Source organism: Pelagicoccus sp. SDUM812005, from assembly GCF_031127875.1.
Taxonomy (GTDB): Bacteria; Verrucomicrobiota; Verrucomicrobiia; order Opitutales; family Opitutaceae; genus Pelagicoccus.
This window is the reverse complement of sequence record NZ_JARXIA010000032.1, coordinates 1-45,845: the sequence shown is the minus strand read 5'-3', so window position 1 is coordinate 45,845 and position 45,845 is coordinate 1. Positions and strand designations below refer to the sequence as shown.

The window sequence follows — 45,845 nt, the reverse complement described above, 5'->3', positions numbered from 1 at the left end:
GTTCAAAGACGCTGTTTTTGGTTTGATCACACAACTTCCTTAACAGGAAGCATTTGCCAATGCAGCGTCTTTTTTCGTGAATTATTCAGGCTAGGGCGTCTCGACGCTTAGGAACGTAGGCCCTTTTCGCCAAACCCTAGCCTAACTATTATTTTTGCTAGGCTCCCGAACTACCGCCAACGCATTTTTTTCGCGCGCCTGTAGTCGATGCGGCGAGCCTGCTGACTGCCCCTTTCGAGCCGCCAGCCAGCTTGTTAGCTGGGCTTGCGGCAAAGCCTCGGATTTTCTACGCAAAAGTTCGGATGCCGCTTTGGCGTTCTGCATCTTTTTTTGGTGAAATCCTCTCGGCTCCCACCATGATGCAGAACCACTAGCCTGAGGGGCGGGAGCGATCCCGTCCCGAGGATGTATCGAATCCCAAATCGAAACTACGTAACCCACTATGTCTTCTCCCCAGAATCGCCGTACCTTTTTGAAAAAAGGGGCTATTGCAGCCGCATCGACATTTGCGGCTCCGATGTTCCTTAACGCCGCCACGCTCGGCCGCGGCCAACCCGGCCCTAACAGCCGCATCAACATCGGCTTGATCGGAAACGGTCTCATCATGAAGGGGCACCGCAGCTACTTCCGCGGGCGCGCCAACACCGTGGTGGCCGCCGTGTGCGACCTCTACGAGGACCGCCTGCAAAGCGCCCTCGAAGAATGCCAACGCGAAAACAACGCCTGCGTCGGCTACCATCACTACGAGGAGCTGCTCGCCCGCAAGGACATCGACGCAGTGGTGATCGGAACGCCGGACCACTGGCACGCCGCCATCTCCATCGCCGCCATGAAGGCCGGCAAGGACGTTTACGTGGAGAAGCCGATGACCCTCACGATCGAGGAAGGCAAGGCCATGGTGGCTGCGGAAAAGCGTTACAAGCGCATCTTGCAGGTCGGTTCCCAGCAGCGTTCCGAAAGCGCCTTCCGCAAGGCGGCGGAGATCGTGCGCAGCGGCTGGATCGGCAAGGTCAAGGAAGTGTATTGCGGCCTCGGCTCCTTCCCCGCTCCCACCGACTATCCGGAGCAACCGGTTCCCGAAGGATTCGACTACGACAAGTGGCTTGGCCCCGCTCCTTGGGAGCCTTACCACAAGGAGCGCGTGAAGAGCAACTACGGCGGCGGCTGGAGATGCTTCTGGGAATACGGCTCCCGCAAGAACGGAGACTGGGGCGCCCACCACTACGACATCACCCAGTGGGCGCTCGATCGCGACGACAGCGGTCCCGTCCTCTTCGTCCCCCAAGACTACGACCAGCCGTATCAGTATTTCGAGTACGACGACGGGATTCGCGTCATTCGCGACTGGGGCGACCGCAAGGGTCACATGATCCGCTTCGTCGGCGAAGAAGGGGAAGTCATGGTCAGCCGCAACGGCTTGATCGACACCACGCCGACTTCCTTGGCGGGCACCCCGCTCAGCCCATCGGATACGCGCTTGTACAAGAGCACGGACCATCGCGGAAACTGGGTCGAAGGAATCTATACCCGCAAGCCCACGATCTGTCCGGCATCCGTAGGGCACCGTACCGCTACCGTTTGCCAGCTGGCCGGTATCGCGGAACGTCTCAACCGTCCGATCAAGTGGGATCCCAAGACCGAACAGATCCAGGACGACCCACGAGCGGCGCTTTGGCAGGATCGCCCCCGCCGCGCAGGCTACGAACTGCCAGCCTAACCGTATCCTAAAAGCGTATACAGACGAAAACGAACGCCATGAATTTCTACACGAACCTCTCCCTAAAATCCCTAGCTGCCGGCGTAGCCCTGCTCGCGCTGCCGCTGTCCTACAGCCAAATTCCGGAGCAAGACCTGGAATCGATCTTTTCGCGTCTCAACGGCGACGACTACGACGCTCGCTACGAGGCGAAGATGGACCTGCAAGACGCCGTCTCGCAAGCCGGAGCCCCCGGAAACGAAGATCAGCCAGCCTTGGTGGAAGCCCAGTTGCTCGAGCGCCTCGAAAGCGAAACGCTCCTGACCACCCAGCTCTGGATCCTTCGCCAATTGCAGCTAATCGGCTCCGAAGCCTCCATTGCTCCCCTGGAACGTCTGCTCAGCTCCGACAGCCGAGAGTTGGTCGACGCCGTCAAGACCACGCTCAGCGCCCTCTCCTGGGAACCGAGCTCGGAAGAATCCTTGGTCTTGAGCAACAAGCTCAGCGAACTTCAATCCCAACTCAAAAAGACGGATAACGAAGCCATCAAGTCTGCGATTTTCGCGAAGATCGCGGCCAAGAGTCCTAAGGCTGCCGAGGTAATCCTGCGCAAGTCGCCACTTCCTGAATACATTCGCATTGCCGCTACCTCCGGTAAAGGTCGCTTACTTAAAGCAACCCTGGGTATGCTTTCTTCGGGAGACGTCGCCCAGCAGATCGTTGTGGTAGGAGCCTTGCAAGGCAAGGTCTCGCCCAAAGTCGAAGACCAGCTGATCGCCCTGCTTTCGAGCGAGAACGAAACCTTGCAGCTGCAGGTCCTCGAAGCCTTGGGCCGCGTGGGGACCGCTAAGAGCCTCGACGCAGTCTTGGCCTTGAGCGACTCCCGATCGAAGGACCTGAGCGAAACCGCCATCGACACCCTTGCCTCGATCCAGGATCCCCGGCTCGACCGCAACCTCTTCGCCGCCGCCCGCAAGGGCGAAGCCGCCGAGCGCGCGAAGGCCCTGAAGGCGATGAGCTATCGCGCCAGTTCCGGAATCGCCGAGCTCGTCAACGAATTCGCGGCCGACGCGAGCCTAGACGTGGCCCTGCGCGAAGAAGCGATCGCTTCCATGGAGCGAATCGGCAACACGGAAAGCCATGCGGTGCTTGTATCCATCGTCCTGGACGAAAAGGACTCCGGCTTGCGCAAGGAGGCCCAAAAGATCCTCAAGCGCATGACCCTGCGCGTCGGCGACCCTGCTGCGGCTTGGTCCGCCTTCCAGGCAGGGTTCGAACGGGCCGATACCGATGGCAAGCTGGCCTTGATGCTGGTTGCGGACTCCGCGCCGACCCAAGAGATGGTCGACTACCTGGTCGCTGCCTACGAGAGCGGAGACGAGAGTATCCAAAAAATGGTGATGCGCATTCTTCCCTCCTGGAGAAATTGGGACGGAGGCGAGGCCCTGCTGGCAATTGCGAAGCAGCCGGGAGCGGACGACAAGCTCCGCGAGCAGTGCTTCAAGGGTATTGGCCGCATCATCCTCGGCAGCGACAGTAGCTATTCCATCGAAGGTAAGTACGATCTGGCAGGCGCCGCTCTAACGCAGGCCCAGAACGACGCGGAGAAGCAAGCCGTGCTGGGCGGTTTCCGCTACGTAAGCTGGAAGGACAAGCGCTACGTGCAGAACGACGGCATTCATCCCGAGCTCAAGGAGCTAGTCGAGAACAGCCAAGTCAAGTAGACCGCAGCGCTGATCGCGTATCAACAGTTTGAGGACGGCTTCCCAGAGGGAGCCGTCCTTTTTTTTGGTTCATCACCCTTTTTCGGGGAGCGTCAAGGCGCAGCCTCAGCTCTCGTGCCAATCGACCAGTTCGAGCTGCAGGGCCTTCTTGTTGCCGAAGGTGTTCCAGACGAGCCGGAAGGCGATATCGATGGGCGTGCGGGCGGGCGGGATGCGGTCCGCCATCTTCCAAGCGACTCCGGAGATCACTTGATGGTGGCGGGTTGGCAAGGTGAAGCGGAAATGGATGTCCTTGAAAACGGTGAGCTTGGAGCCGAAAAGGATGCGGCGAGCCCCGAAGATAGGTTCCGGATTGGCCTGCCCGAATGGCTCGAGCAGGGAGAGGTCCTTCATCAGCTTCGTATTGATATCCTCGAGACGCAGCCACGCGGCGATCTGAAGCTTCTTCTCGACCTGGTGGGTGGCGAGGTATTCGGCTAGGGCCTTGTCGAAAAAGGCCGCGAATTCCGGCACCCGCTCCGTTTTCATGGAAATGCCGACCGCCATGGGATGCCCGCCCCAGTTCTCCAGCTTGTCGGAAAAGGGTTCGAGCACTTCGACCAAATTAACGCCGTCGATGCTGCGCCCGGAACCCTTGGCGAGGTCCCCTTCCCTGCCGAGCACGATTGCGGGGCGGTTGAAGGCTTTGGATACGCGGCTGGCCACGATGCCGACCACGCCCGGATGCCAGTCGTCGCCGTAGACCACGAAGCCGCTGCTCTCGGATTGCTCGGCCTTGATCTGCTGCATGGCGCTGTCCGTCATGGCTCGCTCGATCTCTTGGCGCTCGCGGTTGAAGGAATCGAGCTGGAGCGAGGTCTCCAGGCAGAAGGACGGATCGTCGCTCAGGATGAGCTCCACCGCTACGGAAGCGTCAGCGAGGCGCCCGCTGGCGTTGATCCTAGGGCCGAGGCGAAAGGAGACGTCGATGGGGTTGACGCCGTGCCGAGCCGCCACGCCGGAGACCTTCATGAGGTTCTTGAGCCCGATGCGTTCGGTCTTGCTGAGGACCTGCAGGCCGATGCGGGCAAAGGTGCGGTTCTCCTTGTTGAGCGGAACCATGTCCGCGACCGTGCCCATGGAAACGAGGTCGAGGTAGTTGCGCAGCTTGATGTCGAAAGCCCGTTGGTCGTCCAGCCCACGGCGGATCTTCAGGATGCCGTGGGCCAGCTTGAAGACGAGTCCGACGGTGCAGAGCTGGCAATGGTTTTCGCTCTCGCGGTCGTTGACGTGCGGATTGACCAAGGTGACTTCCCCGGGAAGCTCCTCCTTGGCTTGGTGGTGGTCTACGATGATGACTTCGCAGCCCGAATCCAGGATGCTTTGCACGGCCTCGACGGAGTTGGTCCCGCAGTCGAGGGCGATGAAAAGATCCGGCTGGTTCGCCTTGTTGAGGGCCCGCTCGACCGCCTTCTCGGACAGGCCGTAGCCTTCCTCCAGGCGGAGCGGCACGATGTAGGCAGGATAGTTTTCGAACTCCTGCAGGATCGCCACCATCAGCGCGGTGCTGGTGACGCCGTCGACGTCGTAGTCGCCGCAGATGACGATGCGCTGGCGGTTGTCGATCGCCTGCGAAATGCGGACGGCCGCCTTTTCGAGGTTTGGAATCTCGAAAGGGCAATCGATGGCGCCAAGCCGCGGGTCGAGAAAGCGCCTGGCTTCCTCGACGTCGGCGAAATCGAGCCGAGCGAGCAACTCGGCTACGGTCGGACCGACCTTAAGTGACGAAATATACTCCTTAGATAGATCGGTCTCCGGTGGACTGTATTCCCAGATAGCCAAGGGTTAGTCTTCTTTAGACGTACCGCTGGAGGCCACCTTGGTGCTAACTTGCCAATCGTACTCAGGCACGATGTCGTGGCTGGATTCGACGCTGCGGCGGTCGCCCTTGTGGTAGAAGTAGAACACCGGACTCGCGATGAAGATCGATGAGAAGGTACCGGTGATGATACCGATGGTGAAGGTGAAGGCGATGTCGTTGATGACGCCCTTGCCGAATACCATGAGCGAGACCGATGCGAGCAAAGTCGTGATACTGGTGAGCAAGGAACGCGTGATGACGGCGTTCATTGCGATGTTGATCACTTCGCGAAGCTTGCTGGTCGGTCGCAGCGTAAGTTCCTCGCGGATACGGTCGAAGACGACGATGGTATCGTTCAAGGAGTAACCGACAATCAGGAGGATCGCTGCCACCATGGGAGCCGTAAACTGGTGTCCGGGAACGAGCACGAATACGCCAACGGTGAGAAGGATATCGTGGATGGTCGCCACCACGGCGCCGATACCGTAGCCGATCTCGAAGCGGAAGGCGATGTAGAGCAAAATGAGTCCTAGGGCCAACGCGATGGAGAGCAAGGCGTTCTTCTGGATCTCGGCGCCCACGGAGGGACCGATCTCGTTCTTGCCGAGCATCTGGTAGCCAGCTTGCGGATACGCCTTGACCAAGGCGTCTACGGCTGGCTCTCCCATTTCAAAGCCCGTTTGGATACGCAACAGTTCCTCGCCGCCGCCCAGCTGGGCTTGGTAGAGCGGATTGACTTCGCCGATCTCCGCAGCCGCGAGCGCGTCGCGGATTTGCCCTTCGTCGAGTCGTTCGTTGAAGGATAGGATCACTTCGTCGCCCCCCGTGAAGTCGATGCCCCAAATGCCGTCCCACTTCATGGCGAGCACCACGCAGCCGACCGCCACCAAGCACCAGGAGGCGATGAAGGCAGGCTTGCGGAACTTCATGAAGTCGATGTTGGAGGCGTCGAAAACCGATAGCGTCTTGAAGGACTTGACGGCGCCGGTGGTGAAAAGGAGTTCCAGCAGCACGCGGCTGATGATCAGGGCGCAGAACATGGTGGTGATCACACCGATGGCGAGAGTTAGACCGAAGCCCTTGACGGGGCCGGTTCCCAGGCCGTACATGACGAAGGAAACGAGCAAGGTCGTGACGTTCGCGTCGAAGATGGTGGAGAACACCTTGTCGAAGCCGCCTTCCACGGCGGACTTGAGCGACTTGCCGGCTCGCAGTTCCTCGCGGATACGCTCGAAAATCAGGATATTCGCGTCGACCGCCATGCCGACCGTGAGCACGATACCGGCGATACCGGGAAGCGTAAGCGTGGCGCCGAAGCTGGCCAGGACGCCGAGCACGATGATCACGTTGAATACGACGGAAACGAGGGCGATGACGCCGCCGATCATGAAGTAGGCGATCATGAAGGCCGATACGGCTGTGATACCGATGATGGAAGCCTTGACGCCGGAATCGATGGAGTCCTTCGCCATGGAGGGACCGACTTCGTACATCTCAACCACTTCGAGCGGAAGCTCCAGCGGGTTGTTCAAAGTATTGGCCAGGTTGACGGCCTCGCGCTGGGTGTAGTTGCCCGTGATCTGAGCGCTGCCGCCGGCGATGCGTTCGCTGACGCGCGGGGCGGATTGCAAGTGGCCGTCCAGCACGATGGCTAGCAAGCCGACCTCGCCGGAACGGGTCTGCTCGCCGCGCTGGGTGATGGCTCCCAGCCTTTCGGTTACGTCCGCGAAGAGCTTCGCTCCCTCGTCGTCGAACTGCAGAATGACTTCCAGGCCGCCCACTTGATTGGTGCGGGGAAAGGCGTCCTTGACGTACTTGCCGGAAAGGGCGGGCAGGCGCTTCACGTAGTAGCGGCGCACGATCTCTCGCTCCCCGTTGTCGTCGACTTCCTGCATCTCGACGTAGCCAGTCGGAGTCGGGTCGGTCAGAGGATTGGCCGACGGATGGACCTCGCGGAACTCCAGCTTAGCAGGAGCTTGGATCGTTTCGATGATGTCAGGATTGTCCTTGGTGTTGACGCCAGCGATCTGAACTTCGATGCGGTTGTCGCCTACGGGACGTACGATCGGCTCGCTCACGCCGTAGCTGTTGACGCGTCGCTCGATGATGTTGATCGCGTCGGTGAGCTTCTCGTTGCGCTGGGAGGCAGGAACCTCGGCCAGGGCGACGGGATCGACCTCGAAGGTCACGGAAATGCCGCCTTGGATGTCGAGGCCCTTCTTCAAGTTGGCCTTGGAGTCCTCGAGCAGCTCGGGAAGCAAGATGTTGTTGCGCTTCTCGATGTTGCGCAGGTTCGACTCGAGCTCGAGCCCCTTGAAGTACTGGCTGATGTCGATCCGCTCCTCGTTGGCGATGGACTTGAGGGCCATGTAGACGCTGAGGGGACGGGTGCTGCCTTGGCTCTCCTCGGAGAGGGTCTTGGCGCGCTCCACCAGAGCGGCGAACTCAGGGTCGCCGGAACGCTCGGTCACGTGCTCGGCAAAGTCCTGGTCGGACATGGGGACTAGGTACGATAGGCAAAACGCGACAATGATCGCGGTGAGTGCCAGCTTCCAAAAATACTTTCCGGACATCGGGTTACTTTAGGGTTATAGACTGTCTAATAATAATAGAGATGCCACGCCGGTCGGGGCGTGGCTCTTGTTTTGAAACTATTTTGGCTAAAATCTAAAGCTCTATTCCGCTGGCGTGATAACCGAAGCGACGGAGGCCTTCGAGATTTCGATCTTCGTGTTCTCGGCGATCTTGAGCACGAAACGGTCGTCCTTCACGTTGGTGATGGTGCCGTAGATTCCGCCGCTGGTCACGACTTCCGCGCCGCTCTTGAGCTCGGTGATCATCTGCTGGTGCTGCTTCTGCTTTTTGCGCTGCGGAGCGATGATGAGGAAATACATCGCAGCGAAGATGACGATGAAAGGAAGGAAGCTCATGATGCCCCCTTGTGGAGCGGCTTCTTGGGCCAGTACGATTGAAGAAATATCCATTACAGATGCGGGAATTTTAACACTAAAGGGTTCTTGAAATTGAAAGGCGCGTACTCAAGCTAGCGGCTTTTCAAAATGCAAGCCATAACCTGAACGCTAGAACACCCTTGAGCACCAGCCCAAAATCGCGATGGACGACCTCTGAAGCAGAGCGTCTCTATGGTTTCAACCGTTGGGGCACGCCCTACTTTTCCGTCGACAAGGAAGGTTTCGTGTGCGCCCACCCAGAAGCTGACGAGCGTGCCGTGCGTATCGACGACGTCATCAAGGAGGCCGCCAGCAAGGGCATCAAGGCCCCCATGGTGATCCGCTTCCAGGACTTGCTGCGAAACCGCGTGCAACGCCTGAACAAGGCCTTCGCCGACTCCATCGCCGAAGAGAACTACTCGGGCCGCTACCGGGGCGTCTTCCCGATCAAGGTGAACCAGCTCCGCGAAGTGATCGAAGAAATCCGCGACGCGGGCGAGCCCCATGGCTACGGCTTGGAAGCCGGCAGCAAGCCGGAGCTTCTGATCGCCATGGCCATGCACCAGGACTCCAACGGGCTCCTGATCTGCAACGGCTACAAGGACGAGGACTACATCCGCCTCGCCTTGAACTACCGCAAGATCGGCAAGGAGATCATCATCGTGGCCGAGCAACTGAGCGAAGTGGAACTGATCGTAAAGGTCTCCAAGGAGCTCAAGGTCGATCCGCTCGTCGGCCTGCGAGCCAAGCTCGGCACCCGCGGCGAAGGCAAATGGGCCACCTCCACGGGCGATAACGCCAAGTTCGGCCTCACCTCCATGGAAATGCTGGAAGCGGCCCGCATGCTGGAGAAGGCGGAGCTCAAGCAAAGCCTGCGACTGCTCCACTTCCACATCGGCTCCCAGGTGCCGAACATCATCACTCTCAAGAACGCCGTAGTGGAAGCGACCCGCTACTACTGCCAGCTCAAGAAGATGGGCTTCCCCATGGGGAGCCTCGACGTGGGCGGCGGACTGGGCATCGACTACGACGGTTCCCGCTCCAACTACGAGAGCTCCACCAACTACACCCTCGAGGAATACGCCCGCGACGTGGTCTATAACGTCAAGCAGATCTGCACCAAGATGAAGGTGCCCTGCCCCGACCTCACCACCGAGAGCGGCCGAGCCATCGTGGCTCCTCACAGTATCCTCATCACGGAAGTTTTCGGACGCATCTCCAAGCGCGAGTCCTTGCTCAAGGTGCGCAAGGACGAGATCAAGGACCAGGTCGTAGCCGACCTGCACGAGATGCTCAACGGCCGCACCAAGTACGGCGCCCTCGAAATCTACCACGACGCCCTGCAAAAGAAGGAGGAAGCGGATTCCCTCTTTTCCCATGGCTACCTCGACCTCGTCGGCCGCGCCCAAGCCGAATCCCTCTTCTGGCAGATCTGCAATCGCCTGGAGCAAAAGGTGTATAAGGCTCGTGGATACCAGCCGGAGGAGCTGATCGGCCTCTCCGAACTGCTCTCCGACCAGTACGTCTGCAACTTCTCCGTATTCCAGTCGCTGCTGGACCACTGGGCCTTGGACCAGCTCTTTCCCATCGCTCCCATCGCTCGCCTCAACGAAAGGCCCAGCGTGAACGCCATCCTTGTGGACATCACCTGCGACAGCGACGGAAAGGTATCCAAGTTCATCGACCTGGAAGACGAGAAGCAGTACCTGCCGCTGCACCCGCTCAAGAAGGGGGACTCCTACTTCCTCGGTTTCTTCCTGGTGGGCGCCTACCAGGACATCATGGGCGACAACCATAACCTCTTTGGCCGGGTGAACGAAGTGCACGTCTTCCTCGACGAAGACGAGGACGACGGCTTCTACATCGAAGATACCATCAAGGGCTATCGCATGAAGGACGTGCTCGAAGGCGTACAGTATTCGGCGGAAGGCCTCTGCCAGAACCTGAAGCGGCAAATCGACAAGGCTACCAAGGAAGACATCGTGCGTCCTCGCGACGGCGTTCGATTCATGGAGCTTTACGAACAGCAGCTACAGACCAAGACCTACCTGAACATCGGCCAAAAGAAGAAGCGACGGGCTCCTGCCAAGAAGTCCGCCGAATGAGCTAGAGCGATTCTACCAGGTCTTCAAGGTCCTGCACCGTGAGCGGCTTTCGCAGGTAGCGCCGTACCAACTTGTTGGACTCGGCGCGCTGCCGGTCTTCGCTGTGCATGGAAGTCGTTAGCATAACGATCAAGTCTCCCGCGTTCTGCTGGGCGCAGGTTTGCTCGTAGCGCTCGAGAAAGGCGAAGCCATCCAGGTAGGGCATATTGATATCCAAAAATACGATACGCGCTCCATCCAGGGGCGTTTTTGCGAGGTAGCTTAGCGCCGAAACGGGGTTGCTGAACTGCACTGGCTCCTTCTCCAGTTTCGACCTTTGCACTACCAGGCTGTTGATAAACAGGTCGTCCGGATTGTCGTCCACGAGCACGACCGACTTAATTGCATTTGTATTCATGCTTCAACTATCGACTCTTGCGCAGCGTAAAGAGGATTCGCGCTCCCTTTTGGTAATCCGGGTCTAACCATATCGTTCCTCGATGGAGCTCCACGATCATTTTGCAAGTCGCTAAACCGATACCCGTTTTATCTACCTCCTGAAGCCCAAGGCGACCGAAGGGGGCGAGGTTCGCCTTCGCTTCCGAAGAGGCCAGGCCGGGGCCATTGTCTTGGATGCTGAAAGCCCAGTGCGTATCGGTTTCCGTAACGCTTAGCTCGACCTCCGGGGCTTCGCCTTCGCTGGCGAAGCGGACCGCGTTGTCCAGCAGGTTCTCGAACAGGGTTCGCGCCAGATCAGGGTTGATGCAGTCGATTTCCGGAAGCTTTCCTAGGACGATGGATACATGCCCATGCTCCTTCGAGTCTCGCCACTTGTCGGCAATCGATTCGACGAGAGCTTGCAGCTCCAGCTTGACGGGACGATGCTTGGAGTCGTCCAAAATGGCTTCGCCGTAGCTGACAAGGGCCTCGAGGTATTCCGTCATGCGGTTTGCGGCGTTCTTGCTTTGCTCGACGAGCTTGCGGTAGTCGCTCTGCAGGTCATCCGCTCCATGGGTGAGCAGGAAGTCGAGGTGCCCCTTGATCGTGATGAGAGGAGCGTTGAAGTCGTGGGCGGTCGCGTAGACGAACTTCCTGAAATGTTCGGTCAGGCCACCGCTCGGGGCCTCCACTGCTGGCGGCAGCGTCTTGTCCGAGAATACGAGGCGTGGCCCCTCTTTGGAGGCGCTGGCTTCGCTTGGAGCTGCGTTCGCTTTGGGCAAAGGAAACCGGAGCACGAAGCGAGCCCCCGGTCCATCGTGCTCCTCCAAAAAGGCCGCCCCTCGGAGCATGTTCATAATCTTGGCCACGATCGCCAAGCCCAGACCGCTGCCCTCCTCGTCCCTGTCGAGACGTCGGAATAATTTGAATACATCTTCCTTGTTGGCGGCAGGGATACCCTTTCCGTTATCCTCGAAGACAAGGTCCAGGCCGCCCTCGGATTCTCTCGCGAAGATGTCGATCGTGGGAGCTTCAGCTGTGCAACCGTACTTCAGGGCGTTGGAGATCAAGTTTTGGGCCGCTTGCCTGAGCAAGACCGGCTTGGTCCAAATCGAAGGGATGCTCGGGTCGATGCGAAGCTCGCAGCCGCGCCGTTTGAAGTCGTTCTCGAACAAATCCTTCAGTTCGTTGAGGATTTCGAGCGTATCCACCGCTTCATGCTTTCCCTCGACGTTGCCGACCTTGGTGATTTCCAGCATGTCGTGGATCAGGTTTTGCATCTGGCGACCCGCCTTCTCGACCCTAGCCAGTAACCCCGCCGCATCCTCGTCCAGTTCGTAGCCACCGACTTGGAGCAGGTTCACCAAACCTAGGATCGAAACCAAGGGCGCCTTGAGGTCATGGGACACCGCATAGGTCATCTGCTCCATTTCCCGGTTCTTGGCAGCCAAGATTTCGTTCACCTTTTCGACCTCCTTTTCGTGATCCTTGCGCTTCTGGATGTCGATGATCGAACCGACGAGCTTAGCATTGCCCGTTTGCCCATCCTCGACCAATTGGCCGGCGGAAAAGAACCAGCGGTACCCATTGTTTTTGGTCAGGAGGCGATGGTCGTGCTCGAAATGGGACTTGTCGCCAAAGCAACTTTTCAAGGCCTCCAAGGTTGGCTTTAAGTCTTCCGGGTGCAGCAGGGTCTTGAAGTTTTCATAGGTGGCTTCCATCTCGTCCGGACTGTACCCAAGAAGCTCATACATCTTCGGGTTCCAATAGAGCTTGTCCTCATGGATATCGTACCAGTGCCAAATCCCTACGTTTCCTCCGCTGGTCGCTTGCTGAAGGAGCAATTCGCTTTCGCGAAGCGCCGCGCGGGCCTCCAGGCGCTCGCTGATGTCGACCACTGACGCGGAGATGAAGCGGCCTTCCGGAGTCTCGAAGGGGTTGAGCCCGATCTCCACCGGAAAGGTTGACCCGTCCTTGCGGCGGCCCGACAGGTTCTCGATCGCTTGCCCCATCGGACGACGCGTTAGCTCTTCGCGAAACTCCTCGACATGCTTGGAATGCCGCTCCCGTGCGCCGATTGGCACCAGCATGTCGACCGGCTTTCCGATGAGTTCTTCCTCCTTGTACCCAAAAAACTGCAACAACTGCTTGTTGCACTGGACGATGGTTCCACCCTCGTCGACGACGAGGATTCCGTGGGCGGCAGCCGCCATTGCAGCTTCGGCCCGAGCCGCATTTATGTCCCGCTCCTTCAGGGCCGCTTCGACGCGCTTCTCCAACGTTTGCTGAAAGCGCCTTTCCGTCAGACGAGCCTGGGAAACATCCATAAAGAAAATCGCCAAGCGCGAAGCGGCTGGAACGATCTTGACGCTGATCCAGCGCGGATCCTCGCTCCCTTTTGCCAGCTCGAACTCGGAATGGTGGGCGGCTCCACTGCTTAAACATTCATGCAGCAGGTCCGAGAGCCCAATATCTCTGGCGAAGGGAAGCGCGTGTTCGATATCCTTTCCAGTGAGAGCCTCCGCCGGCATCCCTATCTCCCGAATGGCCATATCGTTGAAGGCGTCCACCAGAAACCGGGTCGCCCCGCCCTTTTTGAACTGTATTGGCTTAACGGTGACAAAGGCTTCCAAACCGCCGCTCAGGATCGCCTGGAACAAGCTGTCACGATCCCGCAGCTTTAGCTCAACCTCCTGGTATTCGTGCTGCAAGGGCAGTTTCGTCAGCATAGGCATGGCCCGAACCAGATAGATCGCGGTGGCCACCGAAACGATGGCCGTCGCCAGTTTCACCGTACCGGTCAAACGGTAGGCCCCATGCCAAACGCTGTAGATTTCGAATACGTGCGTAAGCCCGCAGAAGAGGATGAACAGGCTGAAGAGCCAAAAGACCCCCTTGAACTTCAAGTTCTTGCGCCGCCGAACGATCAGGACCAGGCAAAGCGGGATCGTAAAGTAGCTCAGCGCTACCAAGGAATCCGATACCACATGCAGCCATAGGATATCCGCCTCCCAAAAGTAACAGTGACCGTGCGGCATATAGTCGGCAGCGCACAGCCGCTCTACGTAGTCGCTGGGAACCAGGGCGGCAACCACGAACGCTACTAAGAGCAGGGCTAAGGCAATGGAGGCTCCCAACCACCGACTTTTGAGTTTCGAAAACACAGGCACTCGGGAATACAAGCGAATCGTTAGCCCACCGCAAGTCCGGCACCGTATTTTCCCTAACTTGAGTCCTAGATTTAACTCAGAAAGCGGCGGCTGAACTTGCCAAAGCCTCTTTTTCTCAAATCCTTAGCCCAGCAAGACCGGCCTGTAGCGCAACCGATGCAATTAGGATGCGGCGCTGCGCGACCTCTCTGTATCTCAGTATTTATGGCAAATTCGATTCAAGCGCCCCGAGCCTCCAAAAAGGTTTCCACAGTAGAGCTATTGCTAGTCGAGGACAACGAAGACCATGCCGAACTGTTTACGCTCGCCGCGCGCAGCTTCAGCACTACGCGGATCACCCGAGCCAACAACCTGACCGACGCCCTGCAGATCGCTCGCACTAAAAAGGTGGAGCTTGCCATTCTCGATCTCGGGCTTCCGGAAACGGTTGGACTGGATACGCTCAGCCTATTCCTCGATTCCTGCCCCTCCGTTCCGGTAGTCGTGCTCACTGCCATCTCCGACCTCAACCTAGGGGAGGAGGCCCTCAAGCTCGGCGCCATGGACTTCCTGAGCAAGGAAGAAATCACTCCGCGCACCCTCCTGCGCAGCATCCGCTACGCGCTCGAGCGCTGGACGCAGAAGTGCAAGCTGGAGGATAGCCTCGCGGACCTGCAGTACTTCGGAAGCATGGCCGCCCATGACCTCGTTTCCCCGCTTGACGCCATCCAGGGCTTCGCCCAGCTCATCGAGCTGGAACTTTCCAAAGGCCAATCGACCCAGGAAGCCTGGGAGTGCCTAGACCTCTTGAAGAAAAGCGCCCACCGTTCCATCACCTTGGTGGGAGACCTGCACAAGCTTTCCAGCCTGGGGCGCAAATCCATAGAGCGTCTCGAGATCCGGCCCACTTCCCTCGTTTCCGAGGTTTGTTCGAGCTTGGCCGAACTCATCAAGGAGACCAAGGGCACGGTCGAAGCCAGCGAGATGCCAGCGGTCCGGGGCGACCCGGGGCTGATGCACCATGTCCTGCAGAACCTCATCGGAAACGGCCTCAAGTACAGCCGGGATGGCGTCGATCCCGTCGTCCGCGTCAGCAGCTCCCGGGAGGATGGCCTCACCGTGATTTGCGTGGAGGACAATGGAATCGGCATCGACGACAAGGAATCCAACCGCATCTTCCTCCCCTTCGAACGCCTCGCCGACTCCCAAGGCAAGACAGGAACCGGACTCGGCCTGTCGATCTGCAAGAAGATCATCGAAGCCCACGGTGGCGAGATTTGGATAGAATCCACCAAGGGCGAAGGTACTCGCTTCTACTTCCACTTGGACTGCTAGCCAAACCGCCAGCCGGCCGCCGCGAGAAACGAGAGAGCCCTACTTACTCCCTCGCCTGGTCCGGGCTTCCCAACCACCGGGCAACGCGAGCTGCCTGAGCTTCGCTCTGGTCGCTGCGCACCCGCAAGCGCCAGGTTTCGCTAGGCTCTTCCCCGAGCTCCACTTTCAAGGTTCGCAACAGCCCTTGCCGCGAGACGAGCAAGTCGATCTCCGCCCCCACCCCGAGCAGGCCCACGATCCGGTTCAGCTGCTTCGCGTCCACCCGGTTGCGATCGATGGCGATGATCTCGTCGTCTACGTAGAGGCCAGCTTCCGACGCAGAGGTTCCGGCCGGCACGGACGTCACCTTCAAGATGCCGCCGCTCTCGCTCGTGGAAGCCCCCAGCCAGCCCCGAGGCAGGTCCGCCGGTTCTTCCTCCACGGGGAAGTATCCACTATTTGTAGACGCTTTCGGGGCCTCGAACTCAAGTCCGTACCAATCGAGGGCAGGCTGGTAGTCGAATTCGCCCGGCTCCCGCACCAGTTGCTCGAACCAAGCGCTCAGGTCCTTGCCGGCCACCTCGCCCGCCAGAGCGATAAACTCGTCCTCGGAATAGCCATGTTCCCCGCTGTAGCGTTCGTAGGCCAATCGCAGGACGTCGTCCAGGGACGCCTTTCCCTCGCTCGCTCTTTGGATCTCCGCATCGATGAGGAAGCCTGCCACCGCTCCGCCGGAGTAGTAGCTGAAAAGCGCGTTCACCGAATTCTCGTCGCGGCGATAGGCCTTGATCCAAGCGTCGAAGGAAGAGTCGCTCAAGGACTGCACCATACGACCCGGAGTCCGCTGCGTACCGGCAATCGAGCCGCTCAAGGCGCCCAGGTACTGGTCGACCGTGTTGTAGCCGGCTCGAGCCAGGAGCACGTGCTGGTAGTAGCTGGTGATCCCTTCCACCACCCAGAGGGACGAACAGTAGTTTTCGTGCTCGTACTCGAAAGGCCCCAGTTCCACGGGCCGCAGCCGCTTCCCGTTCCACGCGTGAAAGAACTCGTGGCTCACCAGCGAGAGCCAAGACCGAATTCCTCCCCTATTCTTCGAATACCAACGGTCCGCGGTCATCACTAGCGACTGGCGATGCTCCAAGCCTCCGCGGGAGCCCGTGAGCAAATTGAAAAAGTAGTAAGGTTCTGAATACGGCAGGCTTTCCCAGAAGTCCCGCTGGGTTTCCACCAGATGCTGCACGTTGCGGGCGGCTCGCTCGTTGTCCCAAACCCCGCCGCCGCCAAGCGTCACCAGATAATGCTCGACTCCGTCCACCTCGAAACGGTCCACTTCGGGCGTGCCAACCACCATCGGGCTGTCGACTAGGGTGTCGAAGTCGGGCGACCGGTAACTGTTCGGCTCCTTCCCTGCCGGGAGCGGGGAACAGCTGCGTTTCCACCCTTCGGGCAATTCGACCTGCACTTCGTAGGGCCGCTGGTAGTCGTCCACCACTGACAAATAGGTGGGAGCTCCATTGATAACCGCGAAGTCCGATTCCACCCAATTGGACCGCACGTTGATTTCTCGACTGAAGAGTCGATAGTTCACGACCAGGGTATCGCTACCCCGCAAATCCACTCGCCATCGATTCTTGCTGGTCTTCTGGGCCTGCAATGGCTTTCCGCTGCCATCCGCCGCCTCCAAGGAAATAATGTTTCGAGCGTATTCGCGCACCAAATACGAGCCTGGCGTCCAAACCGGCATAAACAGTTCGAGCTCCCGTTTCCCTTCGGCAGGTATCCGCATCTCCACGTCGAGATAATGATTGCGGGCGTCCGAAAAGCTCAGCGTATAGGCGATGGCAGGGCGCTCCGCTTTAAGGATCAAGGGCGACGCCAAAGCGAGGAACAGGAGAAGCAAAAACGGCAAACGCAGCATCCCTCTAGCCTGCCTCCGACAAGGGGGGCAGGCGAGCGTATCGTCATTTACTGTAAAACGCCTGTCTCCTGCTGCTCTTCCGCAGGCGAAGCTGCCATCGTTCGTCAATCCTTGCCAGCCGCTTCGGCCTTCACGAAGGCCCCCGGCGTGCAGCCGACGTAGCGCTTGAAGCTGCGGTAAAAATAGGCCAAATCCTGAAACCCCGATTCGTGGCAGGCGTAGGCGACGTGACCCGTCTCGCGCAGGCGCTCCTTCGCGTAATCGATGCGCAAGCGGTTCACGTACTCGACCAAAGTCGAACCGGTACGCTCCTTGAAGAGCTGCGTAAAACGTCGCGGCGAAAGCCCGCAACGCTCCGCGACCTCTTCCAGCGATACCGGTCGATCGAAGTGGCTTTCCAGCTCCTCCAGCAATCCTTCCAGCGCGGCGGCCGGCCCGTGGTCCACCACTCCCCCCGGTTCCGCGCCCCGTACCATCGCCACCACCAATTGAGTCAAAAGGGCATGCAGCATCGCTCCGCTGCCCAAGCCGCCGCGCGATTGCTCCCGCAGCATTCCCTGCAGGCAATCGCGCATCAAGCTGAAGTGGTAGGCGCTGCGGGCTCGGACCGCCTTGCTACGCGGAAAGCGCTGCAGCAACGTCGCGAACAGGGAGGCCAAGGTTCCCTCGCCCCGCAGGGCAGCCTCCGTGGCGCAAGCGATGATCAAGGTCATCGGCTCCGACGGATCGTCGACGAATCGGTGCTCGCACCCCTTCGGTACGACCGCAAAAGCATGGGTGCCTAGCACCACGCGCCCGTCCTCGAACTCCAAGAAACCGCGACCCACCGGAACCCAGCAGATCTTGTGAAACGGCCAGCTTCCCATCGCCATGCGGAAACTCGCAGAGTGGTGGCTCTCTAGAATATAGATGCCGGCATCCGGCATGGGCACCCCCATGGGCTCGTGCCGACGCGCTTGTCCCTTCGCCCCGTCATCATTCGTATAATTTCTTATCCGTCTACTCATCAGAACCACCCGTCGTTTTCATTTACCAGCTGAACTTCTATGACTTACGGACTTCAATATTAAGAACCGCAAAAGCTATAGCCATATTGTCTAATCACAAACCGCCCGATCGGCCAAGACGGAAAGCTCCCGAATTACCTATAGTTCCGGAACCGAATTGCCCCTTGCTGTGCAAGAACTCGTTCCTGAAATCCTACACCTTTCTCCGATCCTTAGCTACGATAAGGTGCTTCGCAGCATGGGCATTCCTCCCGGTAAACCGATCCGCAAGCGGCTGACCCGATTGATCGACGAGAGCTTGCCGGTTGCCGCCGCAATCGCTCGTCCGAAACTGGCTTGGACCATCGGGCGCAGCGAGCAAATCAAAGCTGTACTAGGAAAATCGATACGGCTGCAACGCTACTTGCAGCTTCCCGAATACGCAGCTTTGGTAGCCGGAACCATCAGCTCCGAATGGGATGACTTCGTGATGCGGGAAGACGATCCGATGAAGGCTTACGTCTACACCGCTATCGCCACCGCCATTGCCCGCGACAGCCTAGTGAAGGCCCGCCGCGAACTGAGCCAACGCTATCCGGACTGCAAGATCGGCGATAGCCTTTCACCCGGTACCGACCGCTTGCCGCATTCCTTGCAGGCACGATTCGCGGAAGCGCTGCCGCTGCAGCAAATCGGCGTCAACTTCGACGCGGAATCGTTTTTCATGCACCCCCTCGCGACCGTAACTGCGGTTATCGGCTTCGGCAGCTCGGTAGAACGCGAGCACCCGCTTCCGGAGTGCGGCGAAGCCCAACCGCGCTGCTGGCGCTGTCCCGATCGAAACTGCCAGCTGCGGGTACTCCCTTTCGAGAAACAAGTCCTAGCGAGCGAAAGCTCCCCCGTATCCTTACCTTAAATACACCCCAAACTATGAATAGCCTAGAACTCATGAACAAAGTCCTATCCATGGAGATAGGCGAGCGTATCCCCTTTTGCCCCGCCATCTACGAGCACAAGGGCTTCCTGATCGGCAAGACCCCCTCGGAAATTTGCCGCGATCCGGACCTGCTGGTCGAAGGCCTGCTAGCCGAGTACGAACGCTACAAGCCGGATTTCCTCACCGTCGGAATCGACGTCTACAACGTCGAAGCCGAAGCCCTCGGCTGCAAGATCGTCTACTTCGACGACTCCCCCGACGTGCCGGGCGTGGAGGACTTTCCCATCAAGAAACTCTCCGATATCGACAAGCTCAGCATCCCCGATCCCACGAAGGACGGTCGCATGCCGCTCTACTTGGAGGCAGCCAAGAAACTGCACGCCAAGCTGGGGCATGAAATCAAGATTCGCGGCGCCATCACCGGCCCCTTCTCCCTCGCCTCCGAACTGATGGGAGCTGAAAACTTCATTGTCATGACCATGCAGGATCCGCAGTACACGGTCAAACTCATGGAGTTTACGGCACGGGTCGCGGCTGCCTTCGGAAAGGCCTTCGTCGATATCGGCATCGATCCCATCATCTTCGATTCGCGCGCCATGCCGCCGCTTTGCTCTCCGCAGATCTTCCAGGAAATTGTATCCAAAGTTTACAAACGCATCCTCATTCCGGAACTGAAGGCCGCTGGAGCGAAGCAAATCCCGCTCATTATCGGCGGCGATACCACACCGATCCTCGATGCCATCATCGATACCGATACGACCCAGATCCTCTGCGACTTCGAGGGCGACATCGAGCTCTTCAAAAAGAAGGCGCTGGAAAACAACCTTCCCATGCGCGTCAACGTCGACCCGCGACTTCTCCACCTCGGTCCCATCGACAAGATTCAGGACTTCACCATGAATATCCTGAACAAGTGCTGGGACCACCCGGGCTTCATCCTGGGTACCGGGGTCGCCGCCTACGATTGCCCGCCGGAGCATATCGACGCAGTTCGGGCGTGTTTGGAAAAGGACTACAAGAACTGGACGCCTACACGCCCTATCTTCAAGCAGAAGAAGCAGGAGACGGAAGCAATCGTCGTCGACACGGAACCCACCTACGAGGAAGGCTTGGAACCGATCCTGCGCGAACTCGCCGAAGCCATCGAAGAGGGCGAGGAGGACGATGTCGTCGAGCTGGTGCAGGAAGCCCTCGAGGACGATATCCCGCCGGGCGAAATCGTCGACCGAGCGATGATCCCCGCCATGGACGTCATCGGCTACCGCTTCGCCCAAAAGCAGCTCTTCGTCCCGGAAATGCTGATCGCCGCCCGAGCGATGAGCGAAGGCCTCAAGATCCTGCGGCCGCTGATCGCGAAGACCGGAGCCAAGCCCGTCGGCCGTGTATTGCTCGGCACCGTGAAAGGCGACATCCACGACATCGGCAAGAATCTGGTCGGCATGATGCTCGAGGGAGCCGGCTTCCAGATCCTCGACCTAGGCGTCAACGTCCCGGTCGAGAAGTTCATCGCCGCCCTCAAGGAAAACGACATCCATATGGTCGGCATGTCCGCTTTGCTGACCACCACCATGAACTACATGGAGCGCGTCATCCAGGCCCTCAAGGACGAGGGCATGCGCGATACCGTAAAGGTCCTCATCGGGGGAGCTCCCATCAACGAAAAGTTCTGCGACAAGATTGACGCCGACTACTATGCGGACTCGGCCGCCGATGGAGTCATCGCCGCCAAGCGAGCCCTGGCCGATCTTAAGGCCCTCGGCATCTCAGCCTAGATGATTTACACGGTCGAAAAGTGGATTAAGGAGAAAGCGTTTGGCTGCCAAACCTGCGGCCAATGCATCCTCACGCATACCAAGCTCATCTGCCCGATGAACTGCCCCAAAGGCCTGCGCAACGGGCCTTGCGGCGGAACCTTGGACGGAAAGTGCGAGGTGATCCCAGAAATCGAATGCGTCTGGACGCGTATCGAAAAAAAGAAGACGCAAAAGCAAGACGGCATCCACCTTCCCCCGGATCCCAAGCTTTTGAATACAGCTAGCTACGTTAATTTCGTTAACGGAAAAGACCGGAAAACGCGACTTCCGCAGGACTTCGTGGATACCAGCGAGATTCCGGCGAGCTCACGTCTCGCCCGTAAAATGTATCGAGGCGAGTTCGTGGTCACCCTTGAGATCGCCTCTCCCCTGACCGCCAAAGGGCTAAACCGCGTCGACAAGATTATGGAACGCGTGGCCGACCACGTCGACGCCGTCAACACCACGACCAACGCCGGCGGCATCCCCTCGCTTTCGTCGATGGAAACTGCCGAGGTCGTGCAAGCCTACCAGGTCGAATCGATCATCCAGTTTTGCGGCAGGGACCACCACGCGGACGACTTCCTGCGTGAGCTAGAGAAAGCCATCGGCAGCGGACACAAGAACTTCCTCCTCCTCACCGGCGATTGGCTCCCGCAAAAGGATCGAAAAGTGGACCAGCAAAGCTGGTTTCCGATGGATAGCTCCCAAATGATCCATTTTGCCAATACGCGGCTCGAAGACTTCCAACAGCGACTGGGCGTCGCTCCCTATCTCGGCTGCGCCGCCAATCCCTTCTCGACGCCGATGCCGATCAGCGTGGAACGGCTCCATTTCAAGCGCCAGGCAGGCGCCCGCTTTTGCCAGACGCAGGCCATCACCCATGTTCCCACTTTTCAGGAGTGGTACAAGCAGCTGCGAGCCGGGCGGGAAAACGAACCGAAGCTCACCATCCCTTCCATCCCCCTCGTTGGAAGCCGCCGGGCCTTCGAAGTGCTCTGCCGCCTGCCCGGCGTTTACGTCGACGAATCCCTGCGCCGCATCATGGAGTCGGAAGATTTCCAGCGAAAGGCCCTCGACTGGGCCTTCGAGATCGCCGAAGGCGTCACCGAACACGGCGCCGCTGGGGTGCACACCATGAACTTTGGCATGCCGCCCCACCTTATCGACGAATTTCTACTCCAGATCCGAGATCGTGCCCGGCAAGCCCGTCTCCGTTCCCTGAATACCGTTACTTAACCTCAGCCTCTAAACCCTACTCCAATGTCGGACACGAACATACCTACCACCATCATTTCCTCGAAATCGCACCGCGTGCGCATCGCCCCCAATCGTCGCACCGTCGTCATCGGCGAACGCTGCAACGCCCTCGGCTACAAGAAGGTTCGCGAAACCGTGGCTCGCGGAGAATGGGACGAAGTCGTCAACCGAGCCGTGGCCCAATACGAAGCGGGAGCAGGCGTGATCAACGTCAACATGGTCGGGCTCGACATCCCGGAAAAGGTGCTGCTTCCCATCGCCGTTACCGCGATTCGCTCGCGAGTGGATTGCCCGCTCTCCATCGACTTCGGCGATCCCGCCGCCCTCGACGCCGCCTTGGAAAAGGCGGAAGGGCGCTGCCTGATCAACTCCATTTCCGGCGAGCAGGAAAAGATGGACGAGATCTTCCCCATCGCCAAGAAGCACGGCGCCGCCATGGTAGCGATGACAGCGGACGACGATGGCATTCCCTACACCGCGGAAGGCCGGCTCAATTGCGCCTTCAAGATCCTAGAGGAAGGCAAGAAGTACGGATTTGGCATCGACGACTTCATCTTCGACTGCATCGCCATCGGCGTCGCCACCGATGTCGGAGCGGGTCGTTGTACGATGGATACGATGCGGTTTATTCGCGAGAAGCTGAACGCGAATATCACCCTCGGCGCCTCCAACGTAAGCTTCGGCATGCCCAAGCGAAAGACGCTCGACGCCTACTACCTCGCGATCGCGATCTACAACGGAATGAACGCGCCCATCACCGACATCACCCACCCCGCACTCAAATGGGCCATGCTCACTGCCGATACGGTCACCGGCGCCGACAAGCTGGGCATGAAGTACATCAAGGAAACGCGAGCCGAAAAGCGCGCCCTCGAAGCCGCACAGGCAAAGTAAGCTGATGCATAAAGTCGACATAGCCACGCCTTGCACCCTCTCCACTCACCTGAGGGAGCAGCGCATTCCCCTCAAGATGTCCTGCGGCGGACACGGTTCCTGCAAGACCTGCCGCGTCATTCTCGATGGCCAGCCCGTACTGGCCTGCCAGACCGAGGTCGAAGCGGGGTCCTACGACATCACCGTTCCCGAGTCGGCCGCCTCCAGCGCCAACATTTCCATCGACCTGAGCACCATCGAGGACGGCCTCATTTGCGAATCCCCCCGCTGGACCTGCGAGAGCGTTACGGTGCCCCCTTCCGAAGAGCATCCGAATCGATCCAACCGCCAGCGCATCGAATCTGCCTTGCCGCAGGGCCTCACCCTTGCTCCCCATTTCTTCGACGGAACCACGAGCTCTGACTTCGAAGGCCCAGTCGAGCTGGCCTGCTTCGACGGCCAAGCCCAATGCATCGCCAAAGGGGAGAACCGCAAATGCTACGCCCTGGCGGTCGATATCGGCACCACCACCTTGGCTGCCACCTTGATCGATCTGGAGAAGCGCGAACTGGTCGACTCCCGGGGGCGGCTCAACGGTCAATACGCCTACTCCGAAGACCTAGTCGCGCGTATCGCCTTTTGCCATACACCGGAATTGCTCGCCGAGATGCAGGAGCTGGGCCTAAAGCGTTCGCTTGCCCCTCTCCTTAAGTCGCTCCTACGCGACAACGGTGTATCCAGCGATCAAGTACTAAACACCGTACTCTCTGGAAATTCGCCAATGATCCATATCCTGCTCGGTCTCGATCCCACGGGAATGGGTGGCTGGCCCTTCAATGGAGTCGACTTCGCTCCCTCGCCTCGCCCGGCCGCCGACTACCGCCTACCGGGAAGGCAGCTGGAGTTCGTTCCTTCCCAAAGCGCCTACCTCGGCGGCGACATCATCAGCGGTCTCACCCTGTTGGATTTCGAAAGCCTGCCGGACAATACGCTTTTCGTAGACCTTGGAACCAATGCGGAAATGGCTTTCAAGAGCGAAGGGCGGCTCCTCTGCACCGCTGTCCCTGCTGGCCCTTCCTTCGAAGGCGGCGGCTTCCCCTGCGGCGTCAGCGCCATCCCCGGAGCCATCGACCACGTCTGGGAGGAAGGCGGAGAACTCCGCTACTCGACCATCGGAGACCAGCCTGCCATTGGACTTTGCGGATCCGGCATCATCTCTTTCGTGGCAGCGGCCTACCGCGCTCGCATCCTACGCAAGAAGGGGCGCTACACTCGTCGACACGATAAGGTCGAAACCCGAGAACTGCTGGGCCAATCGCAACGCGTCTACGCCTTCACCGAGGACGTGTACCTGAGCGAGGACGACATCAGCAACTTCCTGCAGGCAAAGGCAGCCGTGTTTTCCGGTATCATCACCATGGCCAAGGTCGCGGGAATCGATGTATTCGATATCGTGCAACTCCACCTCGCCGGCAACTTCGGCAAGCGCGTGCGCGTACCGGACATGATCGACATCGGGCTCATCCCCCCGCTCGATCCCAAAAAGGTTTCGCCCTGCGGCAACGCGTCTCTCAAAGGCGCCATCCATTACGCGATCGACCGCAACGCCAAGCACACCGTGCGTTCCCTCATCGACAAGCTGGAATGGGTGGAGCTCAACGCCCAGGAATCCTTCCAAAACGATTTCATCAACGCGCTCTTCATCCCGCACCTCACCCTGGAGTTCCCGGAGTCTCGCATCGAGCGGACTCGGACTAGCTCGGAACGCAGAAGGGCCTAAGCGAATGTCTTCCCTCATCCAACTCAACGAAGAGGCGCTCCGCTGCGCGATCGGCAAGGAGTTCACGTCCGGTATTCAAAAACTGGGGAAACCAACGGTAGAGAAATGGGTCATCCGCCCGGGCATGGAATTCGCCAGCCCTAACATTTGGTGGGGTGACACCTCTAAAACCCGCTACGATTCCTACGGAGGCGGTCCCCACGAAGGCCTCGACTTCGCGCTTGCCCAAAAAGTGGATACGCGACCGTTCCAAGCGGGCTTGCAAGGTCTCGGGGTCTCCACCCTGCTGCGCGGCCGCGTGCTGTGGCGCTTCGATGATCTTGTGGGCGACACCCTTATCGTCGCCAGCGACTACCAATCGCAGGGATACCGCTTCCTCGTCCAATACTCCCACATCGATAGCCAAGCGGCTCCCGTAGGCAGTGCGGTCGAGCTGGGTCAAAACCTGGGAACCATAAAGCGCTCCGACAACCTCAAATCGGTTACGGCCTCCCACCTGCACGTATCGACAGCGTTCCTCAACGAGGACCTGGTCGCCACGCCAGACAGTTCGGTCACCTTCGATCATTGGCTGCAATGGGAAAGTTCCGGCAAGCTCCACTACTTGGATCCGCTGTCTCTGGTTGCGCCTGAAGTGAGAGCGGCCCAATTCATCATCGGAAGCGAGGCCAAGTCCCCCATCGCTCGCCTCGTCAGCACCGGTTCCAGCAGGGATGATCGGGCAGCAATCCGCAGAGTCCTGGCACGAGCCTTCCCGGGCATCCAATCCCTCAACGCGAAAAACGCTGAAGCCGCCAAGGAGCTTACGGATTCCGATAGCATCTTAGTATCGAACAACCGCGAGTTGTGGAAAATTGAATACACCGGAAACCTTCAAATTCCCTCCACGCTGGAGCTCAGCGGCTACGGATTCAAGTTCCTAGTCGATACCATCTCTCTCATCGAATACGCTAACGCGAACATCTAAAATACTATGCTCGGAATCGGGTTCTTCAATCTCCTCGTCCTCATCGTCTACCTCGTAGCAGTCACCCTGCTCGGTACTCTTTCCATGCGAAAGATCAAAGGCATGAGCGACTTTATCATGCCGCGACGCTTCGGAAAATGGATGATGACCATGCATGCCTTCGGCTCCGGTACCCATTCCGACCAAGCTGTCAGCGTGGCCTCCAAAACCTATACCAATGGGCTTTCCGGAATATGGTACCAGTGGCTCTATCTCTTCGGGACCCCCTTCTATTGGCTGATCGCTCCCATGATGCGGCGCTTCCGGGCCCTAACCACCGCGGACATTTTCGAGCTTCGCTACAATCGAAGCGTAGCCATGCTGTATTCCCTGATCAGTATTGGAATGATGGTTACAACCATTGGTCTGATGCTCAAAGGATCCGGCGCCGTCATCTCGGGAGCCAGCGGCGGCAGCATTTCCCCGGGCATCGCCATCATCGCCATGACCATCCTCTTCGTGGCCTACGGCACAGCGGGCGGTTTAGGGGGAGCGATCGTCACCGATTTCGTTCAAGGGATCATGACCATCATCTTCTCCTTCCTCCTCCTGCCCTTCGTGCTCAACGCCACGGGTGGCCTGCAGGGAGTGCGTGAGACCATCGCGGATCCGCAAGTGTTCTCGCTGGTTGCCCCCAGCGAAATCGGGATCTTCTACATCGTTGCCATTGCGGTCAACGGCCTGATCGGAATCGTCACCCAACCTCACATCCTTTCGAGTTGCGCGGCGGGCAAGACAGAACGGGAAGGCCAGTTCGGTTTCGTGGTGGGAAGCTTCACCAAACGGTTCTGCACCGTCGCTTGGTGCCTAACCGGCCTTGCCGGAATCGCATACTATACCGGACAGCAAATCAATCCTGACCACCTCTACGGTATGCTCTCGCGCGAATTCTTCCCGCAGATCATGCCAGGCATGCTGGGACTCTTCATCGCGACCTTGCTGGCCTCCGTCATGAGCTCTTGCGACTCCTTCATGATCTCGGCCTCCGCCCTCTTCACGGAAAACATCTACAAACCTTTCCGTCCCAAGATGTCGGATACGCACTACCTCTGGGCCGCCCGGATCATGTCCGTGCTGGTAGTGCTGCTCGGCGTGATCTACGCCTATTCGCTTTCCGACGTTATCGAAGGCCTGGAGTTCCTCTGGAAGATCGGCCCCATGATGGGCATCGCCTTCTGGCTAGGGCTCTTCTGGCGCCGGGCGACTTCCGCCGCGGCGTGGACCTCGACCCTTTCCGCCCTCATGGTCTGGTGGATTACCTCCCAAGCCTTCTTCGCCAACTGGCTCTCTCAGTTCGACTTCGCAGAGAACGTCCGCTTGGTCGTCGAAGGCGAGGCCGGACCTGCCGTCTACCTCCCGTGGCAAATGACCCTCTACCTGAGCATCGGCTTCCTGGTGGGCATCGTCACCAGCCTCTGCACGCAACGCACTCCCAGCGAAAAGCTGGAGCGCTACTACGCCCTGCAGCGTACCCCGGTCCTGCAAGAGGAGAACAACGACGCCCCGCCTTGCACCCTTCCCGAGGGAGTCGCCACCCTCCCACGCAAGACCCTCTTCCCCAATTCGGAGTTTGAGCTCAGCCTGCCCAGCAAGCGCTCGGTCATCGGGTTTGCGGCAGGCTGGCTCTGCGTAGCTTCGATCGTCGGCAGCCTCTATTGGGTCGCTGCCGGTTCCTAACGGCAGCTCCCTAGAACTTCAGCAAGGAGGCTGAGTCCGGTTCCAAGAACAAGCGCGCGTTGCCGTGGATACGGCAAAGCGTCGCGGGACAGTGTTCGCCGATTGGGCCTTGCACCGCTGCTGCGACCGCCTTGGCCTTCGTCTTCGCAGGAATCACACCGCTCAAGAAACGGGCCTCCCTAAACACGCGCATGCTCAAGCTGATGGCCTGGGTCGGCACCGCGTCTATGTTCGGAAAGCAACCGTCGTTCACTTGCTGCTGCCGACATGCGGCATCCAAGCTTACCAATTTCGCCCAGCGAGGCTCGTCGAACGGAGCCGGAGGATCGTTGAAGGCAAGGTGCCCGTTTTCTCCGAAGCCGAGGCAGACGAGATCGATCGGCTTTTCCGCCAGCAGTTGATTCAGGCGGGCGCACTCCTCCTCGGGATCCGCGCATTCGCCGCGGATTTCGTGAAAGGCTTTCACGGATACGAACTTCAGGAAGTGCTCCTGCTGGTAGCGGCGAAAGCTCTGTTCGTGGCTAGCCGACAGCCCCATGTATTCGTCCATATGGAAAACCTCGATACGGGACCAATCCACGCGGTCGCGATTTTCCGGCTTCGTCAGCGAAGCGAAAAACTCGTCCTGCGAAGGTGCGCTCCCCACTACGATGCGCAGCGCTTCCTTTTGCTTTAGCTGGTCCTCGAGCAGGCTCGTTACATAGGCGGCCGCAGCCTCGCCCATATCTCTCCGCGACGCATATACGCCGAGCTTCAGCTTTCCGCTGTCCATTTCCTTAAGCAGTTTGTTCATTGTAATTTCTTGCTAGCAATCGGGGGCCTGCACGCGGATGCCGAAATGCTCCGCTGGAAGGCTGGAACACATCGCTTCCGCAGCACCTTCCTCCAGACCCAAACAATCTATGACGTTTCGGTAGGCCGCATCCATGGTCAGCGACGATCCCGCGAAACGATCGTCTCCCGGCAGGTGAACGATTCCGTCTTCGCCTACCTCTAGCTCGTATCCTGCCAATGAATACAGTCCTGGCGGCATGCCTGCAGCGGCCATGCAGTCCGTCGTGAAAAAGACCTTCCCCTGAGGCTTGGCTCGGAAGAAGTTTTGCAAGACAAACGCCGGCAAATGGATCTTGTCCGGGATCAGGCAAGCGATCAGCTCGTCTCGAGCGAGCAAGCGCTGGACGACGTTGTCATGGCGATGAATCTCCAAAGGCACCGCGTTCCCTAGATGGGTCGCCAAAGTGGCCCCCGCTTGAATTGCTGCGTCGATCGAATCCGCGCCCGCGTTGGTATGGCCTAGCCCGATACGCACCCCCTGCGTCACTGCCGACGAGATTGCCTCGATCGTCCCCTCCACCTCAGGGGCAAGGGTGATCAGTTTCAAATTTCCACCGGAGGCGTCGAAGAGCCGTTGGAAATCCTCCAAGCGCGCGGGACAGGCCAGTTCCTTGGAGTGGGCTCCGTGGAAGCCCGCTTCCGTGGAAATCCAAGGCCCTTCCAAGTGGTAGCCCTTGACCATGGCAGCTACGCGAGAATCCTGTTTCCGCAAGGCCTCCAGATTCTCGAGCTTGCGGCAGAGAGCCTCGACCGAGTCCGTTATCAGCGTCGCAAGGATGCCATGCGTACGGTGCCGCTCGAGGCCGGCCACCGCCGCTTGCATGCCAGTAAGCGTCAGCTCAGGAGACTGGAAATCAACGCCTGCAAATCCGTTAACCTGCAGATCGAAAAAGACTGGTTTGTTCATCGCTTCTGAAACCGCAGCCTACTCCACTGGAATGGTTCCCAGGTCGAAAACGTAAGCCCCGAAGAGGCCGCCGTCCTGCCAATCCCGGCCTCCATTATCCGAATACACCGTACCTTCCTCGAAGGTGGACACCCAAAGGCGTCCCTTCTGCTTGGGATCGTAGGTCATGGAAGTCACGTTTTGCGAAGGCAGGCCATCGCCCCTCGCTTGCCAGCTCTTGCCGCCATCCCGCGAAACCCAAACGCCCGTGCCCCATCCGGCCGCAGCCATGTTGTTGGCATCGTAGGGATCGACCGCCACCGCGTAAATATTGCGATCGGCGAGTTCGGCAGCCGACTGGCTCCAGCTCTTTCCGTCGTTGCGAGACAAATACACGCCTTGTCCTTCGGTTCCGGCAATCCATAGCTGCGAATCCGCCTCGCTGCGAGCGATACGCAAGATCGTCAACTTCGGCGAACTGCGAATCGGCCTCCATGTATTCGCTCCGTCATTACTTTGGTAAATGCCGTCCGCCGTACCGAGCAGCAATCGCTTGGGCTTACGTTCGTCTACGATGATGGTGCGGGAATACTTTTGTGCCAGGCCGCGATTCGCAGGAGCCCAAGTCTCGCCGCCATCGCGGCTGACGCTGACTCCCCAGACCGATGCGGCATACACGTTGCTCCCATCGACCGGGTCGATGGCGATCTTGGTGAAATCGCTCTCTCGCCAACCGGAGGTCATCTTCCAGCTTTCCCCGCCATCTAGGGACCGCACGATACCGTTGCCGCAGGCGAGGAATACGCGCTGCGGGTTGGACGGGTCGGTCTCAATGCTGTTGATCGCTTGGATCACCGGTCCGGTGCGGACCCATTCTCCGGAACTTGCTTCGTAGAGAAAGACGCCTGAATCCGTGGGGATCGGGCTGGATTCCTGAGCCTTGGTCATCGCCAAGGCCGCGAAGATTTGCTGCTCTTCCGTTCCTTGCGCGCTCGCCGACAAGGCCAATGCCGCGACGCCTGCCGCTAGAGTGTAAAGTGGATGCTTCATTCGGATTCTAGAATTTTCGTTTCCGCGCTGAGGGTTTTGAAATCCAAGGTGTATCGCTCCGGACCGAAACGGATTTCGAGCTTTTCGCTCTCCCGCTCGGCCTGAGAGTAAGGACCGTCGAAGAGCTTCCATTTCGTCGGGTCGACCACACGGCCCTCGACAGTGAGCTGCTCACCATAGCTCGCGGTCAATCGCTTCCCGTCGAGGTTGGTAAAGCTCACCGAGGGACTCGGTTCCAGCTTGTACTCCAAAGGCAGCGCCCGTACCGCTTGCATGAACCCGTCATAGGAGGCGAACTCGGAAACCGGAGCCACTTCCACGATGTATCCATTTTTCAAGGATTCGCTCACGTAGCTTTTGCTTCCGCGAGCCAGTTCCTCGAAGTTCGTGCTAAACCAAGCTCCCGCCCCGCTCTTGAGCAGCCCGGTCCAGTCCACTTCCTTCCAAACGCCGGGAGCAAAGGGGCGATAGGCGACGTACACAGGCCCGCCTTGTCCGAAGATCCAACCGGATTCGTCCTCGACCCGATTTTTCAAATCGCGGGAAAACAGGGTGTGGATCAAGGGGAAGCGAGCTCCTTCGGGAATGTCGTACAGGGCGATCAAAGTCGATTCGTCCTGGAACACGTGCTCGTAGGGCGATCCGCCTTCCAGCTTATCGGGCGAATCGTAGTCCACCTTCGAGCGAGCGATCAGATCGGTGACCGTGTCCCAATCGGAGGGGAAGTACATCGTGCCTTCGAGGGGCGACGAGTACGGTTGCAGGCCGAACATTGTATTCGTTTTTCCTGACGCATCCTCTTCCCGCCAGATCAAGCTCCAAGTCTGCTGCTGGATCGGCTGCAACAGACCGCCCTGCGATGAACCGAGGATGAAGTCCGGATGCACGTAGCTATACTTGTAGACCGGTGTCGTGCTCTTTCCGTCGATTTCAAAGGCGTCCGGACCCGCGTTGCGCAGACGCCAGCGAGTACGCTTCAGCTCGCGCTGCACGTAGGCCTTGTCGGCTCGGCCGTGGGCGATGCGATAGAGAATCGGCGGCGGCGTGTATCCACTGAGAGCGATAAGCGTATTTCCAGCGTTGGCTCGGTACTCCCCTTGGTTGAAGAAGAGCCAACCGTGGGCAGCGCCGGCCGTGAGGGAGGGCTGCAGAGCGTAGCGCGGATAGAGGCGGCTGTGGGCTCCGCCGTAGAGGCCTTCGAGGCTTTCCACCACGTAGTCGAGAAGGATGTAGTCCATCATCATCTTCCCCTGTTGGCGTACGACCGGGTCCTGAGCCCAACCAGCCAGCAACGCCATCGGACGCGTGTACTCTTCTATGTAGTTCGGGGAATCGTATTCACCCTGTCCATACGAGGAGGTGATGCGGATCCAGTCGCTGATGTACTCCTTCGCCTCCGCCATGTTTTCGGCGGACGACTTGCCGTTGTACCAATGCTCCGGACCGGCTTCGGGAAACATTTCGCAGGCCAGGTAAATGCTGGCGTAGTACATGATCCAGTGGTTTTCCGTATCGCCGCGATACGGGAAATAGGTCCGCCACAACTCGCGAATGAAGGCCCAATCGTCCTCGTTCAGCACCCCGCGCCCGGTTTCCATCATGAGCACCATGGGATGCATCCAGAACATCGCTCCCGTGGGATTCTGGTTCGCCTCGCGAATATGGGCCCTCGCCCACTCCAGGTTGGCGCCGCGATGCAGGTTCGCCGCCACCGTAAACATGCCTCCCCGCTTCGTATTGCTGGGATCCGTGTTTTCGACCACCTGGTCGATCACGTACTCGCAGCGCTCGCGAAACTGGATCGCCAACTCCGCGTCGCTCAGGAAGCGCTCCGGGGCCTGCCCTTGCAGGAACGCCGGCAAGGCCGCCACAGCGATCGCCCAAGGCAAAAACCGACTTATCTTAAAAATCCTAACTTTCATATGTGGAAGGGGGCTCAAACAATACTCTCTTTTCGTTGCAGATTACGGGGTGAAACAGATTTTGATCGCTTGCTGCGTTTTCAGCAGCTCCACGCCTTTGCGGTACTCGCTCAAGGGGAGCGTCTCGCTGATGAGCGGGGACAGCTTCAAAGCGCCGGACTTGATATGCTGCAGCGCCCGCTCCGCCGCAAACCGATTCTGGTTTCCATACCCCAGCAAGTGCAGTCCGCCGCACCATTGGAAGAAACCGAAGCCGACCTCTTCCCGCAAAACGCCGAACAAGGCGACCACTTCGCGGGTTCGCTTCAGCAAGAAGTTCACCGAGACGCCTAGCCCCGTGCAATCGACCGCCAATGCCAGGCGCCCTGGCTTGAAGCGGTCGTGCGGAAAGCAATCCGGTTCAGTCGGGTCGAGCGCCCGGTCGGCTCCTAGGCTCAAGGCAAGCTCACGTCGCGACGCCACCGGATCGAACGCGACCACCTCGCTGGCGCCGTAGGCTTTCGCCAGCTGCACGGCGAGCAGGCCGGCGGGGCCTAGGCCGCTTACGCCGAAGCGCTTCCCTTCGATAGGACCGATATTCAGGATCTGGTCGAAAGTAACTTGTATGCACATGGCCAACTCCAAGGAAGCGATGGCCTGTGTATCCAGATCGTGGGGAACTTTCAGGATGTTGGCCATATCCGCCAACACATACTCCGCGTAGCAGCCATCCCGCTGGGCGCCCTGGTCCTGCCACAGCGCCGCACGATCTCCGATGGTGAAATCCTCTACGCCCGCTCCGATCTCAGCGACCGTGCCAACCGCTTCGTGCCCCGGATGGCCTGGAGGCGTCGGATAGTCGATGACACCGCCCGGCGCCATTGACTCGCCCCGCATCAAGTGCAAATCCCACTGCGGGCAAGTCGCCACGCCTTGCACTTTCAAGAGAACTTGCCCTGCCCCAGGACTTGGGATCGGCACCTCCACCAGCTCCGGCTTACCGGCTGCCTGATATTGGATGGCCTTCATCGCGGGCTACCCTCCCAGTCCAAGATCACTCCCATTACCGGTTCGCTTTTGGTCTCGATCAAGCGCCAGGCCTTGGCGGCCTCTTCCACAGGGAAGCGATGCGTGATCAAGGAGAGCGTGTCCAGGGTGCCATCGGCCACGAGCTTCATCGTTTCCTCCAATCGCTCCGGCGTCGCTCCCGATACGAGGTCGATCGACAGCTCCTTGTAGCGAGGCGGCTGCAACTCCAAGCGGTCGTCCGGCCCGTAGAAGCCAGCCGAAACCAGATGGGCGAAACGCCGCAACAGTCCCTGCAGCGTATCCATAAGCGCGATACTGCCAACCGTATCGACCGCGACCTGAGCCCCATCGGGAAAAAGAGCCGCGACCTTTTCCACCCATTTTCCCCCCTCTTCCAAGAAGGTTTCTCCTTGCTTGAAGTAGGCGAGGCGATTCGGGTGCCGACCTACGAGGGCGACCTTCGCCCCTCGCGCAGCCAACATTTGGGCTGTCCACTGCCCGACCAAACCATCGCCAACCACGATGGCTCCCTCCCCGGGGCTGATGCGCGGACGAATGCCCGCGTTGTAGCCAACCTGGGTCAAGACCAAGCCCGAAAACGCTAGCGGATCCACTCCCTCGGGCAACTTCAAGACCGCCGCTCGCGGGCAAACCGAAAGCGAAACGTGCCCTCCTCGCGGCTCGAACATTCCATCGATCTTCCCGATGGAAGCGAATACGCGATCCCCCACCTTCAAGTCGTCCACCTCCGCTCCGACCCATTCCACCACGCCGACCTTCTGGTAGCCGGCGACGATCGGAAAGGGATGCGGATCGCCCGGACGCCATGGCGTATCGCCGTCCACTCGCTCTCCCCGCAGGTAGGAACCTTCCGTCCCGTTGCTGATCCAGCTATGGCTCACGCGCACCACCACTTGATCCGCAGCCGGCTCCGGACACTCCACGTCTTGAAAGGAAACGGTGTTCCGATCCGTAAATACAACTGCCTTAGACTTCATCGACTCCCTTCACTCTAGGAATTTCACCGCTTGTATCCAAAATACCCTTCACTCCGGCTGCTTCGAAATGCCAAGCCTTGCGCTTGCCCCTGATCTCAATAGCGGGCGCTTCCGCGACCTCGTTGCCCTGGGCAAGCATCACCGTACAGAGCTCATGCCGCAAGGCGGGCGAACTACGGGCCGCTACGAAAGGATAATCGCCAAGCTCCTTGTCGCCGTCGAGGCTCACTCCTTCGAGCAAATCCTCCGAAAAGTCGAGCTGGTCGGTTCGCACCGATAGCGGCGTATTCGCCGCAAAGCCACCACGCAGCGCCGCTCCCGGCCGTTTCAGTTCGAAGCGGGACTTGCTACGCGTCACCGAGGCGGAACCGTCACGGTTATCCGGAAAATACCGCACTTCGACCGCCTCCCGCTCCGACTTCAGCTCCACCTGGTCCAGCACCACGATCAGGTGCGGCTTCAGAAAAACCACCGTACGCAGCACTTTGGATACGTTCGCGTTCGCCAAGCGATAGGCATGCGTCGCGTCGCTCGTCCAGCTGACTCGCTTTCCGTCGTCGACGTAGGAAACGATTTCCGCCTTGGCCTGGCCGGCGTTTACCCCTTCCTCGCCTTCGTGGTACTGGTGGCCGCGTCCCCCGATCAAGATCGCGTTGTGGGCCTTGGTCATGCGCAGCGTCCACTTCGGATCGCGACGTTCGTAGGCCGCCCCGAAGGGGTCGTTCAGCAAGCGCTCGCCGAATGCCTTGTACAAAAAGCTGTTCCGATCCGCGTGTTCATGGTTGGCGGGATTCCCGCTGCGGAAGGCCAAGACTGCGTCTTGCTCGCCCCACCCGCTGCGGCAAATCACCCAGTCCAGATCGGTACGGTAGTTCAGGAGCTCCTGGCGTGGCGGCTTGCCGCTAGCCGCGGGGCGATACCAAAGATAGTCGAGGAAGTAGCCCGGCGAGGCGAAATGCTTCGTCGCATACTGAGCCGCCTCGTCCCCTGTTCGCTCCCGTATCCAAGATCCCACACAGGGATGGATCGATGCCCGGGCATCGCTGAAGTTCACCACGTCCGGCGTTCCGTCCGGGTTCTTCCCAGCCTGCATCACGGCTACGTCGTCGATAATGCCTGACCAATTGGTCGCGATCGACCAGTCGATGTCGCCCCGGACGCGGTAGTGCGCCTCGCAAAACTGCAACACCAGCCGCAGCGCGTAAGCCCCATAGCTCAGGCCCTCCGAGTAGCTCCCGTTTGGCGAAAACTCGCTCAAGACCTGATAGGTGCTGTCAACCGCGACCTTCAGCCACTCCTCGCAGCGAGGGTCACGCCCCTCCAGGGCCAAGGCGGCCAGCCCGAGCCCCATCGTGCTCGTCCCCCGCAAATTGGTTCGCCCTAGGAAATAGGGCCAGTTTTCCAGGCTGAAGTCGTTGATCTGCGGATGCTGCGGATCGTACCGCCACCCTTTCACCGTATCCGGATTGTTCATACCTTGAATGGTCCGGTAGCAAGGGACCGCCCCCTTGCTCGCCAAGGCCGACAGGAAACGTTCGTTCAAGTCCGAACCGAAGTCGTCGCCCAAGGCTTCCCTTATGAAGAGCAGACGCGACACTGCCATAGCCGCCCGCAGCAGGCCGATATCCTCGTCCCCGTCCATGAGGTAGTCCCACTTGGGCAAGGCCACGACCTTTTCGAAATGCTCGAGCAGCGCCTCCCTGCGTTCGTCGGTCGGTTCCACGATGTAGACCACGGCGCTGTGCTCGAAGGCCGCCCAAAAGTCCCGCATGTCGTAAACGATGTTCCCGGTCTTGGCGAACTTGCTCCAGCCCGCGACCAGGGCTTGCGGCGAAGTCGCCGCCCATTCGCGAAACGTCGGCCCTAGAAGCTCGGAGCGGGCGTTGCTGCGAATCCGCGGAATGTCTTCCTTGTCGAAGAATAGCCGGCCGGCGCCCCTAGGCGTCGTACGTCCCGCCACCATCGACAGGGGTAAGATCGTCGCGCCCGCAAGGGCAATACCGCTCCACTTAAGGGCGTCTCGTCTGGAGATGGTCATAGGATCGAAGTACAATTTCGGGGTGAACCGTCACGCTACCAGCTCCTTGGCTGCCAGAAACCCTGTTCCGCGCTATATTGTAAAACAAGGCCCCCATTGCCGGCCCCCCGCTTCTCCCGCAAAAAGCCCTCGCAAGCGGCTCCCGCGCAGCTGGCACCCTGGAACCGATCGGACCCGAGCTCGATCGCAACTTAAGAAACGCTTTATGAAGAAACTCGCACTCCTACCCTTCGCCGCGCTCCTCGGCGTCGCGACCCTTTCCAACGCCAGCGACGAGCTGGCGCGGGAACGCCTGCTGGGCTCCGCCTTCCTGGACAACCAGTCCTACCACCTGCTGGAGGAGATGACCAACCTCTACGGCGGCCGCATCACCGGCTCCGAGTCGAACGAGAAATCCATGCAAATGCTGGAACAAGCCCTCGACGCCCACGGCATCGCCAACCACCGCGAAGCCTTCACCTTTCCCGGCTGGGAGCGGCGGGAGGACCGAGCCACCCTGCTCCACCCGCTCAAACGGGAGCTGCGCTCCATCGCCATGGGCTACGTGGACCAGCATGCGAGCTTCGCCGCCGAACTCATCTACCTGGGCAAGGGAAGCGAGCAGGAGATCCCCGCTAACTCCCAGGGAAAGATCGGCCTGCTGGCTGCCAACGTAAAGCTATCCCAGGACAGTATCCAGTCTTTAGCTACGGAGAACGGCATCGTCGGTTTGCTCCTGACCAACCGAAAGAATGGCGGCCAGCTGCTGGCCCGCACCGCGAACTACAGCGGCGACGCCTCCCCCATCCCCATCTATTCCGTAACCGAAGAGGAAGGCCACTGGCTCAAGCGCCTCGTGGAGAGCGGCGAAAAGCCCCGCGTGCAGCTCGCGACCACCTCCATCGTCAAGGAAATCGAGTCCTACAACCTGGTCGCAACCTTGCCCGGAAAAACCTCCAAGAAGATCGTGATCGGCGCCCACTTCGATTCCTGGGACCTCGGCCAAGGCGCCTTGGACAACGGGCTCGGCATCGCCCAAGCCTACGACATCACCCGCCTCATCCATAAGATAAATCCAGAAAACCATTTTACCATCGAAACCGTTTGGTTCAACGCGGAGGAGTTCGGGCTCTTCGGTTCCTACGCTTACATGGAGCAGCACCAGGACGACGAAATCGTGGCCATGATCAACATGGACATGGTGGGCAATCCGCTCGGCGCCAATGCCATGGGCTTTGTTTCGCTCATGCCAGTCCTCAAGGAATTTTCCCAAGGAATGGGTGGCCTTTCCTTGCCAAAGCCTGTTGTCAACGCCCCCTGGCTCGGCAGCGACCACATGCCTTTCATCGTCCAGGGGATTCCTTCCATTACCTTGAACGCGCCCATCGATCCCGATGCGGTCGCCTTCTACCACGACTTCGGAGACACCTTCGAAAAGGTAGACGAAGAAGTCTTGGCGAAATCGATCGGAATTCTCTCCCTACTCACCTTCCAGCTCGCGAACGATCCCTCCCTCGATGGCCTTCGCTTGAACCGGGAAAAAACAATCGAACTGCTGCAAAACGCCCGTCTCGAGCTACGCATGAAACGCTACAACATCTGGCCTTTCGAAGACGAACCAAAGGCTCCCTAGAGCATTTTTCGTCTGATCATTCGCAAATGGTAGGGCGGGACCGCCGGGCACGCCGCGTTTCCCTCATCACACAGTACGACTAACGAAACGACCCCCGCCTAGCCCTTCCTCTCCCATCGAATTCCCATCGAAGGGATCGATTCTAAGCCCTGGGCGTCCGCTACTCTGTCGGAACCCACCACACCTCGTTGCTGAGGCGGTCGCTTAAGCTGTCGCCTCGAGCCCCTACCGTGTAAACGAAACTTGGATACGCTCCCATTTCGTTGAAGCCGGTAGGCCGTTCCATATTCGGCATCCAGCTCGGAGTCTCGGGGTCGATGCGACCCAATAGATTTCCTGCAAAGCTCTCCCCGCCGTCTTCCGAGCGAAAGCAAACCGCTTCGGAACTGGGATCCCCCCAGTCCGGCGCCAAGGGCTCCACCTGCATGGCGACCGCCGTGACCACGGGTTGCCCGGCCTCGCCGAACGCAACGCCGCCATGCATGAACAGGGCCCAGTCCCGCACTTCCTCTGGCAGGTAGGGATTGAGGTGGCGGTGGCGCCACTTTCCGTTTCCGTAGGGACGAGCCAAATACGCTTGGCTGCTGTCCTCGGTTCGTACGCTGTAAGGCACGTAGGGAAGCCCGTCGGGGCCGATCGCCAAGGAGCCTGCGTTCAGGATGCGCCCCTCGCGGCCGCGACCGCTCGCGATGACGTCCAGCGTCTCCGCTGTCGCCGGCAGGGAAACCGGAGCTCCGTCCGAGCGCGACCAGCTACGCCCGCCGTCCTCGCTTTTCAAATACCCGACAGTCGTCAAGGGTTGCTCCAGCTCGTCTTCCGGCAACTCGTAAATACGGGTCGCAAGGTGCAGGGTTCGACGATCCGCCCCCCATGCCAAGGAGGCGGCGAACTGAGCGTAGATCCCATGCCGCGACCGCAGCACCGCGCCTTGCCGTTCCCAGTCTCCGTCAGGTTCCTTGCGCCACATCTCCAATTCCCAAGGCTTGTCCTCGTAGCTGCGCCGGGCCGCTAGCACCAACGTTCCGTCGGGAGCGCAGAGCAAGGCGGGATAGGTCAGATCCCGGCCGAAAGGAATGTATTCGCTCCACTGCGACGCGTCATTGGGCCGCACTGACTTGCGATAGCGAACCGGATGGTGGTGGGCGTAGTAAATGACATGCAAATAGCCTTCGGCGTCCACCGTCAGGGCCGGACCGCCGTGGTTATCCTCGGCTTCTCCGATCGTATAGCGCTCCGACCAAATGCCGCTTTCCCGATCCAAACTTCGGATACAGACACGGAAGCCCTCCTCGCTGGAGTCGAGCCACGCCACATGCGTCTTGCCCTCGAAGGTCACGATCTTCGGCGACTCCAGATAGGCGGTAGCCCGTCCCGATCCCTGATCCGAAAGCAAGGTCCCCTCCCGGGCTGCGACTGAAAGGGCCATCCCCAGCCCCAGAATGATCATTGCGATACTTTTCATAGTCTCCTGGCCCCGGTCCTTCCACCAATTGGCGCTGCGTGCTATTTCGCGAGCTTGCGGGCGGCCTTCCCGCGCTGGGCGTCGGCGCAGAACCGCCCGAGAAAAGCCTCGTAGTCGGACGTGTCGGCCACGCTCGGTTCGACCGCCCAAGGCGCCCCGAGCTCCTGGAAACTCTTCCTTTCGTAGAAGGAACGCAGGGCAAAGTATTCCAAGTCGCACACCGTATCCACGACCTCGCCCGCTTCGTCGCAAACGGCCTTCCGGTAGGCTGGCGGGATCTCCTGGATTTCCGCTGTATCGTGCACCGTGTTGACCCACTTAACGGTGCCCCTCGCCAGGTCGCTGGTGCAAATCCGAGCGGACTTGCCCTCGATGCGATCCAGGACGTTGTCGAACATATGGTCCCGTACGGAGATCTGATCCAGCTTCGGATAGCTGCGGCGAACCCCATCGACCTCCACCTCGTAATCGCCGATGAAGCGCCAAAAGATTTCCCCTTTCTCCCCTCGTATCCGGATCTCCGGATCGTAGCGCTGGCAAGTGCTGTGGCTGAGCACCACTGCGGCTTCGATCCCCGAGTCCATCGTCGCGACGCTGCGCACCGTATCGTAGCTCTCGATCGGCTTGGAGCGGTAGGCCTCGGCCTGCAAGCGCACGATATCCGCCTCCTTGCCGCGCTCCTTGCCGGACCAGAAGAGGATCAGGTTGATGAGGTGGCAAAGCGCATTGTGCAGCGGCGAATCCAAGATCCAGCTGCGACCGTCGTGCAGGCGCCCGCTCCATTTGTTGCGGGCGTAGTAGCTGCGCATGCGGGGCCAAAGCGCCAGGCAATCGATGCGTTCCACCTTGCCAATCTCGCCGGATAGCAAGCGTTCCTTGATGTCCCAGGTTTCCTGCTGGTAGGCGTACTGGAACCCCACGCTGATTCCGATGCCGCTGCGCTTTTCCGCCGCCTGGATGGTTGCCACGTCCTGCAAGGTGGGAGCCAAGGGCTTCTCCACCGTTACCTGGTAGCCGCGAGCCAGGCTCTCCACTACCATTTGCGTGTGCCAGCCGATGCCCGTCGGGATGCAAACCCAGTCGATCAGCTCCTGGCCCTCTTCCAGCATTTCCAAGTAGTCCCCGAAAATCGGGACGTTGCGTTCCTGGAAGAAGGCGATCTGCTCGACGGTGTCCTTCGGGTTGATGATGGTGACCGCGCCCCAGGCCACCCGCCCGAGATCTACCAGTCGCGTCAAGGCTTCGAAGTAGGCGGAGCCGTAGCCGGTCACGCCGACCAGCCCTACACGAACTGGCGCGTGCGGGCGTTGGGAAAAGGGGGAGGTTTTGCTGTTGGTCATCCGCTGGAAAACGAGCCGAAACGGCTCTCGTAGTAAGAAGGAGTGCGGCCCCTGCGACTGGCGCAGAACGGGCCGATAACGCACAAGCTAGCCGATCCAGCGCGGCCGGTCATGGAAAAGTTGTTTTTCCAGTAAAGCGGATTCCCCCGCTCCTCCCTAAACGCCCTTCCTAGGCGGGACAAAAGTCCTGGGCGTGCAGCTCCTCGCAGCGTTCCAAGGTGGCCGCCGCAAACGGCTCCAATTGGCTCGCTCGGATCGAGTCTTCCAGCTCCGCCAGCGACTTCGCCCCGGAAAGCGCCAGCGACACCCCAGGCTGGTCCAAGACCCAACGGTAAGTCGCCTCGGGCAAGGTCTTCACCTCGCCTCCCAGCAAGGCCTCCTTCAGGGCTTCCGCGTAGTCGACCCGCTGGGCAATTTCCTCCCGCGAGTAGCGAGCGTTCAAGCTGCCCGCCGGGAAAACCGTGTCGCGCTGGATGGTGCCGCTCAGAAATCCGTTCGCCATGCACTCGCGCGCCACCACTCCGCAGTCGAGCCGCCGGGCCACCTCGATCAAGGGCCGCGTCTCGCGATTGAAAGGGCTGAGCACCACCTGGATCGCGTCGATCTTGCGATCCCGCATCCAGTCGGCCGACATCTCGCAGGTGTCCTCGTACATCGAGACCGAGTGGCCCAGCGAGCGCAGCTTGCCCTCCTCCTTCAGCTTGCCGAGCTCCTCCCAAACGCCGTCGTCGATCTCCGAAGGCCCGAATGGCGAATGGAAAAACAGCAGGTCGATCCACTCCGTGCCGAGTCGGCGCAGGCTGGCCTCGCAGGATAGCCGGGCTTCCTTCGCCGTGAAGCGGCCCGGCATCACGTCCGTGGCCGTGCGGCCAAACTTCGTGGAAATGACGACCTCCCCGCGACGCGATCCAAGAGCGGCGCCGAGCACCGTCTCCGCCACTCCGTCTTCCGTCTTCGACCCGTAAAGCGGCGCCGTATCGAAGAAGTTGATACCTCGGTCGATCGAGCCTTGGATCAAGGACTGTGCCGCAGCCTGCTCCACCTCTCCGTAGACCGAGCTGCCAAGCGCCCAAGTCCCCAATCCTACTTCGCTGACCTGCAGCTCCGTTCTTCCCAGTCTTCTCGTATTCATCGTTTTGCGTTTATCTCCTTCGACCAGACGGCGATCGCCGGCACGGCATTCTGCAATAAAATCTCGAGCTGCTTCGCTCCCCGCTCCTCGCTCGCCTCCCGCGGGTCCTCGCCCGTTATCCCGTCTTCGTCGAGCGTCAAGGCTCGCTCCGGCAAGTCCGACACCTTCACGCTGCCGGGCTGGAAATACATCTGGTAGGAAGTTTCGTAGGCGCCGGCATGGTCGGCCGAAAAGTCTCCGCCCTCCAGAAAATGGTTGTCCGCGCACACCTTGAACGCCGTGCCGGCCGCCTGGGCCCGAGCCCGTGCCGCTCCCGCTTCCAAGGCGTCGATTTGTTCCGGCGGATAGTGGCCCGTAAAAAGGACCACCAGCGTAAAGCCTTCCTCCGCCAACTGCAGGCAAATCTCCTCCGCCAAGTTCGTGATCAGCCCGGCCGAAATATCGATGGAGTGCGGAAAGCCCTTGAAGGGCTTGATCGTGTTCGCAGCCAGCGGTATGGCGGGAAGAACGACGCCGCCCGTCCGCTTGGCCAACTCCCAACAAATTCCCTCCGCCTTGGTCGAATCCAGGCCGATCGGGGCATGGGCGCTGTGCCACTCCAAAGCTCCCCACGGCACGTAGGCTATCGGGCTTCGAGCTAGGACAGCGTCAATTTCGCAGGGCCTCATATCGCTGTAGCGACCCCAAGTTACGGCCGCCGAAGGCGACGAGTCAGAATAAGCAGCGCACATAAAACAATGGGTGGGGTCGAGCGTTAAGACTGCTTGCTGGCCAAGGCCAATAGGTCCGAACCGGTTACCCGCTCTTCCGGACTCAAGCTATGCGGCGTCTTTCCGCCGAACTCCTCGGCAAGCGCTTCGAAACGTATCCGCGTCGCCGCTACAAATTCCGCAACCGGACGGGTTTCGCCGAACAGCTTCATGATCTCTGGCAACCAGCGATGGCCGTAGCGCACGTGCCCTTGCTCGTCGTTTCGATCGAAGGCCAAAAGCGTATCCGCCTCGAAGTCGTTCAGCTCGCGGACCCGGTCCATGACCTTGGCCTTGGTGGGAAAGCTACCCGCCTCGAATTCCATGGTCATCATGGCGTAGCGTTCCGCAGGCGTCATTTGCACGAGAATGTTGTACAGGTCCAAGGAATGCTCCAGCTTCGTCAGGTCGACCCCCAGCTTGGGCAGCTGGCGATAGCCGAACTGGCTGTGCCGCGACTCGTCCCAAAGGTGGCGGGCCAGGTCGAAATGCAGGTCGAAGGGAGCGTCCCGCGTATCGTAGAAAACCGTTGCCAAGTAGTCGACCGCGTCGAGCTCCATCATCAGCCAAACGTAAACCATGAGGCGTACTACCCGCGCGTCCGTCTGCGGATCCTCCAGCCAGTCCCGCACGATCGGGTCCGCCTGCGGGTCGTTGCCGAAAACGCTCGAGCAAACGGGATACGAGCCGCGATTGCAGGTCGCCGGGTGGCGGTAGGGCTTTTCGGAAACGCTCCAAACGAAGTCCTCCGGCAAAGGCAGCCCCGGCTCCTTCATCAGCCAACCGCCCACCGCCTGCAGGCAAGCCGTCAGGCGCTTCTCCCACGCCGCGGACTCTACTCCTGCCAGATACGGTTCGATTTCCTGGGCATGCCGTTTCTCGTCCTGGATAAACTCCTCCACCAGCTTGCTGGAAGGCCAGTCCGCCAAATGGTTGGTCTCTTCCAGGTAGCTCTCGTAGGCCGCCAAAAGCGCCGGCTTAAAGACGCGATAAAAACCCGCCACCGCCTGCAGGGCGTCCTCCGGGCTGATGGCCTCGTCGAAAAGCTGGCGAATCTCCGTCCGCACTTGCTCGCCCTTGCCGAAGCCGCTCAACTCCCGTCCGCGCTCGCGGATGAAGCGGGCATGCCCCGCCGCTTCCCAGACGTGCTGGCAAAGCGCGTACTTCAATTCGATGTCCCCGACTCGATAGATCAAGGTGGTCGCGCAGCAAACGAACTCGCGCTCCACTTCGAAGAGAGCCCGCAGGTAGCCTGCCATGTCCTTAACTGCTGCCATGCGACCGCCCAGGGGACGCGAGCTCGATACCTTTGCGTTGGAAGAAACCATAGTTTTTTTTGGGGAAACGTTCTTTCTGGATCGGGGGGTGTAGTGATTTAGCAAATACGTCCGAGCTTCGCAGCCTTGCCGTGCCCGGGAGGGTTCACGCCGACCCAGCGCTCGTCGATGGGCTCGCTCGCTCGCTGGTAGCGGCTGTCGCTGGAGATGCGCAGCGTATTCTCCGTCATGTTGTCGACGGACGCGTGCACCAAAAACATGCCGAAGGTCAGGAAGTCGCCTGCCTCGAACTCGGTGGTCAGCCAACGCCCGCCAAAGCTGTTACGCACCGCTGGCGGATTCTTCGACAAGGTACCCGTAAAGGTCCAGCCACCATCCTCCGCTCGCTTCTTCTGCTCCGGCTTGTTTTCGCAATAGCTGTCCACGTCGCGGTAGACGTAGCGCTCCAGCATGTCCATGCGCTTGTGCGAGCCCTCCAAGATCATCAGGCCACCCAACTCGTATGAGATATCTCCATACGGCAGCCAGCAGGTCAGGTGCTGGTGCGTGCCCCGCCCCATGTAGGGCAAGTCGCAGTGCGGATTGGTGCCCTTGCCGGGACGCATCGCCCGCAGCCAAGTGAAGTCGTAGTGCCGGATCGGCTCGTCGTAGAGCTGGCGATAGAACTCCGTCAGCCTACCCGAATAAAGCAGCTCCTGCACGCTCTCGCTTTCCCGCGCCGCCTGCGGCATGAAGCACAGCCCCTCGCCCGGCTTGCAGCGAGCCTCCTCCTGCGGATAGGCCGGATCCAGAATGCCGTCCGCCGCCAGCTGGGAAGTGATCGAGGAGCGGGCCTTCCGGACCTTGTCGCGATCCAGATAACCCTTCATGTACAAGTACCCATCCTCCGCCAGCCGACGCCGGAGCTCCGGAAAATCTTCGGCAGCGTCGGAAGAGTCTTTCAACAAGCCGACCTTGTCCTCGTCCATGTCGAGCTTGTGGCCATAAGAGGTCAGCGGCGGAATTGGGTAAGTCGTTTTCATAGGCGCTAGAAAGGGGGTTAATACCGACCCCCAGCATACCTGAAAAAGAGCTCTTCGAAAATGGTTGTAATGGGAATTCACATGTAGATTTTGGGAATATGCCCGCTCAGTCATCCTTCCGCCTCGGTTCTTGGCTCAAAGCCCCCATACGCAGCGAGATCGGCACTTTATCCCTGGTCGGAGCCCTGCAGGACACCCGCGGCATCAACCCCAAGTCCATGCGCGTCCTGGGCAGCTACGCGCTGATCTTTATACGATCTGGAAAAGGACGGTACCGCGACGCCCACGGGCAGGATCTCGCCTTCCAGGCCGGCGACGCGATTCTGGTGTTCCCCGATCTCGCCCATGCCTACGGCCCCCTTCCCGGCGGCCGCTGGGAGCAAATCTACACCGTATTCCACGGACCCCAGTTCGAGCTGCTGCAAGAAGCCGGCATCCTCTCCCCCGACAATCCCCTCTGGCGACTCGGCCCCGTCGCCCACTGGCAGCACCGCCTCGAAGAAATATTCTGGGGCGACGCCCCCCGTAGCGAAGCCGAAGCGGCCCGCACCCTCGGACGCTTCAGCAGCCTTATCACCGACATGGCCGCCACCCAAGCCGAGGCCCAACGCTCCCCCCGCGAAGCCTGGCTCGGCGAAAGCATGCACCTGCTCGCCGAGCCCAGCGCCCACGGCTGGCTCAGTCCCCAGGAGGCCGCCCAGCGAGTCGGCCTCAGCTACGAAAACTTCCGCAAGCTCTTCGCCAAGCACGTCGGCGAATCCCCCGGCGCCTTCCAAAAGCGGCGCCGCATCGAGCACGCCTGCGCCATGATCTACCAAAGTTCCCGCTCCTTCAAGGACCTCGCCGACGAGCACGGCTTCTGCGACGTCTTCCACTTCTCCAAAGCCTTCACCCAAGTCATGGGCGAATCCCCCTCCGCCTACCGCAAACGCGTCAACGGCAAGTAGCAACGATCACCAGTTTCCCAAAAACGAAAAAGCACACAAAAACCAAACCGACGAAGCCCCTTCGCCATAACGAAGGCGTCCCTCCTCGTAGGGCCGTCGCTTGCGACGCGCCGCAGTGCAAGATCCAACCAATTCACCACTC

General features: G+C 59.8%; 33 protein-coding genes. 13 read left to right on the top strand and 20 right to left on the bottom strand.

Going from position 1 to position 45,845, the window contains the following annotated elements; genetic code table 11:
* The first annotated feature begins 442 nt into the window (after positions 1-442).
* Together QEH57_RS23580 and QEH57_RS23575 are read left to right on the top strand one after the other, a co-directional pair.
* On the top strand, positions 443-1,717 hold the full coding sequence (locus QEH57_RS23580) for a Gfo/Idh/MocA family oxidoreductase (RefSeq protein ID WP_309009265.1): 1,275 nt from the start codon (positions 443-445) through the stop codon (positions 1,715-1,717).
* A gap of 38 nt (positions 1,718-1,755) precedes the next feature.
* Positions 1,756-3,420, top strand: coding sequence for a HEAT repeat domain-containing protein (locus tag QEH57_RS23575; protein ID WP_309009264.1), 1,665 nt, complete (start codon positions 1,756-1,758; stop codon positions 3,418-3,420).
* A gap of 105 nt (positions 3,421-3,525) precedes the next feature.
* Here QEH57_RS23575 and recJ read toward each other — a convergent pair whose 3' ends face one another.
* The 3 genes from recJ to yajC all read right to left on the bottom strand — a co-directional run bounded on the left by recJ (position 3,526) and on the right by yajC (position 8,244).
* A complete protein-coding gene (gene recJ, locus QEH57_RS23570) occupies positions 3,526-5,241 on the bottom strand; it encodes a single-stranded-DNA-specific exonuclease RecJ (protein ID WP_309009263.1) in 1,716 nt (571 codons plus the stop codon).
* A gap of 3 nt (positions 5,242-5,244) precedes the next feature.
* Positions 5,245-7,758 (bottom strand): protein translocase subunit SecD, encoded by a 2,514-nt coding sequence (gene secD / locus QEH57_RS23565; RefSeq protein ID WP_309009262.1) that lies wholly within the window; start codon positions 7,756-7,758, stop codon positions 5,245-5,247.
* A 177-nt stretch (positions 7,759-7,935) separates the two neighbouring features.
* A complete protein-coding gene (gene yajC, locus QEH57_RS23560; protein WP_309009261.1) occupies positions 7,936-8,244 on the bottom strand; it encodes a preprotein translocase subunit YajC in 309 nt (102 codons plus the stop codon).
* 107 nt (positions 8,245-8,351) lie between these two features.
* On the opposite strand from yajC, the gene speA reads away from it, so the two are divergent.
* Positions 8,352-10,316, top strand: a complete 1,965-nt coding sequence (speA, locus tag QEH57_RS23555; RefSeq protein ID WP_309009260.1) for a biosynthetic arginine decarboxylase — start codon at positions 8,352-8,354, stop codon at positions 10,314-10,316.
* A 1-nt stretch (position 10,317) separates the two neighbouring features.
* Here the strand turns inward: speA and QEH57_RS23550 are convergent, their stop codons facing one another.
* Together QEH57_RS23550 and QEH57_RS23545 are read right to left on the bottom strand one after the other, a co-directional pair.
* Complete coding sequence (locus QEH57_RS23550) at positions 10,318-10,713, bottom strand: response regulator (protein WP_309009259.1); 396 nt, start codon at positions 10,711-10,713, stop codon at positions 10,318-10,320.
* 7 nt (positions 10,714-10,720) lie between these two features.
* Entirely contained in the window at positions 10,721-13,870 is a 3,150-nt protein-coding gene (locus tag QEH57_RS23545) for an ATP-binding protein (RefSeq protein WP_309009258.1), read from the bottom strand.
* Between the two features lie 237 nt (positions 13,871-14,107).
* On the opposite strand from QEH57_RS23545, the gene QEH57_RS23540 reads away from it, so the two are divergent.
* Complete coding sequence (locus QEH57_RS23540) at positions 14,108-15,217, top strand: ATP-binding protein (protein WP_309009257.1); 1,110 nt, start codon at positions 14,108-14,110, stop codon at positions 15,215-15,217.
* Between the two features lie 43 nt (positions 15,218-15,260).
* Here QEH57_RS23540 and QEH57_RS23535 read toward each other — a convergent pair whose 3' ends face one another.
* Together QEH57_RS23535 and QEH57_RS23530 are read right to left on the bottom strand one after the other, a co-directional pair.
* Entirely contained in the window at positions 15,261-17,114 is a 1,854-nt protein-coding gene (locus tag QEH57_RS23535; RefSeq protein ID WP_309009256.1) for a PDZ domain-containing protein, read from the bottom strand.
* Between the two features lie 104 nt (positions 17,115-17,218).
* Positions 17,219-18,121: an AraC family transcriptional regulator gene (locus QEH57_RS23530; protein WP_309009255.1), complete on the bottom strand. Its 903-nt coding sequence runs from the start codon at positions 18,119-18,121 to the stop codon at positions 17,219-17,221.
* Positions 18,122-18,290: 169 nt separating this feature from the next.
* Here QEH57_RS23530 and QEH57_RS23525 point away from each other — a divergent pair, with 169 nt between their 5' ends.
* The 7 genes from QEH57_RS23525 to QEH57_RS23495 are packed head-to-tail and all read left to right on the top strand — an operon-like array spanning position 18,291 to position 27,426.
* Positions 18,291-19,016: a hypothetical protein gene (locus QEH57_RS23525; RefSeq protein WP_309009254.1), complete on the top strand. Its 726-nt coding sequence runs from the start codon at positions 18,291-18,293 to the stop codon at positions 19,014-19,016.
* Positions 19,017-19,030: 14 nt separating this feature from the next.
* Positions 19,031-20,809 carry a uroporphyrinogen decarboxylase family protein gene (locus QEH57_RS23520; RefSeq protein ID WP_309009253.1) on the top strand — a complete coding sequence of 593 codons (1,779 nt, stop codon included), beginning with the start codon at positions 19,031-19,033 and terminating at the stop codon, positions 20,807-20,809.
* A complete protein-coding gene (locus QEH57_RS23515) occupies positions 20,810-22,069 on the top strand; it encodes a methylenetetrahydrofolate reductase C-terminal domain-containing protein (RefSeq protein ID WP_309009252.1) in 1,260 nt (419 codons plus the stop codon).
* A gap of 24 nt (positions 22,070-22,093) precedes the next feature.
* Positions 22,094-22,984 (top strand): dihydropteroate synthase, encoded by an 891-nt coding sequence (locus QEH57_RS23510; protein ID WP_309009251.1) that lies wholly within the window; start codon positions 22,094-22,096, stop codon positions 22,982-22,984.
* A gap of 4 nt (positions 22,985-22,988) precedes the next feature.
* Positions 22,989-24,743 (top strand): ASKHA domain-containing protein, encoded by a 1,755-nt coding sequence (locus tag QEH57_RS23505; protein WP_309009250.1) that lies wholly within the window; start codon positions 22,989-22,991, stop codon positions 24,741-24,743.
* A 4-nt stretch (positions 24,744-24,747) separates the two neighbouring features.
* Positions 24,748-25,710: a hypothetical protein gene (locus tag QEH57_RS23500; protein ID WP_309009249.1), complete on the top strand. Its 963-nt coding sequence runs from the start codon at positions 24,748-24,750 to the stop codon at positions 25,708-25,710.
* A gap of 6 nt (positions 25,711-25,716) precedes the next feature.
* Positions 25,717-27,426, top strand: a complete 1,710-nt coding sequence (locus QEH57_RS23495; RefSeq protein WP_309009248.1) for a sodium:solute symporter family protein — start codon at positions 25,717-25,719, stop codon at positions 27,424-27,426.
* A gap of 10 nt (positions 27,427-27,436) precedes the next feature.
* Here QEH57_RS23495 and QEH57_RS23490 read toward each other — a convergent pair whose 3' ends face one another.
* Genes QEH57_RS23490 through QEH57_RS23460 form a run of 7 tightly spaced genes read right to left on the bottom strand, consistent with a single transcriptional unit; the run spans position 27,437 to position 36,162 of the window.
* The gene (locus QEH57_RS23490) at positions 27,437-28,219 is read right to left on the bottom strand and encodes a 6-phosphogluconolactonase (protein ID WP_309009247.1); all 783 of its coding nucleotides are present in this window, start codon (positions 28,217-28,219) and stop codon (positions 27,437-27,439) included.
* Between the two features lie 12 nt (positions 28,220-28,231).
* Positions 28,232-29,167, bottom strand: a complete 936-nt coding sequence (locus QEH57_RS23485; protein WP_309009246.1) for a hypothetical protein — start codon at positions 29,165-29,167, stop codon at positions 28,232-28,234.
* 18 nt (positions 29,168-29,185) lie between these two features.
* Positions 29,186-30,196: a hypothetical protein gene (locus QEH57_RS23480; protein ID WP_309009245.1), complete on the bottom strand. Its 1,011-nt coding sequence runs from the start codon at positions 30,194-30,196 to the stop codon at positions 29,186-29,188.
* Positions 30,193-32,118: a hypothetical protein gene (locus tag QEH57_RS23475; protein ID WP_309009244.1), complete on the bottom strand. Its 1,926-nt coding sequence runs from the start codon at positions 32,116-32,118 to the stop codon at positions 30,193-30,195. The genes QEH57_RS23480 and QEH57_RS23475 overlap by 4 nt, the downstream gene beginning before the upstream one ends.
* A gap of 42 nt (positions 32,119-32,160) precedes the next feature.
* Entirely contained in the window at positions 32,161-33,126 is a 966-nt protein-coding gene (locus tag QEH57_RS23470) for a zinc-binding dehydrogenase (RefSeq protein WP_309009243.1), read from the bottom strand.
* Positions 33,123-34,124 carry a zinc-binding dehydrogenase gene (locus QEH57_RS23465; protein ID WP_309009242.1) on the bottom strand — a complete coding sequence of 334 codons (1,002 nt, stop codon included), beginning with the start codon at positions 34,122-34,124 and terminating at the stop codon, positions 33,123-33,125. Before QEH57_RS23465 ends, QEH57_RS23470 begins: the two co-directional genes overlap by 4 nt.
* Positions 34,114-36,162, bottom strand: a complete 2,049-nt coding sequence (locus QEH57_RS23460; RefSeq protein WP_309009241.1) for a heparinase II/III family protein — start codon at positions 36,160-36,162, stop codon at positions 34,114-34,116. The genes QEH57_RS23465 and QEH57_RS23460 overlap by 11 nt, the downstream gene beginning before the upstream one ends.
* Positions 36,163-36,367: 205 nt before the next feature.
* Here QEH57_RS23460 and QEH57_RS23455 point away from each other — a divergent pair, with 205 nt between their 5' ends.
* Positions 36,368-37,774 (top strand): M28 family peptidase, encoded by a 1,407-nt coding sequence (locus QEH57_RS23455; protein WP_309009240.1) that lies wholly within the window; start codon positions 36,368-36,370, stop codon positions 37,772-37,774.
* A gap of 160 nt (positions 37,775-37,934) precedes the next feature.
* On the opposite strand, the gene QEH57_RS23450 is transcribed toward QEH57_RS23455, so the two are convergent.
* From QEH57_RS23450 to QEH57_RS23425, 6 genes are all read right to left on the bottom strand, one after another.
* Entirely contained in the window at positions 37,935-39,236 is a 1,302-nt protein-coding gene (locus QEH57_RS23450) for a BNR-4 repeat-containing protein (protein WP_309009239.1), read from the bottom strand.
* A 41-nt stretch (positions 39,237-39,277) separates the two neighbouring features.
* Positions 39,278-40,576, bottom strand: a complete 1,299-nt coding sequence (locus QEH57_RS23445) for a Gfo/Idh/MocA family oxidoreductase (protein WP_309009238.1) — start codon at positions 40,574-40,576, stop codon at positions 39,278-39,280.
* Between the two features lie 169 nt (positions 40,577-40,745).
* Positions 40,746-41,708, bottom strand: coding sequence for an aldo/keto reductase (locus QEH57_RS23440; protein ID WP_309009237.1), 963 nt, complete (start codon positions 41,706-41,708; stop codon positions 40,746-40,748).
* A complete protein-coding gene (locus QEH57_RS23435; protein WP_309009236.1) occupies positions 41,705-42,376 on the bottom strand; it encodes a creatininase family protein in 672 nt (223 codons plus the stop codon). Before QEH57_RS23435 ends, QEH57_RS23440 begins: the two co-directional genes overlap by 4 nt.
* Before the next feature lie 86 nt (positions 42,377-42,462).
* Positions 42,463-43,785, bottom strand: a complete 1,323-nt coding sequence (locus QEH57_RS23430) for a DUF455 family protein (protein ID WP_309009235.1) — start codon at positions 43,783-43,785, stop codon at positions 42,463-42,465.
* A gap of 47 nt (positions 43,786-43,832) precedes the next feature.
* Positions 43,833-44,756, bottom strand: coding sequence for a phytanoyl-CoA dioxygenase family protein (locus tag QEH57_RS23425; protein WP_309009234.1), 924 nt, complete (start codon positions 44,754-44,756; stop codon positions 43,833-43,835).
* Between the two features lie 98 nt (positions 44,757-44,854).
* On the opposite strand from QEH57_RS23425, the gene QEH57_RS23420 reads away from it, so the two are divergent.
* Entirely contained in the window at positions 44,855-45,703 is an 849-nt protein-coding gene (locus QEH57_RS23420; RefSeq protein ID WP_309009233.1) for an AraC family transcriptional regulator, read from the top strand.
* Positions 45,704-45,845: the final 142 nt, after the last annotated feature.

What these genes read in the sequence shown, in the direction of transcription:
- QEH57_RS23580 (WP_309009265.1), top strand. Translation starts at nt 443, where the DNA reads ATGTCTTCTCCCCAGAATCGCCGTACCTTTTTGAAAAAAGGGGCTATT.
- QEH57_RS23575 (WP_309009264.1), top strand. Translation starts at nt 1,756, where the DNA reads ATGAATTTCTACACGAACCTCTCCCTAAAATCCCTAGCTGCCGGCGTA.
- secD (WP_309009262.1), bottom strand. Translation starts at nt 7,758, where the DNA reads ATGTCCGACCAGGACTTTGCCGAGCACGTGACCGAGCGTTCCGGCGAC.
- yajC (WP_309009261.1), bottom strand. Translation starts at nt 8,244, where the DNA reads ATGGATATTTCTTCAATCGTACTGGCCCAAGAAGCCGCTCCACAAGGG.
- QEH57_RS23550 (WP_309009259.1), bottom strand. Translation starts at nt 10,713, where the DNA reads ATGAATACAAATGCAATTAAGTCGGTCGTGCTCGTGGACGACAATCCG.
- QEH57_RS23540 (WP_309009257.1), top strand. Translation starts at nt 14,108, where the DNA reads ATGGCAAATTCGATTCAAGCGCCCCGAGCCTCCAAAAAGGTTTCCACA.
- QEH57_RS23535 (WP_309009256.1), bottom strand. Translation starts at nt 17,114, where the DNA reads ATGCTGCGTTTGCCGTTTTTGCTTCTCCTGTTCCTCGCTTTGGCGTCG.
- QEH57_RS23530 (WP_309009255.1), bottom strand. Translation starts at nt 18,121, where the DNA reads ATGAGTAGACGGATAAGAAATTATACGAATGATGACGGGGCGAAGGGA.
- QEH57_RS23520 (WP_309009253.1), top strand. Translation starts at nt 19,031, where the DNA reads ATGAATAGCCTAGAACTCATGAACAAAGTCCTATCCATGGAGATAGGC.
- QEH57_RS23515 (WP_309009252.1), top strand. Translation starts at nt 20,810, where the DNA reads ATGATTTACACGGTCGAAAAGTGGATTAAGGAGAAAGCGTTTGGCTGC.
- QEH57_RS23510 (WP_309009251.1), top strand. Translation starts at nt 22,094, where the DNA reads ATGTCGGACACGAACATACCTACCACCATCATTTCCTCGAAATCGCAC.
- QEH57_RS23505 (WP_309009250.1), top strand. Translation starts at nt 22,989, where the DNA reads ATGCATAAAGTCGACATAGCCACGCCTTGCACCCTCTCCACTCACCTG.
- QEH57_RS23500 (WP_309009249.1), top strand. Translation starts at nt 24,748, where the DNA reads ATGTCTTCCCTCATCCAACTCAACGAAGAGGCGCTCCGCTGCGCGATC.
- QEH57_RS23495 (WP_309009248.1), top strand. Translation starts at nt 25,717, where the DNA reads ATGCTCGGAATCGGGTTCTTCAATCTCCTCGTCCTCATCGTCTACCTC.
- QEH57_RS23490 (WP_309009247.1), bottom strand. Translation starts at nt 28,219, where the DNA reads ATGAACAAACTGCTTAAGGAAATGGACAGCGGAAAGCTGAAGCTCGGC.
- QEH57_RS23485 (WP_309009246.1), bottom strand. Translation starts at nt 29,167, where the DNA reads ATGAACAAACCAGTCTTTTTCGATCTGCAGGTTAACGGATTTGCAGGC.
- QEH57_RS23480 (WP_309009245.1), bottom strand. Translation starts at nt 30,196, where the DNA reads ATGAAGCATCCACTTTACACTCTAGCGGCAGGCGTCGCGGCATTGGCC.
- QEH57_RS23475 (WP_309009244.1), bottom strand. Translation starts at nt 32,118, where the DNA reads ATGAAAGTTAGGATTTTTAAGATAAGTCGGTTTTTGCCTTGGGCGATC.
- QEH57_RS23470 (WP_309009243.1), bottom strand. Translation starts at nt 33,126, where the DNA reads ATGAAGGCCATCCAATATCAGGCAGCCGGTAAGCCGGAGCTGGTGGAG.
- QEH57_RS23465 (WP_309009242.1), bottom strand. Translation starts at nt 34,124, where the DNA reads ATGAAGTCTAAGGCAGTTGTATTTACGGATCGGAACACCGTTTCCTTT.
- QEH57_RS23460 (WP_309009241.1), bottom strand. Translation starts at nt 36,162, where the DNA reads ATGACCATCTCCAGACGAGACGCCCTTAAGTGGAGCGGTATTGCCCTT.
- QEH57_RS23455 (WP_309009240.1), top strand. Translation starts at nt 36,368, where the DNA reads ATGAAGAAACTCGCACTCCTACCCTTCGCCGCGCTCCTCGGCGTCGCG.
- QEH57_RS23450 (WP_309009239.1), bottom strand. Translation starts at nt 39,236, where the DNA reads ATGAAAAGTATCGCAATGATCATTCTGGGGCTGGGGATGGCCCTTTCA.
- QEH57_RS23445 (WP_309009238.1), bottom strand. Translation starts at nt 40,576, where the DNA reads ATGACCAACAGCAAAACCTCCCCCTTTTCCCAACGCCCGCACGCGCCA.
- QEH57_RS23440 (WP_309009237.1), bottom strand. Translation starts at nt 41,708, where the DNA reads ATGAATACGAGAAGACTGGGAAGAACGGAGCTGCAGGTCAGCGAAGTA.
- QEH57_RS23435 (WP_309009236.1), bottom strand. Translation starts at nt 42,376, where the DNA reads ATGAGGCCCTGCGAAATTGACGCTGTCCTAGCTCGAAGCCCGATAGCC.
- QEH57_RS23430 (WP_309009235.1), bottom strand. Translation starts at nt 43,785, where the DNA reads ATGGTTTCTTCCAACGCAAAGGTATCGAGCTCGCGTCCCCTGGGCGGT.
- QEH57_RS23425 (WP_309009234.1), bottom strand. Translation starts at nt 44,756, where the DNA reads ATGAAAACGACTTACCCAATTCCGCCGCTGACCTCTTATGGCCACAAG.
- QEH57_RS23420 (WP_309009233.1), top strand. Translation starts at nt 44,855, where the DNA reads ATGCCCGCTCAGTCATCCTTCCGCCTCGGTTCTTGGCTCAAAGCCCCC.